The following is a 57,671-nucleotide window of genomic DNA, read 5'->3' as shown; positions in this document are numbered from 1 at the left end:
TCGTACCACCGCTGCGGGGTGAGCAGGCAGAACAGCGTGGCCGCGGCTCCGGATGCTTGCATCGCAACCACGATCGGCCGGGCGAAGTAGCGGGGGTAAAGCGAACGCACGAACATCGCGATCATGATGCTGCAGAAGAAGAACACGGCATAGGGTACTTTGCAGAACAGCTCCCAGTTCATGTCCGGGAACCAATTGTAAATGTAGCGATCGTTCACGAACGGAATGCGGACGGCGACGAACAGCGAGAACAGGCCCAGGTAGAGCGCGGAATGCTCGCGGCGCCGCAGGGCATAGAGCACAAGGTGGTACAAGGCCATGATCGTGCACGCCCCGAAGGCGATGAACGTCCCTTCCATATTCCGCCGGTAGAGCGCTTCGATCCGCGCATCCGATCCCAACTGAATGGCGTTCTGGAAGCCGCTCTTCGTATAGCTGTAGTTCGCGAGCTGCACGACGATCTCCAGCTCCTGCTCGCCCGGCGATGCGCGGAATGGCGCCGTCTGCACGATCTGCCGCGCCACCGTGCTTCCCTTGTCCTTGCCCACCGTTCCCGCGGAAGCGACGAGTTCGCCATTGACCCAAATCCGGTAGGCGGAGAAAATGTTGTTCACCTTGAGCGCCATAACGCCGTCCTGGGGATCCGTCCGCACCTTCAAGCGCAGGGTCGCATAGCCGTCGGCCGGATAGTTCGCGCCCGCCGCATGACGATTCCAATAACCGGGCGTCGTAAAATAGCCGGTTGGCTGCGGGGCTTTGCCGTCGCGGAAGTCTTCCGGCGTCCATAACGCCGACCAGTAGAACGCCCAGTCGCCGTTCAAGGCCACGATTCCGTCCTGCCGCGAATCCCAGCCCGTCAGATCCAGGATCCCGCGATCCGCCCGAGGGGACGAAGCCGGCTCCGCGCCGACCGCGCGTTCCCCGCAGCAAGCCAGTCCGATCAAGAAGAGCAGGATCAGCGGCAGCAGACGCGTCCGATTACGCATCCTGCAAGGTCAGCAGTTCGTCGGCAAGCGCGTAGCCGCTCGTCAGCGGGAGATCGGTTCTGTCCGAGAGGTCGATCGGCCGGTAACCGTTCGACGGCATCGACCTGTCCATGATGCCAAGCCGCATGTACGTTTCCGCGGCCAGCTCGCTGCAGAAGAAGCTCTTGAAACCCGCTTGCACGCGGAGCATCCGGCCTTCGAGCAGCTCGAACGCCATTCGCTCGAGCGAAGGGAACGACGCCTCGTGCACCTCTTCGATGAACGCCTTCAGTTTGGCCAGCATGCCATCGTTCCGTTCCCCCTTCAGCAGGCGGAACGCGAATAGGGCGTCATAGCCGTCGCTGACGTCCGTGGCGATCCGTTCCTTGAGCGTGACGAGCATCGGCCCCGTTTTGATCCGGTGCTCCAGCACGTCCTCGAGCGTCTGCGTCGTGGTCGACTCCCAGAAGAGCGGTTCTTCGAAGCCCGGCAATCGGACCACCATCCCGATATGCGACCAGGGCGAGCCCTGCATCGCCTCCACTTGGAGGGCTTCCGTAAAGATCCCGTGACAGAACAGAAGATCCCCCGTCTGCAGGCTGCCTTCAATCTCATCGTATGTAACGCGCTTGGTCTTCATCATTTCCCTCCTCGTCATATGGAAAATATGTGCAATGGCTCCTTCATTGTAACAAATCATCCGCTTGGTGTGCAGCGCGCATTTTGCGTAATCGGCCTGAAAACCGCATGGTTTCGATCTCGGCGATCTTCGTATTGGGTCTAGGGATTACGCCGCAGGCATCACGAGGCCAATAAAAAAAGCCGGGCTATTCGCCCTGGCTTGGTTTCTTGCTTATGCTCGTAATTTCGAACGCTTCCTTGGGAATCCCGAGCTCATGGGCCTTCTTCTTTTTGATCAGATAGGCCTGCTGCAAGCTGGTCGCTTTGAACGTCAATTTGGTGCCGGACGGATCCTCGAAGACATAATAGCATTTTTTGTTGGACATGAACGGAACGTCTCCCTGTCTTTGGTTACTGGCCGCTTTATTGAGGCTGCATGCTGCTACCTATTTTGTCCGCGCGGCTTGTTTATATACCATCTGCCGCGGAACAACGGAGCCCCGCCTTGCAAGCCGTCGTTCATTTCATGTAGCGATAGGCCAGGAGGTTCTTCAAATTCGCGATTTTCTCCTGCAGCTTCTCCCCGACGTTGGTGACCCTCACCAGCTTCCGCTCCAGCTCTTTGTCCACCAGCCTTTTAACCGACAACACGTCCGTTCCGTTGCATAACACATCTTCTTTCGAAATGAATTTCTGATGCGCGACGAGCTGCATGCCGAAGGAATTGTACAACAAGGTATATCCGGCGATGCCCGTCGTGGATTGATACGCTTTGGAAAACCCGCCGTCGATGACGATCATTTTGCCGTTTGCTTTAACGGGGTTCTCGCCGCGGATTTCCCTTACCGGGGTGTGGCCGTTGATGATATGCCCGTGATCCGGATTCATATCGAACTCCTGCAGGATTTTCCGGCAGGTCTCCTCGTTCTCGCGCAGATGGTAATAGGGGTTCTTTCGCTCCTTATACGTTTCTTTATCCGCGATAAAGTACCGTTCGAAGGTGGTCATCTCCCGCTTCCCGAAGAGCGAGGAGCATTCCCCTGTCCAGATGTACCACACCATGTCGGTCGCCAGATCGTCCGTCTCTTCCGGATGCGCGAAGGCGTAGCGTAAATAGGATTCGAAGACATCGAGCAGCTTGCGGCCCGAATACGTCTTGTCTTCAATTTGCATTTCTTCCATGTTTCCATCTTCATCCAGAGGAATGCAGCCGTGAAACAACAAATTCCCGTTGTACTTTAAATACAGGCTGCCTTGTTTCATCAGAAAATTCATATGCCTGGCCAGCTTCTCGGAATGCTGCACGGAGAACAACAGCTTGTCCAACACCTGCTTCTCCTCCTCCAGCAGCTCTTCGGGCTGAAGCGGATTAACGGTGGCGAAGCAGGTGTGTTGCAGCGGGTACGTTTTTTCGCCGATGCGGATTTCGTTTTTGTCGTAATCGACCAGCTCCAGCAACCGCCGCTTCGACATATTAAAGTAGGGACGCCGCTTGATGATCGGAATTTCCAGCTTGAACTGGATCATGGCAATGGCTTGATGGATTTTGGTAATCTGCAAGACTTCCTGCTCCGAACCGTCATGGTCGGTCTGCAGCTTCGGCTTGAAGGCCGGATTGTCGCCGTAGTATTTCTCCGCCAGGTTCAGCAGCGGGCGAAGATTGATGCCGTACACGTCTTCGATGATGTCGAGATTGTCGTATCGGGCGCAGATCCGGATAATATTCGCGAGGCAGACCAGGGAACCCGCGTAGGCGCCTATCCATAGGACGTCATGGTTCCCCCACTGAATGTCGACGGAGTGGTAGTTGATCAGCGTATCCATGATTTTATCCGGCTCCGGCCCGCGGTCGTAGATATCGCCGACCACGTGAAGATGGTCGACCACCAGGCGCTGGGTCGTGTAAGCAAGGCCGATAATGAGCTTGTCCGCCTGGCCCAAGGAGATGACCTGCCGGTAGATTTCCTCGTAATAAGGGTCCTTGTTGTTGGTCGAATCCGTCTTGTAGAGCAGCTCTTCCACGATATAGACGAACTGCTCCGGCAGCGCCTTGCGCAACTTCGCGCGCGTATATTTGGAAGAGGCGAACGAGATAAGCTTCAGCATGTGTTCGATCGTATCCCTGTACCATCGGTTCAAGGCTTGCTTATCGCACAGGTCTGCCTTGACCAGACGGATTTTTTCTTCCGGATAATACACCAACGCCGTAAAATCATTGATGTCATGCTCCGTCCACGCCTCGCGGAACACGGCTTTGATTTTCTCTTTGACGGTACCCGACCCGTTGCGCAGGACATGCTGAAACGCCTGGAACTCTCCATGCAAATCGCTGACGAAATGCTCCGTTCCCTTGGGAAGATCGGAGATCGCTTCCAGGTTGATGATTTCGGTGACGACTTTTTCTTCCGTATCGTATTGCTGGGCCAATAAATCGAGAAACTGCGCGTCCAAAACGGTTGTCCTCCTTCAAGGAATATGGCGATGCAGACGAGTTTTTTATGACGGGACTAGCCGCTAATGGTTATTATACCTGAAATTTCCCGTGCAAGCCCCGCAAACCCCCCGCCGCTTGATCCGCACTGCTCGAGACACGCGCGATTACCCGGCGGTTTGCCGCATGCGCCTGCCGCTCGCGACCGTGGCGATCCACAGAATCAGCGGAATGCCGATTCCGCATACCGGGAAGGCGTTATACGACCACCATCTGAAGAACGGCCCGAACATGGTGGCTCCCGGACTTAGCATCGCCGTCGCGAACACCGCGGGGCCGAGGATCCAGATCAACGCGTACCAATTCTTCAGCTTGAGCCACAGCGACATTTCGTAGCTGACGACGAACAGATGCACGGACAGGATCGCCGTAATGCCGAAGATCCAGAGCGAAAACATGAAAATATCGATCTGTTGAATGAACTCCATAATGTCGACGGTCCGCATATACGAGAAGAACGGATCCTGCAGCCTGGCCGCAAGCGCGGGACCGAACACCGCCAAGGAGAGCACGGTGATTACGACAAAAGGAAGGATCGTCCCCGCGATCGCGATCGACGATAGCAGCGATGCTTTGCGGGGATGCGCCATGAAGGCGACGAGCACGAGCAGCAGCAGCGATTCGCCCCCGAGCAGCGTCGTCAAGGGAACCGCCCCCTTCGCGATCTGCTGCCATCCGTTGTCGTAATAAACGGGCAGCACGCGTTCCCACCTCAAATTGCGGCCGTTCAGCGCGAAGCTTACGAGGGTCGTAATAAAAAACAACGGGCCCACGACTTCGTTATATCGTCCGATTCCGCCGATTCCGCCATGCGCGGCATACATCATCAGAATCGATAGAATCAGCATGACCACCCATACGGGCGCTTTGTCGAGCAGCACGCTCTGAATGAAATCCCCGCTGTAACGCAAAATCATCACGGATATCGATAGCCAAGCGGCAAAATACGGCAGGACGACGATACGGCCGAACCAAGGTCCCAACACCGTCCGGCTAAAGCCGAACAGGGTCTGACCCCGGTGCATCAGGCTCAATCGTACGAGAAGCAGCGTGAGGACGGTCACGGACGCGCCGGCGATCAGAATCGAGATCCACGCATCCTGCTTCGCCTCGACGATCGCGGTCTTGATGAACGGCACGAAATTGCAGCCGTCAATGATCAGCAGCGTCCAGACGAGCTGCGTTCCCGAGAGCGTCGTGAGTCCCTTTACCCGCATGTTCCGATCCCTCCTCCCTGTCCGCCGGCTGCACGGATCCATGCTCGTCGATCGGAGACGTCACGAGTCCCGAATTGCGCACGCAGGTCAACTTGACCTGAACCGCGACCTGAAGCTCCGCGAAGCGGTCGTTCCAATTTCCGCTCACCGTCTTCCATTGCACGGGATGCTGGCGGTGTAAGGCTTCGCCGAAGCCGAAAATGTCGGCGCGGTATTCGCGCTGAACCTTGGCGATCAGCGCTTCGATCTCCCGTTTCGTTTTGCCGTTAAGGGCTTGTTCGATCGCGTGCCGGTCCGCGGCCAGCGTCGGGTTCAGACTTGAATTGTTCTCCACGATCGCCCCGTTCCCGGACAGCCGAAGATCGACCGTGATGCGATTCCGCGCGATCCGCGTCCGGATGCTTTTGCGCAGCGATTCGAACGTCACGCTGATCGTATCCTTCGCGCTTCCCCCGATCGGCAGCGAGCTCTCGTACCCGTCTTGTTTGCCCGTGATCCAATTCGCGTAGATGGTTTCGTTGTCGTCCAGAAAGCCCACCATTCGCAGGCCCATTGCTTTATTGAACACGGCCGAACCGTAATAATACGGTTTTGACCGAGCCGTCAGGCCGATCGCCGGCACATATGGATCCAGGCCCTCGGTCAACGTATCCGACAGGAAATCGTGAAAGTAGACGTACCGCAGCCGGTAAATATCTTCCTGCCGTTTGATCGCCATCGCCGTGAACGGTTCGAATATCGCCTTTTGCTTCAGCACATCCTTGGCTTGGGCATCCTTCACGACGAACAGCTTCGAACGCAATTCGGATCGCGGATTCCGCACGAATTGATCGAGGAGACGGGGGATTCCGCGCTCCGCCAGACGCTGGCCGATCAGAATAACCTCGCGATGACCGGGAAACAGCTCGCGGGACAGCTCCTTTTGCGCATTGCGCATCGCGTCGTAGATGTTGATTCCGGCGGCGCTCGTCAATTCGTAGGCTTCTTGCGAGCCCCCTCCGCCTCCCCAGGCGTTTTCCCCTCCGCCGAAACCGGACGGAATCGCGATTTGGAAGCTGACCTCGAGCTTGCCGTCCTTCGTCAAATCCAGTCCGTCGCCCATGTCGAAGGCCAGATGGTCGGGTTCTCTGCGGTTGCCGCAGCCGGCAATGAGCGACAAGCTCAGGAACGCGAGCAGCAGCAAGCCCGGCTTGCGCGCGTTCACGCTTCCCCGCCTCTATCCCGCGGGACGGGTCCTTTGCGTTTCGTCAGGCGCTGCGGCCAGCGAATCCACCAATCCTTCAGCCATCGACCGACCGCCGGCGCGAGGGGCGAGAGATACGGCATGCCGAACGGCCGCAGCTGCACGAGATGGATCAGGATGGCCACGACCCCCGCCGTCAGCCCGAACAAACCGTACATGCCGGAAAGCACGAGCAGCGGGAACCGAAGCATCCGCAGCGGAATGCCGAACCGGTAGCGCGGGATGATGAACGAGGCGATGCCGGCCGCGGACACGACGATTACGATCGGCGAAGAGACGATGCCGGCGCTGACGGCCGCCTCGCCGATGACCAGCGCGCCGACGACGCTCACGAGCGGCCCGATCGGCTTGGGCAAACGGAGCCCGGCCTCCCTCAATCCTTCGAACATGACTTCCATCATGAGCACTTCGATTACGGTCGGGAACGGCGCCCTTTCCCGAAGCGCCGCGATGGTGATCATCAGCTTGCCGGGTATCAACTCCTGATGGAAATTGGTCAGCGCGATATAGAAGGATGGCAGCAGCACCGAGAACGCCGCGAAGAAATAACGGATGGACCGGTTCAGGACCACGTAGAGGAACCGCTCGTAATAATCGTCGGGTGCCTGCAGCCCGCTCCAGAACGTCATCGGCACGATCAGGGCAAACGGCGTGCCGTCGGCGATGACAACGACTTTCCCTTCCAACAGTCCTGCCGCGACGACATCGGGGCGTTCGCTGGTCATGATTTGCGGAAACGGAGAATAGTGCGTATCTTCGATCGCTTCCTCGATATACCCCGAATCCAAGATGCCATCGATCTCAATGCGCGCTACGCGCGCGCGGACTTCATCGAGAAGATCGGGGTCCGCGATTCCGTCCAGATAAGCGAGCGCGACGTCGGTTTGCGTGAGGCTGCCTACCGACATGGCTTCCAGCTTCAGTTTGGGCGTCGCGAATTTCATTCGCAGCAGCACGGTGTTCTGGCGGAGACTTTCGGTGAAGCTTTCCTTGGGCCCGCGAAGCGCGGGCTCGGAAGTCGATTCTTCGATGCCGCGGCCGGAAACCTGCTTGACCCCGGCGAGACAAGCGGTCGCTTCCCCGTCGGCGAGCACGGCAAGATCCCCCTTCAAGATGCGGGTGACGATTTCGCCGAACGCCGAGGACTTGCCGATCTGCAAGACGGCGAACAGCTGCTGCTCGAACGCCTTGGCGATACTGTCGATGGCTCCCAATCCCTGCGGCAGACCCTTGTATAACAAAGGCTGCAGCACGTTCGCGGCAATCAGCTCCACGTCGATCATGCCATCGACATAGACGAGCAGGATGGATCTATCTTCCTGCAGGGGAAGTTCGCGATACACGATATCCGAGCAGTTTCGGAACGCTCGTTCGAGGGCGAGCCGGTTGACGGACAGGTCTGCCCCGAGATCCGTGCGGGAAGCATCCGGCTCCGCGTCCTGCAAGCTAGACGGTTTATGCAGTTTTTGGTTTGCGAGTTTCGTCCAGTCCATATGCGGGCCACCTTGGATGAAGCAAATTATGGAAAACTTGCCAAAAGAATAGGCGTACTATTCCCCATATTGCAGTCCGCTATGCATGTTACCCGGGGCGGGATGAGGCGGCAAAACATAACCTCTATCCTCCCGCCGGCAAAATAAAAACGAACCGCATGATGCTGCGGTTCGTTTTGCTTTCAAGCTTGTCAAGGACGTGAATGGATGTCTGCCGCGACCAAGCATCGCCACATGCGCCTCCGCGCGCGGCAGCCCCGCATGGGACTTTCCCGTCTCGACCCTGATTTCCACGACTCCAGGTCCAAAATGTTATCGGGATTGCTGAAGCAATGGAGGCCCGATAATCAGTGTGTCGTTCCGCTCGGCCAGGGGCCCGATTTCCTCGAGCGAATATCGGCCGATTTCAAGGAAGAAATCATCAATACCGCCAGGCGCGAAGGTGAACAGGATCCGTCCCGTTTCAGGTCCGACATTCGCCCACGCATGAGGTAAGCCGCGCGGAACGACGACGCTTGTTCCCGGAGCAGCGTCGAATTCCTCCTCTCCGCATTGGAAACGGAACGTTCCTTCAAGAATTTCGAAGATTTCTTCCCGCTCGTTGTGAATATGCGTTGGCGGGCCCATTAAAGACGGCACCCGCGCTTCGATTACCGTTACCTTTCCGCCTGTTTGATTGCTGTGGATGCGGATGGTCATTTGCTCCCCGGGCATCGTATCGAACCATTTGAGATCCTTGGCATACGTAACGGCTGCTCTAGCTTCGGTTATAGTTGTCGGTTTCATCTGTCATTTCTCCTTGAATTCAAGTCGTTCGATTGTCAGCAACCAAGCAATTGGCTAGCTGGAATGAAAGGTGATCGTCAGCTCTTCTTTGAACCCCGCCCTTTGATACACCGTTCTTCCCATCGGGGTTGCATGGATAACCGCCAGCTTCGCGCCTTGTTGCCGCGCGACGCCTAATCCATACGCCAGCACCGTTTGAGCCAATCCTCTTGAGCGGTAAGCTTTTGCCGTTGCGACGCTATAGATGCCTACGACATCGCCATCGATAAAGGTACTCAACGTAGTCACGGGCACGCCGTCCAAATAAGCCAGATAATGTTGAATGGGAGACGAATCCTGATTGGGGCCGTCTACGAATACTTTGCAATATAGGTCCGCCATCGGCTCCGGGATGCTAAAGCCGGCCAGAACGGTCTTTCTATAATCCTCCAACTCTTGCGCTTCCCGTACCGATCGAACCTCCAGACCCGGGATATCCGGTAAACGCGACCGCCAGCCATTCAGATCAAGTCCCATTCCGACAAGGACTTCGCTCGGCATTAAATCATGAATTGCAAGGGCTCGGTTAACGACTTCGTCGGGCTTGTGAGAATAGGTCAACCAACGCAATTTCTGGCCGCGATGATGGTACAGCGTCTTCATGGTTTTGATTTCTTCCAGGGGATCGATCCCTTCGGAAGGCGCATAGTTGACTACGCTATTGAATAAGGCAAAGGGAACGTCGGATTCAAAGCGTTGGATGCGATCCGTTCGAATAAAGGCGAGCAACTGGCTGAGTTCGCCTAGGACTTCACCGGAGCGAATGAAGTTTTTTATGATCGCGTCTTGCACGGACGACAATTCAATCTCCTCCATATCTATAAGGCTAAACGGTTAGAGGGTAAGCTGCGTCATGAACCCTTTGTCATAGCGGTCGCCGGACGCAACTCCGACGGGAGCGGCTTCGTCGAGCTTGGCCAACTCTTCTTTCGACAGCACGATATCCGCTGCGGCGACATTTTCCTCCAGATATTGAATCCGCCGGGTACCGGGGATCGGGACGCCGCCCTGCGCGATGGTCCAGGCCAAAGCCAATTGCGAGGGCTTGATCCCCTTCTCTTTCGCGATTAGCGCGAGCGCTTCGACGATCCGCGTGTTGGCGTCCAAGTTTTTTCCGCTCAGCCGAGGGTCATAGTTGCGAAAGTCGGTAGGATCGAGTCGTTCCATCTTGAGTTGACCGGTCAAGAACCCGCGTCCTAGCGGCGAATAAGGCACGAAGCCGATGCCTAGCTCGCGAACCGTCTCCAACACGCCGTTCGACTCTACGCCGCGCTCGAATAGGGAATACTCGGTCTGTACGGCGGTAATGGGATGAACGGCGTGCGCTCGCCGGATGGTGCCGGCGGATGCCTCTGACAATCCGATGTGGCCGATTTTGCCCTCCGAGACCAGTTTGCTCATCGCCGCAATGGTTTGCTCGATCGGTACCTTCGGATCGATGCGGTGCAGATATACGAGATCGATATAATCGGTGTTCAACCGGCGCAATGACCCCTCGATTGCACGGATGATATGCTCCGGTTCGCCATTCACGACGGGTATGCCGTCAATGATGGCGAGCTGTCCTTCATCCGTGTAGCCGAATCCGACCTTGGTCGAAATCACTACGCGGTCGCGCATGCCTGCGAATGCGCGTCCAAGCAATTCCTCGTTGTGGAAGGGCCCGTAAACCTCTGCCGTGTCAAAGTACGTGATCCCGAGCTCGACGGCTCGGCGTAGCGTAGCCAGGCTCTCTTCGTCGTTGCTCGGTCCGTAGGTCGTGCTCATGCCCATGCAGCCCAGGCCTTCCAGGCTCACTTGTAAACCCGTTGTTCCCAATTCTACTGATTTCATATGAAGTCTCCTTCTCTATCTTGATCGTTTGCGACGCTAGAGAGGCGCGCAACGCCATGCGTGCATCGTCTCCACGACGGGAGTCAGTCGCGGCTCCCGGGAATCGCTTGTCCATGAGGAAGGTGCAGCAGATCTTCGCTGATCGCCCAAAGCTTCTCGGCCGACGCCGGATCAATGGCCCACGACCGCACGCCATGCTGCAGCGGGCTGTCGGACGGCACGATCTCCGCGATGTCCACGTCTTCGCAATAGACGCCTCCTTTTCCGTCCAGCATCGGACTGACCGCGCACCATACGGATGTCGCGGCGCCTTGCTCGGCGGTTTTGAAGCCTCCGGCGGAGGTAAGCGTGCCGTCTTCGTTCCGGATCACGCCCCAAGCGGCCAATTCCGCGTTGCTTAAGTGCCGGGTCAGCCCCGAAAGGATGGCGCCGGGATGAACCGCGAACGCGCGCACGCCTTGCTCCCGTCCCCGTTTATCGAGCGCAACGGCGAACAATGCGCACGCGGTCTTCGACTCGCCGTAGGAGACGACCTTGTCGTACGGCCGCTTCGTGAATTGCAAATCATCGAAATCGATCGGTCCTGTCATATGGCCGATGGACGAAAGCGCGACGACGCGCGCGTTCCCCGAGCGCTTCAGCGCTTCCCATAAACCAACCGTCAGCTGAAAATGCCCTAAATAATTGGTGGCGAAATGCGTATCCAATCCCCGAGCGTCTTTAATCGTCGGCGGAAAGCTGACGCCTGCGTTCAAAATCAAGCTATCGAGCGCACGTCCGGAATTCCGGAAGGCGGCGGCGAACTCGTCGATCGAGGAAGGATCCGCGAGATCAAGCCGGAACACTTCGACATTTTTCAGCGGAGCGAGCGCTTCTTGCGCTTTAGCGACATCGCGGGCGCCGACGATGACGGTTGCGCCGGCGCCGGCAAGCGAGCGAGTCGTTTCCAACCCGATTCCTCCGGATCCGCCTGTAACGATCGCCACCTTTCCGCTCAGGTCTTGTCCGGCCAATACTTCTCGTGCGGTAGTGTCGGGTCCGTATCCCGATTGCAGGGGTTTTTGTTCGGTCTTCATCGGCGCGGTTGCTCCTTTACTATGGATTTAGACATAATACAAAAATCGTCTACATGTTTATAATAGATCGCTGGACAAAGTTTGTAAAGTGTATAAAATGGAGATATGGATGATACTAAGAAACAGCATATCGTTGAGACGGCATTGAAGGTGTTCTTCAAATACGGCTACAAGCGCGTATCGATGAACGAGATCGCGGAATCCGCGGGCATTTCGCGCGCGGGTCTTTACTTGTACTTCAAGAGCAAGGAGGAAATTTTCAACGCCGCGATTATTCACCACGGCGACATCCTCCTCCAGGAGATCAAGGACGGCCTGCCATCGCATGAAACGAAGGAGGACAAACTTTTATTCGCCTTTGAAGTATGGGCGATTCGTAACTTCGACGAATCGCTGCACTCGCCGGAACACAAGGAAATAACGGACAGCTCCTACCAGTTCGCGCGGGAAGCGCTGGACGCGAGCTACGAAAAATTGGAAACCGTGCTGGCCGCTTTGCTGGAAGTATACCCTGCCTCCGCGGGCGGCATCCCTCCAATGAGACTGGCCCATCTGGCGACGGGCGCGCTGCGCGGCTTTAAATCGGTTGCCTCCAGCTCGGACGAGCTTCGTCGTCTCCTTCAGGACTTGCTCCGTATCGTCGCTCCCGGCCAATAACGAGCTCCCCGCCGATACGCGTTGCAAGCCGCTGATTCCGGATGAACGTACACGTTGATCATGGAGAACCGCCAGGAAGCGTCCTGGCGGTTCTTTTTTTGCGCAAATAACGCGATCGAATGAATGCCCTGCCGGAGACGGGAAAACGCAGCTCCGGGTATGCGCTTGTTACGACTTCCCTGGTTTTAACGTGCTAAGTAGCCGCCATCTACGGGCAAGCCAATGCCGGTAACGAAGCTCGATTTGTCGGAGCACAGCCATACGATCGCATCCGCGATCTCTTCCGGTTCGGCAATTCTGCCCAGCGGATGCGCCGCGACTAACGCGCCGCTCCATTCGGGGTTGTCCTTGAGCATATTCGCGATGAGCGGCGTGTTCACCAAGCCCGGACACACGGCATTGACGCGGATGCCGAAGCTGGCGTAATCGAGCGCGGCGCTCTTTGTCAAGCCGATCTCGGCATGCTTGGACGCGACATAGCCGGAATAACCCGGGACGCCCGCGAGACCTGCCCCCGAGGAGATGTTCACGATCGATCCGTGACCTTGGGCGCTCATGAATTCGAGCTCGTACTTCATGGAATAGAACATGCCGCGTACGTTCGTGGCGAGCATCAGATCGAGGGTATCGCCGGCATAGTCGATCAGCGGACGGGCGTAATCGCCGCCGTCTACCCCCGCGCTATTAACGGCAAAGTCGAGGCGTCCGGCATCGCCGGCGGCTATCGCTACCGCACGGCGAACCGCCTCTTCTTCGCGAACGTCGGCGACGACGTATCCGGCGGTACCGCCGGCAGCCTCGATGAGCCGGACCGTTTCTGCCAACGTCGCGGCAGTGCGGCCCGCAACGGTCACGGTGCATCCCTCCGCCGCGAGCGCAAGGGCAGCGGCCCGGCCGATCCCGGAGCCTCCCCCGGTGATGAGAGCCGTCTTGCCGGCGAACGGTTGCGTGGTTGTCTGTGTCAAAATCTCGTCCTCCTCTTGTTCGATTAGACAATTATCATTAATCGTCTATGTGTTTATACTATACAAGTAGACATCTTTTGTAAAGTGAATAAAATGGAAATCGGACCAATCTTCCGCCCACGTCTAACTCGCCGCGAGACCGCTTCGGCTCCAGGATTGGCATGGCCGCAGGTTTTTTTGCCTGAAGTCCTTGAAATCGAAGGCTTCATCGGCTCCGCCGTCGAATAATCGGGATGTACGCTGTTTCTGATTCTGACGATCGAACGCTGGAAGGGAGCGCTGCAAGATCATGACAAGAATACCGGAGGATTTCCATGCGAAAATGATGTCCGTTTACGGTACGCGCGCAGAAGAGTGGGTTCGCTCGCTGCCGGATCTGATCGCGAAGAGCGAGGCGCAGTTCGGCATTAAGGCCGAAGCGCCGTTTGACAATTTGTCGTATAACTATATCGCGCACGGCATGAATGGCGAGGGAAAGCCGATCGTGCTCAAGCTTGCGTTCGAGAAAGACGAGCTTGCGAGAGAGATGCGAACCTTGTCCGCTTTCGCGGAAAAAGGAGCCGTGCACGTATTGGATCGGAACGACGAGCTCGGCGCTGCCGTGCTCGAACGCGCCATTCCGGGAACCCCTCTGTCCGCCGTCACGGACGACAACGCGGCGACGGCGATCTTCTGCGAGGCGTTCGCGCGTCTTCGCGGTCCGTTCGCCGGCGAGGAAGCGGACTTCCGGACGCTGCGCCGATGGTTCGAAGCTTTTGTCCGTTATCGCAGCCGCTTCGGAACGGATGGCCCGCTTCCCGAGCATTGGATGGTTCGGGCCGAAGAGACGCTGGAGGAACTGCTCGGGACGACCGCCGAAACGGTGCTCCTTCACGGCGATCTGCATCATGAGAATATTTTGCGGTACGGGGACGGCGGCTGGGCGGTCATCGATCCGAAAGGCATCATTGGCGATATTTATTTCGAAACGCTGCAGTACCTGCTGAATTACGTCGATCGGGACGGCGACTGCGATACGGTCCTGAGCCGCCGCGCGGCGATCATGTCGGATCGGCTCGGCCTTGATCGCGGCCGCATCGCGCGGTGGGGCATCGCCCGCGGCGTGCTCGAAGCCTGCTGGGCCGTCGAGGACGGCGCGGACTGGAAGGAAGGCATCGGCCTCTCGGAGCGGTTCATGAAGCTTCTGAACGAAGCGTGAACGACGAGACGCTGCCGCGTTCGCGGCCGCGTCATCGGCTAGCGGCCATGCAGCCATAAAAAAAACGCACTGTCGCGATCGCAGACAGTGCGTTTTTTGAGTTTTTACCGCTTGGCGAAATAATGACCTTGCTCCAGATCGGCGAGCAGTCCGGGTTGGACGGGCTTCCAACCGAGCAGCGCCTTCGTCTCTTCGCTCGATCTCGCCAAGTCCAGCGATGCGACCATGCCTACGAATCCGAAGATCGCTTGCGCCTCTTCGCGCGAGATGCCGACGACCGGCACGTTCGCGCGGCGGCCGATGACGCCGGCAATGTCGCGGAACGGAATGCCCTCGTCGGCGACGCCGTCCAGTCGCGCGCCCGCGGGCGCGGCTTCTACGGCGAGGCGGAATAAGACCGCCGCATCCAAGCGATGAATCGCCGGCCAACGGTTGGCGCCGTCCCCAACGTAAGCCGATGCGCCTCTTTCCCGCGCGATCCTGATCAATTGCGGCACGAAGCCCTTATCTCCTTCTCCGTGCACGGATGGCGCAAGCGAGACGACCGATACCCTCACGCCTTGTTCGATGTACGCGAACGCCGCATCCTCCGATGCTTTGCCGTTCGCATGAGCGGTGAACACGAGCGGTTTACCGGAACCCGCAAGCCCCTCTCCCATCGCTTCGATGGCGCGAAGATCGGTTGCGAGCGAGGCGTCGAAATTCGCGAAATCGTGATTAAATGCCAGATGAATGACGCCGTCCGATGCGGCCGCGCAGCCGCGCAATGCATCCAGATCCTCGATAACGCCGCGGACCGCCTCGGCTCCCAGGCTTTCCAATACTTGAGCCCCCTGCTCCGAACGAGTCAGGCCGACGACCCGATGACCCGCGCCGATGAGCTCGGAGACAACCGCCGTCCCAATATAACCCGCTGCGCCCGTTACGAAAATACGCATAATCATGTACGCCTCCTTAAGCATTTGACGAAGAGATGACTCCAGTCTAAACTATGAAGTGAACTCTAAGGCAAGCGTTCGGAGGCAAGAAGAATCATGAAAATTCAAGAATTAGCGGACTTGATGGGGTTGACCCCCCACACGATTCGATTTTATGAGAAGGAAGGCTTGCTTGACGGCAGGCATATTCGGCGGGAGAAGAACAATTACCGCAACTACGCGGACGAAGCGGTCGGTCGGTTGAGGCTGATCAAGAAGTTTCAAGGCATCGGCTGCTCGTTGGCCGAGCTGAAGACGATTTTGCGGGATCACGATACGAACGCGCGCACGAACCAAGAAGTCATCGAATGGATTCTGCGGAAGATCGAGGAAATCGAGCGGAAGAAGGACGAATACGACCATATGCTCGACACGCTGAATTGGATGCTGACGTACAGGAAGCTCCTGAATGAAGACCCGCAGAAGGCCGAGGCGATGATGGCGGAACTACGCCGCCGAATGAACTTCTAGCCCGACTTGGCGAAAGGCCGGCCCTCCAAGCTTCGTAAAGCGCGCTCAAAGAAACTTCAAATCAGCTAACCGCTCTTCCAACATCGCGCGCAGCTCGTCCGGGATCCGCTCGAACGCGACCCCTTTTCCCAAGAACAAAAGCCAGTCCGCATAATACGCCAAGGCGTCGGCATCCGTCACGTCCAGCTGGACGTTGAACATCCCGCTCGACTGAAACATTCCGGTAAAGGACAAAATAATTCCCGGCGGGTGCATGCGCTTAAAGCGCTGAATGCCGGTCGCATCCAGCTTCACGACTAGATTGGACTGACGGGCACCGAGCCGTTTTTTGCTTGCGATCTCTTGCTCGGACCCCTTCATCTCCCGCTCGGAAATCGCCGAATCCCGCAGCAGCGCAACCGGCAAGTAACGAAACGCGTCCAGTTCGAAATCGTACACCTCGACCAACCACTGCGCGTTCGAGTTGAAAATATGCAGCACATACACGTCCAGCAACTGCGGCCAGCCCACACTCGGCTCGTAAGTCACGCGCAAATGCTTATCTTGCACGGCAAGCGAAATCAACTGGTTCAATTCTGCGGGCGCGGCGTCATCAAGCTCCAATAGATTCGGATTCGCGGGATTCGTATTTTCGAACAGCAAAATATTGTTCAGCTCGATCAGCTCGTCCTGCTGGGTTTGCGACGCGATGCCGATCAGTTTTTCCGTGATGGAACGGCGATTTTGCAAATAAGGCAGCTGCGAATTTTTCGAGGCCATGAAGCTGATGAAAATCGCCTTCAGCTCATCCGGCGTGAAGCGCGCGGCGGGCAGATACTGATTTTGCAGAACGGAGTAGCCGCCGCCGCGCCCAAGCTCGCTCGTCAGCGGGAATCCCATCGCCTGAATCTCGTTAATGTCGCGAATTGCCGTCGCGCGGGATATCTTGAACTCCCGCTGAATCTCGGCGATCGTAAAGTGCGCGCGGTTATTGATATAGCGCATGATCAGGTTCACTCGTTCGGTTTTATTCATGCTTTTATTGTATCAAAAACGCAGCCAAAAAAAATGTCCCTGCTTCTCGGACGATCCTTGCGGACTGGAAACCGAATCGGAATCTAACCGGTTATAGTAAACAAACCTTTACCTTTTTGACGCTCAATAAAGAGTATCAATTTTTGATACATTCAGCTACTAGAATCGGTCTTGTAGAACAAAACCCCTACAAGGAGCGATTAAAATGACGAATTACGCAATCAAAACCATCGCGGAAAACTACAAAATGACGGCTTTCGGCGTTACGTTCGAAGACTTCAACGACTGGGCCGGCAACGCGGCAAAAACGGCGGCGAAAAAAGCGGAAATCACGGAAAACGGCAAGCTAGCCGAACTGCTCGCGCTCGCGGACGGGCAAGAATATCAAATCAATTACGTCTTGGGCGGCAAGGGCTGGCGCGGCTTCGGCGTGATGGGCGCGTTCGACGCGGAAGGCGCGGTCGTCCTTGATTTCCTCGCCGGCGACTACATCGTCGTGCCTGGCACGGGCGCCGCCAAAGACCGGCTTGCCGACGAAATCACCGGCAAAGTCTTCGGCGGCCTGCTGCAAGAAATCACGGACTACAAATACGTAGGCCCGGGCAACTTCACCTTCGTCAAAGCAGCTGAAAACGGCGACTACGACGGCGAAATGTGGCTTCGCGCCCAAAAAACCGAAGGCTGATGACGATTGAATAAAACCCCGATAAAGGAGCGATGACATGACGGAATACACGCTCGAACACAAAAAATCATTCACCTTGACCGCTTATGGGTTTTCGATCCAGTCGAATTTCCAAGACATGCCGGCCATGCAAAAGGAAAAAGCCGAGTTCTGGGGCAAACTCAAGGCGGACGGGCGTTTCGAAAAGCTCAAAAGCACCGCGAAAGACGATCGCGAATGGTCGGTCAACGAGGTGTATCAAGGCAAACCGTGGAACTATTTCGCGGTGGAAGCCGGCAAATCGGTGGCTGACGCCACGCGCATCATCGAGTTTCCGGAGAGCGAATACATCGTGGTCGCCGGTAACGGCGACAAGGAAACGTTGTTTGACGAACTGACGTACCGCGCGTTCGGCGATGTCTTGGCCCGCATCACCGATTATGCGTACATCGGCGGTCCAAACGCGACGTATCGCATAGATAACGGCGACGGCACGTTCTACGGCGAATTTTGGGTGCCCGTGGTTAAAAAATAAAGCGCCCCGGCAGATAAATAAGCAGAGTCGACCAGCTCGGTCGTCTCTGCTTGTTTATCTTTCCTTGCGCGTCCGCAGAATGAGATTAACGTTAGCTATCGTATATCCATGCGTTTCAAGGACGGCCCTGTCCATCGAGGCGGGACCTTTCGGCCGCTCAGTTATCGGACAGCACGATCTCCCATTCGTGAATCTCGTAGCCTCGCGCGCCGAGCTTGACGTACGGATCCTGCTTGACCAGATCCTCCACCTCTTCGAGCGAGGAGCCGCGGTAGATGACCAGTCCGCCGGCGCCGTCGACGAAGCGGCCGTTGGCGTGAAGCCTGCCCGCCGCGCGGTTGTCGGCCAGGAATTGCAGGTGCTCCGCGCGGTAGGCGACGCTCTTCTCCGGATCCAGCATCGGCAGGAAGACGGCGAAATGCTTGCGCTCGCCCGCCTCCCGGCGCTTCCGGTCCTCCGCCGCCTGGTACTTGTACATGCCGGACATATCCGCGTCGCCGTAGCCTTCAAGCACGGCTTGATTGATCAGCGCCTGGGCCCGCTTGCCGGCGTTCAGCCGTACCTGGGACGCCGCTCCCATCTCCGCGGCCAGATTCATGTCCTTGGCCAGCAGCTTCAAGGCGAAGCCCGGCTCGAAGGAATCCTTGGCGATGAATTGCGTATAATGCCGCTCCATGATTTTGCTTTGGGCGAAGCTGTTGTTCAGGATGCCGAACAGCTTGTTGGAATCGAGCCCCGCCTGCCGCGCCAGCGCGTACGCTTCGCCGACCGCGAGCGTATGAATGCCGACCATCAGCTGGTTGATCAGCTTGACCGCGGAGCCGCTCCCCGCCTCGCCGACATAGCTGATCGACTTGCCGAACGCCTCGAGTACGCCGTGCACGCGCTGGAACGCCTCCTCGCGGCCGCCGACCATTACGCTCAGCGTTCCCGCTTCCGCGCCGGTCGTGCCGCCGCTGACCGGCGCATCCAAGAAGTCGATGCCGGCCTCGGAGGCCTGGGCGAAAAGCTTGCGGCTCAGCTCCGGCGAGGCGGTGCTGCAATCGATCAGCACAAGTCCATCATGAGCGTTCGCGATCAAGCCCTCCGCGCCGGCATAGACGCGCTCGACGTCCGCCGGCAGCGGGAGGCAGGTCAGGACGACGTCCATCCGCGCAGCCAGCTCGGCCAGCGACAATCCCGTGCGGCCTCCCTTGGCGGCGAACGCCTGCTCCTTGCCCTGACTGCGATTCTTCCCGTAAACTTCAAACCCCGCCTTCATTAAGTTAAGCGCCATTGGAAATCCCATGTTGCCCAGACCGACAAATCCGACTTTCATTCGATATCCCTCCTGTTTATGGGGTCAAGCGACTCCTCTTACGGCGAATGTCCCCTGCGCCGGCTTCAGCGCCGAACCGCTTCCTGCTTGCGCTTGCGAATCTCGCTCGGCAGCACGCCGACCTTTTTGCGGAACACTTTGCTGAAATACTTTTCGTCCGGGTAGCCGCACTTCTCGGCAATGCGGTAGATCGGTTCGTTCGTCTGGCTGAGCAGCGTCTTGGAGTGGTCGATGCGCGCGTCGCGGACGTATTCGTTGAACGTTTTGCCGGTGATGTTCTTGAAGCATTCGCTGAAGTAACTGCGGCTGATATGGACATCCTCCGCCACCTCCGTCAGCTTCAGATCGAGGCTGAGGTTGCGGTTGATGTAATCGACCGCCTTCATCATCCCCGCCATCATATCGTCGGAGTAATGATGGCCGAGAAAGGCGCTGCGAATCTCCTGGCGCACCTGATTCAACCATGCGAACCAATCGGCCCAGAAGCGCAGCTTGGAGCTATCGAACAACGCCGTGGGGTCGAGCGGGACGTATTTCTCCCACTGTACGAGAATCCAATAGAACATGCTCTCGAGCTTGTCGTTGGACGGGCGCACCTCCTCCAGCTCCGCCACGAGCTTGGCGTACCGCGATTCGTCGTACAGCAGCTCCAGCGACGACCAGCGCTCGCGCAGCTCGTACAGTTCCTTCTCCGAGAGCGGAAGCTTGTCCTTATCCGGCGCATCGAGCTCGATGTCGTACACGTTGCGGCCGTACCGGTATTCGTAGAAAAATTCGTGCTTGGCGTAGTCCGCCAACAGCTTCCAGAGCCGGTTGCGATTGCGGTCGCGAATCCCGCCTGCCCGGATGACCGCCCACTTGCCGGCCAATCCCAGCTGGCCGAACATCCGGTCGATGATCTCGTCCTCCCGAATCGGACTCATCTCCGATAGCAGCCAGACGTCGCGGTCGATCTCGCTGACCGCATGCTGCTGTTCCGGCGGCAGCAGCTCGCCGAGAAAGTCCGGACGGTCCGGCGTCAACGCGGCGAACAGCAGCGCCCGCTCCGATGCCTCGGGCACGGCGCTTCCCGCCGCGCGGTAAATGGACGGGTTGCCCGACGCCTTGTCCCCGCCTTCGCTTATGCGCCGCATGATCCGGCCCAAGATGTCGTACATATTGTCCTTCTCCAGCTCCACCTTGGCGATATAATCGATGGCCCCCAAGCGCAGCGCCTCCTGGACATATTCGAAATCCTGGTAGAAGGTCAGCATGACCACCCAGATGCTCGGGTAGCGGTCGCGAAGCTCGCGGAGCAGATCGATCCCCGACATCGTCGGCATGGCGATATCCGTCATGATCAGATCGACATGATGGTCCTCAAGAAATTGCAGCCCCTTCTTGCCGTTCTCCGCCTCGCCCACCACTTTCAGGTCGAAGTCGTCCCACGGCATGAGGGAAACAATCCCCTTGCGCACCAAATGGTCGTCATCCACGATCAGCACGTTCATCGTTGTCCGGCTCCTTTCGCTCGTAAGGAATTCGCATCCGAATCGCCGTCCCGCGGCCGATCCCGCTCTCGATCCGGAATTCGGCCCGCCCGCCGAATTGAAAATCGATCATCCGCCGCACATAGTTGATGCCGATGCCCATGCCCGCTTTCGCCCCGCGGCCGTCCTCCGCAGGTTGATTGTCGAGCGCCATCAGCCGGTTGATCGCCGCGTCGTCCATGCCGGCGCCGTTGTCGGTGACCGTGATGACAACGCGGCCGTCGCCGTCGAGATCGATCGTCACGCGAATGACGCCGTCGTCGGCCATGCCGCCGTGATAGAGGGCGTTTTCCACCAACGGCTGCAGGATGAAGCGCGGAATGAGCGCATCCCGGACGCGAGGATGGGTGTCGATCCGCACGTCGAACTGGAAGTTATAGCGAATTTGCTGCAGCGTCACGTAATGGCCGAGCGCGCCGATTTCATCCGCGATGGTGGCGATTTTGCCTTTACCCAAATTATAATACAAGACCCGGTTCAGCGTGGAGACGAGACGGTCGATTTCGTCATGGCCCTCCATCCGGGCCAGCCAGCGGATCGTATCCAGCGTATTATGGGTAAAATGCGGATTGATCTGGTACATCAATTTCTCGACTTCCATCGCGGCCTTGCGTTTCTCCTTCTCCCGCACTTCGCGCAGCAGCTCGCGAATCCGCGTCCGCATATCCTGAAAGCGCATCAGCAAAAAATCGAATTCCTTCACGTCGGTGAACGTCACCGGCGACAGGAAATTGCTCTTCGAGATCAGCACGATCTCCCGGTTCAAGCTTCGCAGCGGGCGGTAGACCGTCCGCCAGATCATCCATGCGAACAGGACGCTGACGCCGAGCGAGGAGGCCCCGAGGACGAAGAACCGCAGCAGCCACTGATCGATCTCGCGGTTGTATTCCGCCTTCGGAATGACGCTGACCAAGCTCCAGCCCTGCTTGCTCGCCTCGGTAAACAGATAATCGTCCTGCTGGGGGCTATCCGCCCTGAACTTGCTCCCGACCGTGAACGACTTCGATCCGGCATACGTAATCGAACCGGTATGGTCCACGACGAGCAGGCTGCCTCCGGCCGCTTCCCGGTCGCCGAACAGATCTTCCACGGACGTCTCGATATAAATATAGAGGATATTGTCCTCGATCTGGACCTTGCGCGCGATGGACAACACCTTCTGGCCGGTGGCGCCGAGAGAGTTGTAAGGCCCGAAATAGGCGAATCCCCGGTTGTCGGCGTAATTGTCAAATTCCGGCAGGCCGGACAGATCGAGCCCCGACGCCGGGCAGTAATTGGGAAAGAGCACCCGCCGGTCGTTCGGCGTCGCATAACAGACCATGCCCAGATTCGGGTTGGAGAAGCTGATCAAATTCAGCTCGTCGACGATCTGGTCGCGACGCAGTTTTTTCTTGTACAAATCGGCGGTCGTCAAATACTCGGACAGGTTCTGGCCGACGCTGCCGTCGAGCGACAGCTGCTGCGAGACGAACTTGAGGTTGTTGAGCGACGTATCCAGCGACTGCGCCGTTTGGCTGAGATTGCTGCGGATGCCGTCCTCGATTTTGTGCTCCAGGATGGAGTAAATCGTATAGTAGGAGATAGCGCCTACCAATGCGAGCGGGATCAGCGTGCTGGACAGCAGCACGGCGATCAGCTTGTTCTTGAGCGAGCGAGGACCCTTCAACATATGTAAAAGCGTTTTCATCTCTCCGCTCACCTTCCCCTGCCGGAGTTGGACGACAAGCAAATACGGGAGAGCGGCCCCCTTGCGGCCGACTGCCCTCCCGTTCGTTTCGCCGGCTTAGGTAACCGACCTGCCCTTGGCCGCCGCGTACAGGGCGTACCACTCCTCGCGGGTCATCAGCTCCGCCTGCCGCGCCGCATCCCGGCAGCGGAGAATCCGCTCCGGATTGGCCGTGCCGATGACCGGCTGAATGTTGGCCGGATGCTTCATGAGCCAGCCCAGCACGATCGCTTCGCCGGTCGTTTCCTTCCGCTCGGCCAGCGACGAGACCAGCTCGCTCGTGCGGATGACCGCTTCCGAGGCGCCCTCCTTGCTCCGGCCGGTATAAATCCCGTTCGCCAGCGAGGACCACGCCTGGAGCTGGATGTTTTCCAGCATGCAGTGCTCCAGCAGCCCTTCCGGGAAGACGACGCCGAGTCCCGCCTGCTGATTGACGTAGACGCCGCGGTCGGCGAAGTCCGAACGAAGCAGGCTCATCTCCATCTGGTTCGCCACCAGCGGCTCGGGCAGCGCGCGCTGCAGCAGGCGGATCTGGTGTACGTTCATATTGGATACGCCGAAGTGGCGGACCTTGCCGGAGCGCTTCAGCCGATCGAACGCCTCGGCGATCTCGTCCGGCCGGGCAAGCGGATCGGGACGATGCAGCAGCAGAATGTCCAGATAGTCCGTTTTCAGCCGGCTCAAGCTGCCGTCCACGGAGCGGAGAATGTGCGCCTTGGAGAAATCGTAGCGCTGCGGGCCGTCCTCATCGGCAAAGCGGATGCCGCATTTCGACTGGATCACGATCGATTCCCGCAGGCCCGGGCGGCTCTGGAGAACGCTTCCAAAAATTTCTTCCGCTTTGCCGCCGGTGTAGATATCGGCGTGGTCGAACATCGTCATGCCGGCTTCGAGCGCGGCATCGACGGCCCGCTCCGCCTTGAGCAGATCCGTGCCGGTGAGCGGGTCGAAATTGTTGCTTCCGCCAAGTCCGGTCGTTCCGTAAATGATGCGGCTGTTCGTAATGTTGCGTTCCTGCAATGGAAACAAGTTCATCGGAAGCCCTCCGTAATCGAGTGTCGATTGTCTCTATTATATACCTGATTCCGGAACGCCCGTAAGTCAAGAATGTCCGCAATCATGTCGGCAATTGTCTCGAATTCCCAAACGGCGGCATCTCGCCGGACGTTTGTCCGCCTTTTCATCGGACGTTTTTCGCCTTGCAATCGAAGGAGGACAAGCGCAAGGCCTTGCCCTCACTTCATCCTAGGATAGGTCTCGAAATGGATCTTCCGCTTAGTCCGCCATCGCCGTTTGACGAAGCACGAAGTAAGGAACGGCGGACATATCGCGATCGAAGCCCGGAACCATCCATACCTCATCCCCGAGGCGCAGCTCGAAAAAATACAGGAGCGGGTAGGGGGAATCGGTGTAGGAATCCGGGATCGCCGCCGTAAACGCGGCACCTTCGCGCTTAAATTCCGCGACGGCGTAGCGTTCGGCCTGGTTAACGCGGCGGTAGTGGAGCCGGACCTCCGCTTCGGGCGAGTCGCCGAAATCCGGGACCGTCAGGCCGACCGTAACCGGCGTCCCGCGCCTATACGGTCCCGGAACGTCGTGCGTCCACCGCGGCATCGCGCTGCGGACGCGCGTCAGCGCGCCGGCGAGCTCGCCGGCTTCTCCGGACTCCACGGCTGTGGCGGGCTCAGCGGTTATGGCGTACTCCGCAGCCGTGTTGGACTCCGCCGCTGTGGCGGCTTTATCCGGAAGACTCCCGCGCAGACGCTCCAGCTCGGCGATATCCGCGTCGATCCCCTCGATTCGGTCGGCCCAGCTGCCGCGCATATACGGCCGGTGGCCGAAGGCCAGATCGCGCTTGTAGATGCCGTCGGCCGCGGCGGACAGTCCCGTCCATGCCTCTCTCGCCGATCGGTATTGCTCCAGCGACTGCGTCAGCCAGTCGGGGTCGCCGGCGCGCTCGAACAGCGCGTAGGCGATGCCCGCGCGGAATTTGCGGGCGAAGAACCGTCCCAGCCCCGCCATAATCCGCACGTCGGCGGACAATCTCCGGAAGGACGCCTCGCCCGGATCGTCGGCGGCTTCCTCCGCGGCTCGCAGCTCGCGCTCCGCCTCGTCCGCCCATTCGTCCAGTCTCGCGGCCGTCTCGGCGGGCGTTACCTTACGGCTTCGCCGGCCGGAGACCGCGTCGTCGGCATATTCGTTGACCGATGCGAACAATGCCGGATCGAGCGGACTCGCGGCTCCGAACGTCTTGGGCTCCGGCAGGTCGTACTCGAGATGCGACGGCGTCGTGCGGATCATCGCCAGATTCGTGTAGATTTCCGGCCAATAGTCGACGTTGGCCGATGACGGATGATGCGCGACCGTGACGAGCGGCAAAATCCGGCTCGCCGCGGCCAGAGCCGCTTCCGCCCGTGCGGCCGCGGGACCGTATGCGCGGCGCAGCGGACGTCTCCAGACCTCCGGATCCGCGTCCGGATTATACAGCAGTCGGCCCCACAGCAGGTAGGCATACCCGTATTTGATCCAATCCTTCCCGTTCAGGCGAAGCGACTCGTCGTCGTAGAGCTCGCGGCCATCATCGCGGCCGGATGTTTTGCGCCCCTTGAAGGCCAGCGGCTCGAACAGCTCCAAGCCGGCGGCGCCGCAGAACGCGGCTGCTCTGCCGAATCCAGCCGCCATGACGGGATCGCCCCAGAGCAGTACCCGCTGCGTCCCCGGCCATACCCGGAAGACGATGTCGTAGTCGCGGGCCTCCGTCAGAAAATCCGCATAGCCGTAGCGCGTCGCTTTGCGCGAGCCGGCGGTGACCGCCGCGTACTTCGCGCCCTGGAAATCGGCCTCGGGCATCTCGCGCTCGCGGTTTGCCGCCTGATGGTACGGCAGGCCAAGATGCTCCGCCCAATACTTCGGCGACACGGTCACCTGCTTGCCCGTCGTGGCCTGGACCATCCGGATCATCTCGAAGTCGACGCCCTTCGAATGAATGTCGACGCCGATCGGGCGCTCGCAGGCCCGGATGCCGGAGAGCGCGGACCGCCAGAATTCGTGAGCGGGTTCGGGAATGCCGCTCTCGTAGTGGACGCGCAGCGTCAGCCCGTCGATCGCGGGGACCGACGCGAGCAGCAGCGACAGCGCATCGCGGCAATAGGCCGCGTGGTTGTCCGGCGTCAGCCCCGTGATCCGGTAATGCGGATCGGGGCTGTCCGGCAGATCATACGTATTCGTCCAGATGCCAAGCTGAAAATCGAGACCGCGGCGCTTCGCCTGTTCCCCGATGTAGCGGAGCGCCTCCAGATTAAGCGCGGCCTCGCCCTCGGCCAGTCCCTCCGCCTTCAAGTCGTAGCCCGGAACGGACAGCAGAAACGGATAGGCGAAATAGAGGTAATTGTCGCGGATATCCGGATCGTGGCCGTAATCGTAGCCCATGCCGAAGGCCAAGTTAAACCGGTTGAAGCGGTGCGACGCCAATTCCGTCAAGTACGCGTCCCAGAACGACCGGTCGCGGAACCAGCCCTTGTCTTCCGTCTCGCTGACGAACATCCGGCTGACGCTTCGCACGCGCGCCGCCGGCGCCTCGACGATGCGATCCAGCCCGTGCAGCGCGGATAGCGGATCGGCCGATTCGCCGGTATCGCGAACGCGACCTTCGAGCTCCAGCAGCCCATAGACCAGCCCGCGAATGCCGGGCGAATCGACCGAGATGACCGTTACGCGCTCCTCCGTCTTCCGCTCGATTGCGAATTTCTCCGCGTCGAGCGGCGATGCGCCGTCATTCCGATGGCCGGCATAGCCGATCTCGACGACGATCTCCGCTCCCGCCGCCCGTTCCGGCCATGTCGGCAGCTCGGCCGCGATGCCGCGTCCGCGCAGCGTCTCCGCCAATCGCTCCGCCGCCCAAACAACGGGCTCGGCGCTATCCAGGCCATGGCCAGCGCCGACGATAATCTCCGCCAGACGCCGCTCGCCGCGCGATGGTGTCCCTGCCATTGATGCCTTCCCCCTCTTCTACCAATCGCGAACGGAGCCGTCCAGCGCCTTCAGCTTCGGCGTCGTGCCCGGCTTCGGCGGACGCGCCAGCGCGGCCGCCTCGGAGAATTCGACGCCGAGCCCCGGCCCTAAGAGCGGCAAGGCATAGCCGTTCTCCACGACGGGATACGGCGAGGCGACGTCCGTGTTCAGATCCTTCGGATCGCTCGCCGATGCGGGAAGCTCGAGCAGCGCCACGTTCGAAAAGGCGAGCGAGACGTGCATGCTGGCCGCCGTGCCGACCGGCCCCCAGTTATTATGGGGCACCAGATTGATGTAATGGGTCTCGGCCATCGCCGCGATCTTGCGCATCTCTGTGATGCCCCCGCACCAGCAGACGTCCGGGCGCAAGTAGTCCACCAGCCCGCTCTCGACCAGCTCGCGGAATTCGAACTTATTATGGCTGCGCTCGCCCGTTGCGAGCGGGATGCTCGTAAACGGTCTCAATCTGCGGTACGCCTGCGGATTCTCGTGCCGGATCGGATCCTCGAGGTAGAGCGGACGGTACTTCTCCACGATTTTCGCCAGCATCACCGCGTAATCCGGATCGTAGCGGCCGTGGCATTCGAGGATGAGATCCACGTCCTCGCCCACCGCGGCGCGGATCGCTTCGGTGTACTCGACCTGCTGCATGACGGCGCGCTTGTGATCGTGCAGATGGAGCGCGTCCCAGTCGTGGAACGCCCGGTAACGGATCGCGGTGACGCCGCGGTCGGCAAGCTTTTTCGCCTTGCCGGCGATCTCCTCCGCCGTCTTGCCCGCGACCGGACCGTACACTCTGACCTTGTCGCGCGCCAGGCCGCCGAGCAGCTGGTACACGGGCACGCCGAGCGCCTTGCCCTTGATGTCCCACAGCGCGATATCGATCGCCGCGATCGCCGATCCCGTCACCGGCCCCCCTCGCGCGAACAACGTGCGAAAGCACATCTGCCAAAGATGCTCGATGCGCGTCGCGTCCTCGCCGATCAGATAGGGCTTCAGTTCCTCGATCATGCCGATGACCGCCCGCGGAGTGAAGCTCGTCCCTTCTCCGTAGCCGGCGATGTCCTCGTCCGTTTCAACCTTGACGAATACGCCTTCGCCGGACAATATCGCGATTACGTTCGTGATTTTCATGCGTCTCCCCCTCCGTCATATGCGTCTGATATGGTAGAGACCTTTGACGTTATCCATCGGCTCGTATGCATCGGAGATATCTTCCATGCGGAACAGCTGCTTCGCGCGCTCCGACAGGTTGTCGTAGACGTTCCGCGGAATCGGCATTCGGCCGCTGGTCGCGTCCCATGCCCGCTGATAGATGAACGTGAACAGGCCGCGCGGCTTGTCGGAGCGGTTCGGGCAGCCGCGATGCCAGGTCTTCTTGTCGCGGATCAGGAACGACCCCTTCGGCATGATCGCCGCCTGAAAGTGCATCGCTTCGCCCAGCTTCTGAATCATCTTGCCGTTCTTGAACACATGGTCCGGGTTGAGATGCGTGCCGCCCGGGTAAAATTCCGTCGCGCCGTTCAGCTCGGTGAAGTCGCACAGCGGAACGTGCAGCACGAGGCTGTGGATCGGCGTGGTGAAGTTGAACGTCTCCGGGAACAGCGGCCCCGTGTCGGAATGGACTGGCTGCTTCTTCGTGCCGCCCGGCATCGAGTTGTTCGACGCGAGGTAGCGCAGCGTCAGATCCCGGCCGAGAATTTGCTCGGCGATGTCGAGGAAGATCGGATTGGCGACCACGTCGTCTTCGATGAACGGCGCCGCGAACGGCAGATCCATCCGCACGTTGCCCGTCGCCCCCCCGGCGTTGAACTCGCCGTCGCCGAAGACGTAGTTTTTCTCGAATTCGGTGAGCACCTTGGTAAAGGCTTCGTTGATGTAATCCGTCCGCTCGGCGCCAAGCACGTCTTCGATGATAATCGCCCCGTTGGCCCGCAGCAGCGCGGTTGCGAATTCCAGCTTGTCGGCGTCCATCCTGCCGTTCTTGCGTTCTTCTTCGGATAATTGAATGTTCATGGTAGAGCTCCTTTCGTAAGCCGGGTTCTAGGAATGGCAGCAAGCGAAAGCGGCAATCGTTGCGTTAGGCTTGTTTATGCGGAATCGCTTCGAACCGAAGCAGCCGTTTCAGCCGGTCCGAGCCGTTGTCGAACACCTCGCCGGATACCTGCTGGCGGCCGCCGGTAATATCCCACCAGCGCTGGTAGGTCAGCGCCAAGGTGACGTTGTCGCTGCCGATCGCGTTGGGCCGCTCGCGGTGCCACAGACGGGAATCGCGAAGCAGCACGGCGCCTTTGCGAAGCGCGATCGTTTCGGAAGGCATCGAGCCGGCCAGCTTCCGAACCATTGATTCCCCGTAGCGGATCGCGAAATGCTCCGGCTGCGTATGCGTGCCCGGAAACAGCTCCGGGGCGCCTCCGCTTGCCTCCATATCGCCAAGCCCGATCGTCACCTGAATTTTATGAGCGGGAAACCGCGCATTCTCCGTCTCGGGGAAGAGCGGCTTCGAATCGATCGTCACCTCGCCGGACGCCTCGTTCCCCGCGGCGATCCGCTCGACGGCAACGGCCCGCAGCACGCAGTCCGCCCCGATGAGTTGATCCACCGGTGCGAGAATCGCGCCGTTCTCGACGATATCGGAGGCAATGAACGGTTCTTCGATCGGCAGGGCGACTCGCGTGCCATCTCCGCTGCCTGCGTGCGGCTGCCGCGAGACAAACGCCTTTATTTCGTCCGCCCGTTCGGGTGAAAAGACGTTTTCGAGAATGACGTACCCCTTCGTGCTCAATAGCGCGACGGCGTAGTCGAGTTTATCCGGCGCAAGCGTGCCGCTCCGTCTCTCTTCTTCATTCAATCGAATATTCATGGCCAGTCTCCTTTCGAATCTCGCTTCATGACCTCGTCTGCATGGACACCTTTATCGTAATGGAAGAGACGCCCGAACCAGGGGCAATTCAATCGCGAAACTACGGCTGCGAACATCCTCGCTGACCGAAGCTCGAGGCGGGAAGCGGATCATATTCCCCCTATTCCCTGCCTAATTTCCTCTATATAAGCCGCTGATGCCGGTGAAGCCGGCCGCTGTTATTCTTTTACCGATCCGATCATAATGCCGTGAATAAAGAAGCGCTGGATGAACGGATAGACCGCCACGATCGGAATCATCGAGACGATGATTTTCGCGGCATTCAACGTTTTATTCGAAATTTGGGACAGCTTGGCCGCCTCTTCGCCCGTCACCTTCGACAAGTCGACCTGCACGACGAGCTGCTGGATATACGTTTGCAGCGGATAATTTTCCGTCTTGCTCATAAAGACAAGTCCGTCGAGAAAGCTGTTCCAGTGGGTGACGAGACTGAACAGCGTCACCGTGGCCAGCGCGGGAACGGCGAGCGGCACATAGATGCCCAGCATCAGGTACCACGGACCGGCGCCGTCGATTTCCGCCGCCTGATCCAGCTCCTTCGGAATGCTGCGGAAGAAGTTCATAAGCAGAATGACGTTGAAGACGGGAACGGCCACCGGCAGCACCAGGGACCAGATGGAATTCAGCATGCCAAGGTTTTGCACCGTCAAATAAAGCGGGATCAGACTGCTCTTGAAGAGCATGGTGAACACGAGAAACCACATGAACAGATTCCGCAGCTTGAATTCCTTGGTCGTTCTGGACAAGGGGAACGCAACCAAAATCGTCAAGGCGAAATTGACGATGCCCCCCAACAAGACGCGCTTGATCGAAACCCAGAAGGCGAGGAAGAATTCCTTGTCCCCGATGACCAAGTTGTAGGAATTCATATTGAAATCGACCGGCCACATGCCGACCCGGCCCGCATTGGACGCGACGCTGCTGCTGAAGGACAGCGCGAACGTGTGCCAGATCGGACCTAAGCTCAAAATGCTGACGATGCTTAGCACGACAAGGATAACCGTATCTCCGATCGTGCCTTTCTTGTTGCGCTTGCGCGCGATCTTGCCGCTGTACGCCTGCGCGTTCGACGAATTTCCGCTCATCGCGGCCGACGCCTCCTTTCCCATCAGAACACCCGATAGTTGCTGAACTTGTTGGCAAGCGTGTAGGCCAGGACGATCAGAATGAAGCTGAGCACCGATTTCAGCAGCCCCATCGCGGTAGCCAGGGAATACTGAAGCTCCAGCAGACCCGCCCGGTACACGTACGTGTCGATGATGTCGCCGGATTGGTACACCGCCGGATTGTACAGGTTGAACACCTGATCGAAGCCGGCATTCAGCACGTTGCCGATCGCAAGCGTCGACAGCAGGACGATGGTCGTTCTGACGCCGGGCAAGGTGACGTGCCAGATGCGCTGCATTCGGGTCGCGCCGTCCACCTCCGCCGCCTCGTTTAGCGAGGGATTGATGCCGGTCAGCGCCGCCAGATAGATGACGAGATTGAAGCCGAGCTCCTTCCACACGTCGCTGCCGACGATAATGGTCGGGAACCATTTATTGCTGCCGAGGAACAGAATCGGATCGACGCCGAACCAGCCGATCATCGTATTGACCACCCCGTTCAGATCGAGGATCTCGACCAGAATCCCGGAGAGGATGACCCACGACAGGAAGTGCGGCAGATAGACGATCGTCTGTACCCAGCGCTTGAAGACGATATTTTTCACTTCGTTCAGCATGATCGCGAAAATCAGGGGAAACACCAGATTGAACACGATCTTGAGCGTCGCCAGTAGAAGCGTATTTTTGAAAATCGTCCAGCTGTCGTTCATTTGGAACATGTATTTGAAATTATCCAGACCGACCCAGGTCTGATCGCTGAGCGGCACCCCCGGCGAGTAATCCATGAAGGCGACGATCGAACCGAGCAGCGGCGTGGTCTCGAAGGTCAGCAGCAGTACGATGCCCGGAATGAGCATAAACAAATAATGCTTTTGCGCTTTTGAAAAATTCATGAGCCTCGCCCCTCGCCTATCCATCCCGAAAATGTTGACCGGCGCCAGGCCGAATGCCGCCTGACGCCGATCCGTATTCGCGCGGATTTCGTTATTGTTTGATCGCCGCTTCGACTTCCTTCGTAATCGTATCCCCGCCTTGCGCTTTCCAGTCCTTGACGAAGGTGTCGAAGGAATCGAGCGGCGCTTCGCCGATGACGATCTTCAGGAACGTTTCGTTCTCCATCTTCGTCAGGTTGGCCCATCTGGACTTCATCGTCGCCGTCGGCGAGTAGAGCAGACTGGAGACTTCGTTGTACTTGTTGTCCAGCGGCGCTCCGCCGACGATGTACGCCTGGAAGCCTCCGATGGTGGTCGGATTCAAGCCGTCCTTGTCCGCCTGCGGGTAATATTTGTCGACCAACGTATCCGTAGCGGGATCCTTCACGTACTTCTTGGCATAGTCGTACGCTTGCTTGGCGTCGGGCTCCAGCGTGGCCGGGTCGACCTTGCCGTTAAGCGCGTCGAGGATGGCGTGCCGTCTCGTGGACACGGCGTTCGTGTCGTCCATGTTGACGCGGAAAATATTGAGCGCGTCGTCGATGTTCGTATTTTGAACCGTCGTATCCCATTGATTCTGCACGCCGTCGGGCAGATCCGTGGCATGGCGGTTTACGCCGACCGTCAGGTTGATGCCCTTCATCAACGCTTCCGGATGCTCGAAGCCTTTGCGCACGACCATATAGTCGCGCGACGGCGGCTGCATGTGGGTATTCAGGTTGCCGTTGTCGTCGACCGGTCCCGGATAAGCCACCCACTGCGCATCCGGATTTTGCTTGAACGAATCGCCGATGTTGCCCCAGCCCATCCACCACGGGCCGAAGAACATGCCGCCTTGACCATTGATGTACGATTCGTCCGGATTTTCGCGAAGGAAGAACTGCTTGTCGATCAAGCCTTGCGAATACCAGTCGCGCAGCGTGGCCAGCGCGTCCTTCGTTTGCGGCTGGATCGAGCCGTATACGACGTTGCCCTTATCGTCCTTGACCCAGTTTCTCGGGTAGGAGTTATAGGAAGCGAAGATCGCGTCGAAGCCATGGGCGCGGTTGCCGTCGGAGTCGGACAGCATATCCGTAATCGGACCGGTCAGGCCGATGGTGTTCGGGCCGCCCATCTTGTTGTCGATGAAGGCTTTGGCGATTTTCGCCACGTCATCGCGCGTTTTCGGCGGCTGCAGGCCGAGCTTATCCAGCCAGTCCTTACGGATCCACAGCACCGTCACGGCGTCCCCTTTGATGTTGATGCTCGGAATGCCGTACAGCTTGCCGTCGAACGTGGCCGAATCCAGCGCCGCGCCGCCGTCCTGGAGCTTCTTGACCATGGAAGAAGCGTAATTGTCGTACGTATCGGTCAGGTCCTCGAGCAGACCGGCCTTGACCATCAAGCGAAGCTGCTCTTCGTTGACTTGCATGGCGTCGGGCAGCTCTCGGCTTGCGATGGCGAGCATCGCTTTTTGATCGTAGGGATCGCCGTCGACCGCGCTCCAATCGCGGCTCAGCTTGATGTTCAGGTTCTTCTCGTAAAACTGCGTCATGGCATTGTCTTCGACCGTTTGGCCTGCCGGCAGGCCTTTGTCTCCCGAAGGAAGGTCCTGGGCGATCTTGATCGTAACCGTTGCGTCGTACTTGCCGTAAGGATCGGCTGCTTGCGTATCCGTTTTGCCGGCATCGCCGTTTCCCGCGCCGGCATCGCCGCTGGTTGAGCCGGCATCCGCGTTAGCGCTCGGCTGCGATGCATTCGCTGCGCCGTTCGTGTTCCCTTCGTTGTCAGACGCCTTGCTGCAAGCGCTTGCAAGAAACATAACGGCGATCACGGTACCGAGTACCATCTGCTTTCTCATTGATTAACCTCCCTCTCGAATTAGGCAATGGGGGTGTTGCTGGGATTAGTATAAGTCATATTTCGAAGCGACCTGTAGGACAAACGATCTCAACATCACGGGTAAAAATGTCCTTTCTTTGCGCGGCTTCAACCATAAGCAGAAGAGGATTGTCCCCCTAATCGCCGGTCGAATTTCTCCCTGGCTGAAGACGAAGCCGAATCGGAACGCTTCGAGCCGTTCCCCGGTGAACCGATGCGAGGAATCGTACGCGAACCGGCCGAGCCTGGCTCTCGAGGCCATTAGACCGGCAAGCATCCGGCCATAACAAAAAAACTCCTTCGCCTTCGCCTGAGCTATGCCCAAGCGCCGCAAAGGAGGATTCATGCTTTTCACTGATGCTGCGCGGTCGGATTGACCTGGGCCGCCAGGGCCTTGAACTCGAGGCGGCGGCGGTGCAGGATCGGCTCGGTATAGCCGTTCGGCTGGCCGGCCCCCGCAAAGACGAGCTCGCATGCGGCCTGGAACGCCACGGAATCATCGAAGCCGGGTGCCATTGGCCGGTATGCCGGATCTCCCGCGTTCTGCCGGTCCACCACCTCGGCCATCCGCTTCATCGTCTCCCTCACCTGCTCTGCGGTGCAGATGCCGTGTCTCAGCCAGTTGGCGATATGCTGGCTCGAGATGCGAAGCGTCGCCCGATCCTCCATCAGCCCGACATTCGAGATGTCCGGCACTTTGGAACAGCCGATGCCTTGCTCCACCCAGCGAACGACGTAGCCCAGAATACCCTGCGCGTTGTTGTCCAGCTCCTGGCGAATCTCCTCTGGACTCCAGTTGGGATGGCGCTCCGCCGGAATATCCAGCAGGTCGTCAAGCCGATCGGCGGCGGGCGCTTCCTTCAGCCGATTCTGCGCCTCGCGCACGTCGACCTGATGGTAATGCAGCGCATGCAGCGTCGCCGCCGTCGGCGAAGGTACCCACGCGGTGTCGGCACCGGCCTGCGGATGGGCGATCTTCTGCCGCAGCATCTCGTTCATCCGGTCCGGCATCGCCCACATGCCCTTGCCGATCTGGGCGCGGTCCTGCATCCCGCAGCGCAGCCCCGTGGACACGTTCGACTGCTCGTAGCTTCGCAGCCAGCGGGACGACTTCATGTCGTTCTTGCGGATCATCGGCCCCGCTTCCATCGACGTATGAATCTCGTCTCCGGTCCGATCCAGGAATCCGGTGTTGATGAACACGATCCGGTGCTTCACCTCGCGGATGCACGCCTTCAGATTGACCGAGGTGCGGCGCTCCTCGTCCATAAGACCGATCTTCAGCGTATGCCGCTTCATGCCGAGCATGTCCTCCACCCGGTCGAACAGCTCGTTCGCGAACGCGGCTTCCTTCGGGCCGTGCATCTTCGGCTTGACGATGTACACCGACCCCTTCCGCGAATGGAGGAGCCGGCCTCGGTCCAATAGCGCATGCTTGGCGATGACGCTCGTCAAGGCCGCGTCCAGAATGCCCTCCGGCACTTCCCGGCCGTCCTTGTCCAGCACGGCGCTCGTCGTCATCAAATGCCCGACGTTGCGAACGAATAAGAGCGAACGGCCGCTCAGGCTGATCCGTTCCCCTTGGGGCGATATGTAGAGGCGGTCGCCGTTCAGCGTCCGCGTCAGCGCGCGGCCGTCCTTCTCGAACGCGACGGACAGATCTCCCTTCATCAAGCCGAGCCAGTTCGCGTACACCTGCAATTTGTCCCCGGCGTCGACGGCCGCGACGGAATCTTCGCAGTCCATTATGGTCGTGAGCGCCGACTCCAGCACGATATCCTTGATGCCGGCCGGATCCGCCTGCCCGATGGGGTGGCCGCGGTCCGTCTGAATCTCCGCATGCAGGCCGTGATGGCGGAGCAGCACCGCCGTCGGCGCTTCTTCGGAACCTTGGTAGCCCGCGAACTGTTCGGGCCGCGTCAATCCGGTCTTCGCTCCGTCGGCCAATCGGACGAGCAGGCGGCCGTCGACGACGACGTAGGCGACCGCATCCCGGTGGGAGCCTTCGCGAAGCGGGAACGAATCGTCAAGGAACCGCTTCGCGAAGGCGACGACCTTCTCGCCGCGGACCGGATTGTAGCCCTTCGTTCGCTGCGCCCCGTCCTCCTCGCTTATCGCGTCCGTTCCGTACAGCGCGTCGTAAAGGCTGCCCCACCGCGCGTTCGCGGCGTTCAAGGCATACCGCGCGTTGTTCACGGGCACGACCAGCTGCGGCCCCGCCAGCAGCGCGACCTCGTCGTCCACGTTGTCCGTGTCGACCGCGAAGTCGCCGGCATCCGGTTCCAGATAGCCGATGTCGCGCAGGAACGACTTGTACGCCGCCAGGTCGAAGCCGCCTTCGCGGTTCCGGTACCATTCGTCGATCCGATGCTGCAGCCGATCCCGTTCGGCGAGCAGTTCCCGATTCTTGGGAGCCAGATCGTGCACGAGCGCTTCGAAGCCGGACCAGAATCGCTCTGCCGTTACGTCGCTTCCGGGAAGCGCTTTAGCATTCACGAACTCGTAGAGCTCCGCAGCCACCTGCAGGTGATTCACTTTGACATAATGCAATCCATTCTCCTCCTTCGGTATTGCCTCGGGCCGAGACCGCTCGTCATAGATTGTTCATTATAATGAACAACGTTCAATATTACGCAATGTAATTCGAGTGTACACCCCCGGCAACGAACGGTCAATACTCGGGGATAGCCTGCGCGATATGCCCGTTTTGTTGCCTTGCCGCCTCCATTTGACGCCGCTCTCGGCCGATGGTAGCATCGGGATATGTTCCTCATATCGAACGAATTCCCCCATTATGAACGTAGGATCGAAAGGATGGATCCCCCCATGGAACAAAAATACAGCGTTCCCGCTCTGGACCGCGCGCATGCCGTATTGACGGCGCTCACCGACGAAACGAACCGCTGGAAGCTGTCCGAATTGGCCAAGAAACTGAATATCAGCAAAAGCACGCTCTATTCCCTGCTGCAGACGATGGAGCGGCTGCAGTGGGTCAGCCGGGACCGCAACGAGACCTACGCCGTCGGCACCGCGCTCGGCCGGTTCGGCAGCGGATTCTTCCGCCAATACGATCTGATCGAAGAATTCCGCCGGCTGGCCGAACCGGTCATGCACCGGCTTCAGGAGTCGATTCAGCTGGCCGTGCTCGAAGGCGCCGACACGCTGTATCTGGCGAAAGTCGCGGCTCCGAGTCCCGTGCAGATGGTGTCCGGTCCGGGCGCCCGCTTCCCCGCGCACGCCACCGGCCTCGGAAAGTCGCTGCTGTCGGGGATGGACGAAGCGGAGCTGCGCCGCCTGTTCCCCGAGGAGACGCTGCCCAAAATCACCGTGCACACGATCGGCTCCCGCGAAGCGCTTGCCGAAGAACTGAAGAAGGTCCGTCTGCAAGGCCACGCCACCGACATTCAGGAAGGCATCATGGGATTCTGCTGCGTCGCCGCTCCCGTGCAAGGCGCGGCCGGCTCCGCCGCCGCCGCGGTTAGCTGCTCCATGCCGGTTCATCATTGGGAAGGCAAGCGGGATGCGGCGCTCAAGGAAATGATCGGCTTGGCGGCGCGTCTCTCCCCCGGCGGATGAAACGATGAAGCCATGAAGAAAAGTAACGATGATGGCACCCGACGGCACGGGTACGAAGCGGCGCCCGAAGGTGCAAGATATAAAAAAAGCCTGATTTCTCAGGCTTTTACGCTTATTCGTCATTCGGAAACGGCAGTACCCCCCGATACATGCGCAGCGTGCCTTGGTAGGCCCTTTTCATGCGTCTCGCCTGTTCCTCGGGATATTCATTCGGTTTGTCGATCGCTTCATGCAGCGCCACGATGCGGCACATCGGCTTGCCGTTCTTATTGATGCATACCCAGGTCGGGATGCCTTCTACGCCGGCAAGCCGGACCTGGCCGTTCGTCTTTCGCAGCTTCAGCCGGACGATCATGCCGGTCAGCGCCGCGTCTTTGCCATGCAGCCGGGTAGAGATAAAGTTGCCGAGCGAATAGATGGCGAACCGTTTTCTCGTTCGCCCCGAGACGTCCTTCACGGTTCGCGTGACAGCCGGCTGGAGGACATGCGGATGCGAGCCCAGCACCACGTCCGCGCCGTTCCGGAAGAGGAACTGAACCCACTTCTTCTGGTGGACGGCCGGGCTATGATCGTACTCGAACCCGCAATGCATGCTCACGATAATGAAATCAGCGGCTGCCCGCAGCCGCTGCATATCGCGCTTGATCCGCGCGCGCGCGAGCTTTTGAACGCCTGCCGGCTGGCCCTTCGGTACGGCGATGCCGTTCGTATCCCGCGTATACGACAAGAGGCCGATACGGACGCCGTCGACAACCCGCACGCAGAGCGACCGCGATTCCTCCGCGGTCCGGTAGGTGCCGACGTGGCCGAGGCCGTTCTTGTCGAGCACGTCGAGCGTCCGCTTGAGTCCGCGAATCCCGTAATCCGCGCAATGGTTGTTGGCTGTCGTGACCACGTCGAAGCCCGCCGCCGACAGCGCCGGCGCGAAAGCGTCCGGGCTCTTGAACAACGGGTTTCGGTTCTTCGGATTGCGCCGCGTCGTTCTAAAGTCCGCATCCTCGCCGCCGGCGAAGGTCGTTTCCAGATTGCCGATCGTCAAACGCGCATCCTTCAAATAACGGGTAACGGGTTCGAACATCTGCTCGAACGCGTAGTTTGTCCCGCTTGGATCGTCCGCGCCGGCCGCTTGCCCCCGAGTACGGAGCAGTCTAATAATCAGCGGCTTCATCAACAGATCGCCGACCGCCGCGATTACAATTGGTTTCGACATTCCATCCTCCCCCGATAATTGGCAGCATCCCCTACACCACCATATGCCATCGAAGCGGAATTGGTTTGCGGACCGGCAGCGCCGTTCCCTGCAAGCAAAGCGGCTAGGCATGGGCAGGCGTACTGTCAAGCGGCCATTCACCTACGTAGGATAAGAGGCATGCGAACGTAAATCACGTGCCGCTATCGGCACGAGGAGCGATGAGATGGATTCGACAGGAAATACAAGATACATGAGACAACCGCCGCAGTCCCCCCCGCCCGCCTTCATCCCGCCGAAGCCCGCCGTCTCGTACATCATCGACTGCTTTCATCAATTCACCTATGTATGGCTCCGTACCGGCGATAACTTCTGGTTCTATCCGACGTCCGTCGACGCGGACGGCGTCGCGGGGTTTAGATGGACCGGATCCTACTGGTACTTCTACGGCATCGATCCGCGATTCATCGATGCCGTCGCGTGTCCGCCGTTCCCGACCTTGTTCTGACAACCAATACGCAACGCGGGAACTGCTTATGGCAGCGACGAATACCGTAGATGCCCGTCAAAAAAGGTGAGCCCCTCGGCGGGGGTTCACCTTTTTCGTCATGGCGGATTAGCTCCGCGCAACGTGCGATTCACGAACGATTTAGCGGAGCGCTTCTTCCCTTCGGTCCGTCGCCGGCGGCGGGTCGATCGAAAGCTTGGAAATGTCGCGGCGCCATTCCGCCGTCATGGGGATTTGCAGCGCCGCGAGGGAAGGCTCGAGCTGTTCCATGCTGCGCGCGCCGATGATCGGCGCCGTAACCGACGGATGAGACATGACCCAGGCGACGGCAAGCGACGCCGGATGCAGCCCTTGCCCGCGCGCATAGTCGCTGAACCGTTCCGCGATTCGGTAATATTCGCTGTCGCCGTACCGCAGGCCGTACATCTTTTGTTCGACGAGCCGGCCTTGAACCGCCGCATCGCCGGCTCCGTACTTGCCGGTCAGCAAGCCGCCTCCGAGCGGGCTGTACGGAATCACTCCGATTTGCTCGGATTCCGCCATCGGCAGGATTTCGACTTCCGCCTGTCGCTTGACCAAGTTATACATCGGTTGGACGCATTCGAACCGAGCCAGGCTTTCCTTGGCGGAAATGCCGAGCGCCTTGGCGATCTGCCATGCCGCCCAATTGCTGACGGCGGGATGCAGAATTTTCCCTTGCGCCTGAAGATCGTCCAGCGCCCGGAGCGTTTCCTCCATCGCCGTCGCCGAATCGAAATGATGCACGAAGTACAGCTCCAGGCGGTCCGTGTTCAATCGCTTCAAACTCCGTTCGGCCTCCAGCATGATATGCCGGCGGGACAGTCCCTTGGCGTTCACGCCCTTCCCCGTCGGCATGCACACCTTGGACGTGATGACCACTTCATCGCGGATGCCGGCAATCAATTTGCCGAGAATTTCTTCCGAACGGCCTTCGTTGTATACATTCGCCGTGTCGAAGAAATTGACGCCCGTCTCCAAGCACCGCCGAAACATGGCAGCCGATGTCTGTTCGTCGGCGTTACCGCCGAAGGACATCGTGCCGAAACAGAGGCTCGACACGTGAATGCCCGTTTTTCCAAGCGTTCTGTATTCCAATCGTTACACCTCCGCGTTCGTAATCGTTCATCCGCCGTCCATTATTCGGCGGCTATTCGGCGTATCTCGGCAAGCGTTGACTCGTCCAAGGCTACGTCTACGGCCGGCAGCACGCCCAAGATGTGGCTCGGTTTCCGAACGCCGACGATCGCGCTGGTCAACGCCGGGTGGGCCAGATCGTAGGCGACGGCAAGCTGCGGCAGCGTGATGCGATAGCGGTCGGCGATGCCTTTCAACTTCTCGACGCGATCTACGTTCTTCCTGAGGCCTTCTCCGGTATGCGCGGCGTTGCGGGAACGCCAATCCCCTTCCGGGAACGTGGTTTCGTACGTGTAATTGCCGGACAAGAGACCCGAGGTCAAGGGGCTGTACGCCACGACTCCGATTCCGTGCTCGTGACAAAACGGCAGAATCTCTTTCTCGACGGCAGGCCTCAAGATGGAATAAGGCGGCTGCAGAGAATCGACATGCCTGACGGATAGCGACGCTTCCAACAAAGGAACGTTGTAATTGCTGACGCCTACGTAACGTACTTTGCCGTCCTGGACCAGCTTTTCCATGGCGCGCATGGTCTCTTCCGCGGGGGCGTTCGCATCCGTGTCCGGCCAGTGCATTTGATACAAATCGATGTAGTCGGTTCCCAAGCGGCGCAGCGACGCTTCCGCTTCGCGGAGGATGGAGTCGTAGGTTCCGTTCTTGGAGATGGCGTGGTTCGCATCCCAGACGAGCCCGCATTTGGTGGCCAGCACGACTTTATCGCGGTCGCCCTTTAACGCTTTCCCGATGACTTCCTCCGAATGACCCAGTCCGTATACGGCCGCGGTATCGTAGAAATTAATCCCGTTGTCCAAGGCGGCGCGCACGCTTTCCGCCGAGAGCCCGTCATTCTGATTGCCCCAAGCGCTGGCCCAGCCGGCTCCCCCGATGGCCCAGGATCCGAAACCGATGACGGATATTTCAGGGCCGTTCTTGCCGAGTTTGCGATATTTCATAGGTCGCCTTCCTCTCTTTTCAAGCGAAATTTCAAAGCTCGCGATTAAAATACTCCGCCCGTTTCAAAAAGATTTGATCGACGCGTTCGACGATTTTTCCGCTTTGTTCGGATGCTTGCTTGACCTCGTTCCATTCCGCGTCCTGAACGAACGTTTCCCACTGTCTTACCCGTTCTTCCATGCTTTCGTATCTCATCACGTAATAAAGCTTGGGCTCGTCCTCCATGTCCTCCCAAAAGTCGCACACCTGCATGCCCAACCGTTCGAAAATACGGAACGTGTGATCCGCGAAGCGCCGCCGGATGTGATCGAGTTTCCCGGGAAACAGCTTGTATATCCGCAATTCATAGATCATTCGTCAACCATCTCCAATCTTTGGCTATTTCGATTATAGATAATGGATCCTGCCATGAGAAGAAGTGAAAATTTTTATATCTAGTTACTTCGGGCGAACTATCGAAGCGAGTCCGGAGGCAAAGACTAGGATAGAGAACCGTCGGGTCAACGCGAACCGCATCGAAGTCTCCGGGGCATGCCGGTCTAAGGACGCTTCAAGCCTGATCCCGCACGCCTCGCGGAGGGCTCGGTTCTTCATGAAAGAGGCAGGCGAGCATCCGCTCGCCTGCCTCTTATGCGCATTAAAGACTAACTTGTTAGTTACTACTAGTTGTACGTAAAGTCGCTACTCCTTAGTGCCTCAAATGCCCATGCCGCCGGAAACTTCGATCCGCTGCGCGTTGACCCAGCGGTTCTCTTCGGAGACGAGCGACGCGATCATCATGCCTAAGTCATCCGGCAAGCCCGGGCGGCCGAGCGCGGTCATGTCCGACACCATTTTGTTCATTTGCGGGTTATCCCGCACTATGCCCCCGCTGAAATCGGTCTGTACGGCGCCGGGCGCAACGACGTTGACTTTGATGCGGCGCGCGCCGAGCTCCTTCGCTTGGTACTTCGTCAAGACTTCGATGGCGCCTTTCACGGCGGCATACGGCGCGCTGCCGACGATGATCCGGGTCAAGCCGGTCGAAATGTTCACGATGTCGCCGCCGTCGTTGATCAGCGGCAGCAATTTCTGCGTGAGGAAGAACGCGCCTTTGAGGTGCACGCGATACAAGGCATCCAATTCGTCCTCCGTGGTCGAAGCGAACGAGCCGTGATGCGAAGTGCCCGCATTGTTCACCAAAATATCGAAACGCTCCTGCCCCCAAGAGGCCAATACGTCCTTCACGCTCGCGACGAAGGCGTCGAATCCAGCGGTCGTGCTCACGTCCAGCTTCAACTCAGCCGCTCTACGGCCGGTCTCCTCGACGAGCGACGCGACGTTCTGCGCTTCCTCGCCGTTGGTATTATAGGTGAATATCGAATCGATGCCGCGTTGGGCCAGCGCAAGTACGGCGCTGCGTCCGATCCCTCTGCTGCCGCCGGTTACAATCGCGATTTTGGACATGGAATGATTCCTTCTTTCGTAAGTGTTGTCCGGCCGTCCTGGCGACCGGTTGGTTCTACTATATTATTAACTAACCAGTTAGTCAATAATAAATCGGTGTCAATCCCACCCATTGTTCGACCGAACCATGGCGCGCGCCGACTTGAACATTCGAGTACATGCAATCCCGTTTAGCGGATGGTTAAAAGCGGCGCGATGCTGGAACAATACGTTATAAAAAGAAAGCCGAAGCGCTTCTTGTCGCTCCGGCGTTTGTACAATTGAACCATACTGGCTCCGACGGTTCGCTCCCTTATCCCTGCTGCTTGTCCACGGGTACCCGTTTGATGAAGAACGCGACGACCAAGCCGGCGATGGCGACGATCATGGCAAACAAAAACGCCTGTTGGATGCCGGCGATCAAAGCGAGCGGGCCGTTAGCCGGGTCCGCCCGGTCGGCCGCATCCTTCATGAAGCCGTTCATCCCGGCCGTCATGATGCTGATCGCGACAGCCGTTCCGATGGCGCCCGCGATTTGCTGGAGCGTGTTCATGATCGCGCTCCCGTGCGGATAGAGCTCGGGCGGCAGCTCGTTCAGCCCGTTCGCCTGCGCCGGCATCCATACCATCGAGATGCCGATCATCAATAACCCATGCAGCGCGATGATGAGCGCGAGCGGGGTAGAGGCCGTAATCCCCGAGAGAGACGCAAGCACGGCAAGGATGAGTACGGCCCCCGAAGGAACGACCCCTCTCGGCCCGAATTTATCGAAGACCCTGCCCATGATCGGAAGCATAACGGCGTTCACGAGGCCGCCCGGCAATAACGCGAGCCCCGCCGAGAAGGTGCTGAGACCGCGCCCTTGGATTAAATACATCGGCAAGACGAGCATAGCCGACAGCATGACCACCAACGTGATAAAGATCATGAACGTGCCGACGGCGAACATCGGATGCTTGAAGGCCCGCAGATCCATGATCGGCTGCTTCATCCTCCATTGACGAGCGATGAAGAGACTAAGCGCCAATAGACCGACGGCCATGGCGGCGATAACCTGGGGCGCGCCGAAGCCGCTGTCTCCCGCGCTGCTGAAAGCCAGTACGATCCCGCCGAAGCCAAGCGTCGAAATCGCGAGCGAGACCGCGTCGATCTTGGGCTTCGTGATGGCGGACACATTCTCCATGAACCGCAATCCGGACGCCAGGGAGATCAGCAGGAACGGAAGCGACAACCAGAAGATCCAATTCCAATTCAGCCGGTCGATCAACAGACCCGACACGGTAGGACCGATCGCCGGCGCGACGACGAGCACGAGACCGATGATGCCGTAAGCGCCTCCTCTCTTCTCCGCCGGTATGAGGACCAGTACCGTATTGAACATCAGCGGCAGCAGCAAAGCAACGCCGGCGGCTTGAATGACCCGCGCCGCCATCAGCATCGCGAAGCCCGGGGCGAGCGCCGCCGCCAGCGTGCCGAGCAGCAGCAGGACGAGCGCGCAGACGAACAGCTGCCGGGTCGAAAACCATTGCAGCAGCAGGCCGGATATCGGCACCAGGATGCCGAGCGTCAGCAAATAGCCGGTCGTCAGCCATTGCGCGGTAGAAGCGGTGATATGAAATAACGCGATCAGATCGCTTAAAGCGACGTTTAACGCCGTTTCGTTGAACATGCCGATAAACGCGCTCAGCAATAAGGAACCCATGATCGCGATGATCCGATACGATTGCTGCGGCGTTGGCTTGGTTTGTGCCATTGCGGTTTGCATCTTCTCCACTCCTTATGAGAGACCTGTACCTAATCGTCCCATTAATAAGACTTTAAAGATACATTATGTCTGTAATTAAAATAAAAAAAAGACGGGCTTAAAAAACGATCTTATGGGTTTGGGCGAGCTCGGCCATGGTCTGATTTCGCAAATGCGCTTCCATTTTTTGTTCGGCCGCGAGCACCACCTGCTGAATCGGGCAATCCGGTCCATGGTCCAAGCTGCAGTCGAACAAGGAAGCCGTTCCCTCGATGGCATGGATAATATCGAGGAACGTAACGTTTTCCCAATTCCGCTTCAACCTATAGCCTCCGTTGGCGCCCGATGCCGATTCGATCATTCCTGCCTTGACCAGCTTGGTTAATATTTTGGATAAATACGTGGGGGACACCTCTTGCTTCTCGGCCAGCTTTTGAACGCCGACCGGTTTGTTCGGAGTGGCCGCCGCCAGAAAGAGCATGGTATGAAGCGCATAATTCGTAGCCTTCGAATATTTCATACGATGACCCCCTCGTTCGTTGATTTCATTTATCCATAATAGCGTTTATGAACAAGCAGCGTCAAGCACGGGACAAGTCAACCTCCTTTCTCGCTAGAATAACATCTATCATAGATCATTAATATCTATAATTCAAGATGAAATAGATTAGCCGGACGAAAAGCCAAACGAAACAACACCTACACCGGGTGTTCGTGGCGCGGCGGATCGTCCATCGCCATGAACGCCCGGTGCATGCGTCCTACGCGCGCAAGCCCGGGAAATGCAGCCAGGCGTCGGTTAACGGCGCCTTCCAGTCCGATGCGCGGTCCACGTGGTCCACCCGGAAATAGCAGCTGTACCGAATATTCGGCGAGCGGTTGTACGCGGCGCTGTGCAGCAGCATGTAGTTCGCGACGATCAAATCCCCGGGATTGCCCTTCACCTGCACGGGCTCCCCGTAGTCGATGCCCGACGATTGGTACTCCTTCGCGAACTTCTCTTCGGTGACCAGCACCTCCGGCCCATGCAGCCGTAAATTCCGTTCGTGCTGCAGGTGGCTCCCCGGCCATGCCGCTTCGACGCGAGCCTCGTCCCCTTATTGCTTCGTCCTGCGCCTTTGATCCTGCGGGCTTGCTTCGCTCAGCCATTCCAGCTCGTTGACATTCGAATCGATCCGCTTCGGCTGCCGGATGTCGTTCTTCGCCCGTTTCCTAACCAATGCCGTTCTCCGCTTGCGATTTGATTTCACGCTTCCACTCGTCCTTCCGCGTCTTTAATAATCCCTAAATAAAGTATGCGCGGACGGAGATGCCGGTCTGGGTTCATCGGAAAACGTTCGTTGTCGGCGCCTGCCGCGTGCCGCTTGTTACCTTTTCGTCATCGGGCATTAACTGTATTGTAACTTTTGTCCCCTCCGCATGAATTAAGATCAGTTCCGTAAGGGATCCCTACTAAAAAACTTGACGAGGTGCATCATATGAATCGCATACGAAACGGCAAACATCTTCGCAAATGGTCCGCAATCGGCATCGCTGCCGCCGTGATTTCGCTCGGTACGCTGGCTTCCGTCATTCCGGCTCATGCGGCTAACTCGGCGAAGACCGCCGCGCAAGCCGCTACGACAAAAGATAGCGGAAGGATCAAGGATATTCTAGCGCTGGCGAAGCAAGGCAAGGTGCAAGGCAGCGGCTTCGTATCCGGAAAAACGAACATCAAAGAGGTTCACAAGCTTTGGGGGGCTTCGGAAAGCTTGGGCCATGGTTACGAACGGTATGATTTCAGCATGGGCAAAGGCGCGTACGATCTCGGGATCAGCAGCAAGACCGGCATCGTATACGATCTTCGTTATTATTTCCCGCTGCCCGACCCGGATAGAGGTCTCAGCCAATTCACGTTCAATGCCGTCATCGCGGCGCTCGGCATGCCGAAAGCAGTCACCTTCAACGGAAACGACAAAATCTACACCTATACGGCCGGCAGTCACCAACTGAAATTCGTCGGCCCGAAGACGGCTCCCAAAGGCCAATCGTCGGCTATCGCCCACATTAACGTCTATACGCCGAAAGCCAACGTCTAAGCGGGTATCCGCTGAACCATAAGATCGCGTCATCCGAGAACCCCTCCGCTAACGGGGGGTTCTTTGGCCTTCACGTACCTTGCAGCGTTGTAAGCTTGTTGAAAGGCAGATCGATACTAATTACCGTACGACTGCGCTACACTCAGGCTGACGATAGGCGCCGGATGAGCGCGCGACGAATCGCGGAGCTTCCGGCGCCATGAATGCGGAGGGAATGGCATGAAGAATGAAGGCCGCACAGGCCGAAGGCGCCGCGCCGCAGCGGCGGCGATCACACTGACGCTCGGGGTAAGCCTGCTCGCCGCTTGCGCGGACGGGGGCGGCGAAAGCGCCGAGCACCGCGTGCTGCGGGTAGGCGTCATCGCCTCCGGCGACGCGGACGAGGCCGGGCAGCGCGAAGCTTGGACCGACGCGTTCGAGCTGACGCATCCGGACATCGAGGTCGAGCTCGTGCCCGCCGTGGATCTGGACGATCAGCGCGGCCGGGAGCTTGCCGGCGACCGCAGCCGGCCGGACCGCTTCGAATCGCTGAAGCGGCTGCTCGCGGGTCCGGATCCGGTGGACGCGGTGGTCCTGGACGACGCGACGTATTACCGTCAATTGACGCGCGAAGGGCTGCTGACGCCTCTCGATCCGATGATCAAGGAAGACGGATTCGACCTGGACGATTACGTGCCGAACGTCGTCGAGGCGCTGCGCGATCCGGACGATCGCAACCTGTATGCGCTGGCGTCGTCGTTCAACGCGGGCGGACTGTTCGTAAACAAGTCGCTGTTCGCCGCCGCGGGGGCGGCGCTTCCGACCGAAGCGTCGGCTTGGCCGGACGTGATGGCGCTGGCCAAGCGAATCGCGAGCGGCAGCGGTGACGGGCGCATCTTCGGCTTGTCCTTCGACCGCTGGAATGCCGATCCGTTCGCGGACGCCCGGCTTTACGCGATGCTGCTGCAGCTGAAGCTGTTCGACAAACAGGCATGGACGATGACCGTCGATACGCCGCAATGGAATCGCGTCTGGACGGACGTGGCCGGCCTGTATGCCGGCCGCGTCGTGCCGTCGCAGGAAGACTTGGCGAGCGCCTCGGCCACGGGCGCGGATTTGTTCATGGCTGGACGGGTCGCCATGGCGGTCGGCGGCTACGAATACTTGAGCGACTTGCTCGCGGCGAAGGCGTACGCGAAGGATCCGAAGCTGCGCGCGCTCGATTGGGAGGTCGTTCCGCTGCCCGCTTTCCCCGAGAACCCGGACATCGGCGGCGGCTTGACGCTGAACGGCCTGACGGCGATCGGCGAGAAAGCCCGCAATCCGCAGGATGCGTGGGCGTTCGTCCGCTACAACAACAGCTTGGAGGTGTCGAAGCTCGGCGCGCGAAGCACGTACCGGATGCCGGCCCGCAAGTCGCTGATCAAGCCGCGGGACGGCGCGAGCTACGATCCGGGGGTATTCTACGCGCGCCGTCCCGTCGCGCTGCAGGCGGATTGGTCGGAGCTCTATTGGGCGACGCCGAATTTGGCGCCGGCCTACGAGCTGGGCGGACCGCTGCTGCAGGACGCGATCGACGGGAAGCGGACGGTCGCGGCCGCCCTGGCGGAATGGCAGGCAAGCGGAACCGCGCTGATGAAGCAGATCAAGGCGAATCCGGACGCGTACGCGAACGACAATTACTTCGGCGGCGGCTGGGGCGGATGAGGCTAGCTAGGCTCGCACCGGGCCGTCGTCGCAAAGGAGTCTGTCAAGCGCTGCGCGCCGACCGCGGTTGAATGAAAGCGCAATAACCCATTCGTTCGCAACGAATGGGTTCTTGTCATGCGTTCTGTCATGGGTTCTTGCTCAGCCGAGGCCGGTCTCCATTCTCACACGACGGGAAACCATCCGGGCGTGTTCACGAGCATGTCCCACAGCGGGTCCGGCAAGGCCAGCTCGCGTTGTGCCGTTCTCGGCAGCGTCGTTCGGATGTCGCTTTCGCGACCGCTGCGCACCTTATCGACCCACTTCGGCTCCATGATCAGGGCATGCCCCAAACTCAGCAAGGGAACGCCCGAATCCAACGCCCTCCTCACGTCGTCCGGCGAGGATAAGCCGCCAACCCCGATGACGGGTAGACGAGCGCCGACCCGCTCCTGTACGAGCGCGACCCGGGACGCCGTATCCGCCGTATCGCGTATCGATCCGTCCCAAAAGCCTCTTACGGACATATGAAGATAGTCGAGCCCCTGTTCGGCCAACCGGTCCGCCAGCTGAAGCGTGTCTTCCATCGTGATGCCCGGCTCGTGCTTCTCCTCGGGCGATAACCGGTAGCCGATGATGAACGGCGCCTTCGCATGTTCGGCGACCGCTTGCTTCACGCGATCGATCACGGCCAGCGGAAATGCCATTCGGTTGTCGAGCGTTCCTCCCCAACGGTCCGTCCGGCGATTGGAATGCGGGGAGAAGAATTGCTGGATCAAAAACGTATTCGCGCCGTGAATTTCCACGCCGTCAAAGCCGGCTTGGACGGCTCTGCGGGCCGCCTCGCCGAAGGCCTCGGCCGTGGCTAGGATCTCTTCCTCCGTCAGCGCTCTCGGTATCGCCGCGCCTTCGCGTTCCGCGGCTACCGGGCTTGCGCTGACCGGCTGCCGGCCGTCATTGAGCTCGGCCGTCGTCATCCGCCCCGCGTGGAAGAGCTGCAAGATGGCTTTAGACCCTTGCGCGCGGATCGTATCCGCCAATTTTTTCAGCGAAGGAATGAAGTCGTCGCGGTCCGCGCCGATTTCGTTGACGAACGCTTTTCCTTCCGGCGACACGTGGCTGCTCGCGGTAATGACCGCGCCGACGCCGCCCGAACGCTCGCGATAGTATAGCAATTCTTGTTCCGACACTTCGCCGCTCCCGAGCGAGGACGAGTTGGTCATCGGGGCCATCAGGACCCGATTCTTCAGCCGCGCGCCCGAAGGAAGCGTGAAGGGCTCGAATAGCGGTTCATAAATCGATTTCATGGATGAGTTATTCATGTTTTGGCGGCTCCTTTAGGTTAGTTTGTCGATCATCCATGCATGCTCCGCTCACCCGCGACCGACGATTATAAGGCGCAACCGTTGTCCCCGCACGCTCCGCCCTGCATTTCGTCCTGCGAACCCGCTTCCAGCATCTCAAGGGAAAGCTCTTCGCTCCGCACGCGTTCAAGAATTTCAAGGAAGGCTTGACTTGACCGGACGCCCGATACGGCATACTTGTCGTCGAAGACATAGAACGGCGTGCCCGAAATGCCAAGCTTCTCGCCGCGCTGCCGCTCTTGCTTGACCGCATCTTTATAGCGGTCGCCGGACAGGATATGAAGAACGGCTTGACCGTCCAGACCGCTCTCTTCCGCAAGCTTGGCCAAGGTGCCGGGGTCGCCGATATCCATCGAATCGGTAAAATACGCTTTGTACGCCCGAGCCATCCACGCCCCCGCGCTGCCCCGCTCTTGCGCGTATAAGGCAATGCGAAGGGCAGCGGCCGTGTTGGACGGAATCAACGTATCGAGTCGGTACTCGAGACCGACAGCCTCGGCCATGGCAATGACTGCCTTATTGCTTTCCTTTACATAATCGGCGGTCATGCCGCCGCCATGGATCTCGGCTGTCCACGCGTAATAACCTTTGCCGCTGCCGCTTGGCGCGTTCGGGAACAGCTGGAACGGCCTATACGCGACCTCCACCTCCGCTTTGCCGTCGAACCTCTCAATGGCGGTATCCAGATTGGTTTTGCCAATATAACACAGCGGACACATCACATCGGACCAGACATCGATTCTCATCGCTTCTCCCGCCTCTCTTCCCTTCAGGGATCCATTCGTCTTCTACATGTCGCGCGCCTCATTAAGCAACGTTAGTTGATTAATTAACATGTATTGATTTACATTATAGAGAGAAGCTTCGCGATCGCAATCGGTAGATCGCGGCCCTTTGTTAACTAATTAACACGCGATCGGTTTTTGTACATTCGTCTGGAGAGCAGAGGTGGTTTCGTGCCAAAAACGGACCGGAGAATTCCCAAAACGAGGCAAGCCATCCAAAACGCGTTAATCGAATTGATGGCGGAGAAAGCGTTCGATCGGATTACGATCAACGATATCGCGCAAAAGGCGGATCTTAACCGGGGAACGCTGTATCTGCATTACGCGGATAAATACGATCTGCTTGATCAATGCATCAAGGATCATTTGAGTCAGATGGTCGCCCACTGCATGTTATCGAATCCGGATGAACCGTGTTCGGATATCGTTCAATCTCCCCTTCCGCTGTTCCGGCATCTGGAGAAGCATTTTGTATTTTATGCCTCGATGTTGAACAACAAAGGCTTGGTCTGCTTTAAGGAACAGCTGGTGGCCATGGTCAAGAACGGCATTGCGGAGCGGCTCAAGAAAGAGGTTTTGCGCGAGGCTTCAAATCAAGAAGCAGCCGTTCAATATATGACGTCGGCATTCGTCGGCGTGGTGGAATGGTGGATCCAAACGAATATGCCCCTAACGCCGACGGAAATGGCGAAGCAATTGAAGGACATGGTCGAACTGAACTTCTCCCTCCACTTCAATCGGGCCGGGGCGGCTGCCATGCACGCGATCGCGAGAGATTCCGGCCCCGTTTGACGGAATCTTCGAACTTATAGCCCGTAACGATCATGACATTCCACGCGTGTAAAGGAAAAATCCCCTCTTGGCCGGCAACGATCGGACATCGAATCGATGCCCTCTCCGCTGCCGGCCGGAGGGGATTTTTCTTATCTATTGTCCTTAATTGCAACCTTAATCGAGGCCAGCCAATTTCTGGATTTTTGTCGGAATATGTCGTTTCAGCGCAACTCAAGCCCTTTCGCCGCGTACACACTTGCTAGCATGGTTAGAGGAGGAGTGATTTTCATTCGCATCACAACATGGACGGCGCTGACGGCTGCCTTCTTAGTCGTACAGACCGGACTGGGCATCACGGCGACGGCGAATGCCGAAAGCGCCGGGATCGACAACATGACGAAATACCGCGTCTACCAGAACGACAAAGCGCTGCAAGAGTTTTCATCCGCCGCCGGCGCGATCGCGTACGCGCGCTCGTTCGCCTACAGCCACGTCGAGAAGACCGCCGATCGTCTGTGGATCTGGGACGATTTCCCTCGTTATAAGGTGTACGCGAACGGGTTCTCGACGGCGGCTTGCGAGTTCAAGACGCTTGCGGAAGCCCAAGCGTTCGCGGCTAAGCAGCCCTTCTCCCAAATCCGCGACTTGGAGAAGCCAGGCTGGGTTTCGGCCGTATATGCCGACTACAGGATGTATCAGGGCGATCGGACGCTGCCGAATTGGAGCTTCGCTACGCTTGCCGAAGCCAAGAAAGCGGCCGCTGCGTACGGCAATGTACATATTATCGAGCTATCGTCCAACCAATGGGTATGGGACAATCTGTCGGACGCCCAGGAACGGGAGCAGCGGGATCAGACGCCCGTCTATGAAGTCCATGTCAACGGCGGCCCGTCCGGCGCGCTCAAGTACGGGTTCCTGCTCGATGCCATTCGGGCTTCCGCGAAGGTGCCGGGCAGTACGGTGTCGAATTCCGCTACGAACGCAGTCGTTTATTCGAATATCCCCGCTTTTGCCGTTCTCCAAAACGGAAAGCCGGTGAAGGCGTATTACGGTCTCGCCCAAGCGCTCTCGCTCGCCAAGCGGCTTCCCGGCGCCGTAATCGAAAGCGAAGGGCGCGAATGGTGGACGAACGTGCCTTACTTGACGGTACGGCAATCCGGGAAGCCGCTGCGGTCGTTCCATACGCTCAAAGCCGCTGCCGCATACGCCGCGCGGTTCCGCGATTCCGCCGTCGTTGCGGCCGATGGCCGAACGCTGTGGAGCAACGCAAAAGAGCTCGTCTATTTGGGCTGGAACGGGACCCAGACGACGCAGACCGTGCTTTCGCAAGTGCGGCCGACGCAAGGACTCGATTACGATGCGCCGAACTGGTTCGAGTTGGGTTCGGCCGACGGAACGATGATCGATGATTCCGATCCCGGGCTGGTCAAGACGTTGAGAGGAGCCGGGACGAAGCTGACGCCGATCGTCCATAATCAGAACGATAAGACGCTGACCAGCGCGTTTCTCCGCAATCCGGAGGGCCAAAGCCGGTTTATCGCTTCGCTCGTGAAGAAGCTGTCCGCGCTTGGCGCGGCCGGCGTGAATCTCGATTTCGAGATGGTCGACGGAGCCGACAAGATGCTGTATACGTCGTTCGTTCGCGATTTAACCGAGGCCGCGCATCGGAATAAGCTGACGGTATCGATCGATCTGCCGCGCGGGGACGTCAAATGGGACATCTACTCCGCGTACGATCGTGCCAAGCTTGGCGAAATCGTCGATACGGTCGTCATCATGGCCTACGACCAGCATTGGCGCGGCAGCGAGGAAGCCGGCTCGGTCGCCCAGCTGCCCTGGGCCGAGCAAGGCATCAAAAACTATTTGGCTTACGGCGTCCCGGCAAGCAAGCTGATGCTCGGCATCCCCTTCTACGTCAGAGACTGGACGCTGGATGCGGACGGCAAGCTGTTAAGCAGCAAAGCGATAACCATGGCCGCTCTGCCCGGACTGATCAAGCGAGAGCATGCCGCGGGCGTATACGATTCGGCGGCCAACCAGGTGAAGTACACGTACGAGCAAGACGGCCACCAGCATGTCTTTTGGGCGGAGACGCCGGACACGGTCAAAGCGCGCGTCGACCTCGTCAAGAAATACGGCTTGGCCGGCATCGCGGCCTGGAGACTCGGTTACGAGAGCCCCGACATGTGGACGATGCTGCTGCGGCAGAAATAGCGCCCCATAATCGACAAACAAAGGCAGTTCGCCGGAATGGCCGCGTATCGGACGCGAGCCGTTCCGGTGAACTGCCTTTACCGTTCTTGGGCTGGTTTAACCTCGTTTTAACCTCTCCGGTATTGCGAGGCGGCATGATCCTTCGGCAGCAGCCGGTTCCCCGCACCGAAGAGCTTCTCTCGCAGGGTCCCGGGCTCATAATCGGTCTGATAGATTCCCCGGCGCTGAAGCTCGGGAACGACAAGGTCGACGAATTCCCGCAAGCTGCCCGGCGTGATCAGATGGGCAAGGTTGAAGCCGTCCAGCCCCGTCTCCTCCAACTGCTCCTGCATGCCATCCGCGATATCGGCCGGCGTGCCCACCAGCATTCGCCCCTGCCGGCGGTCCAACGTTCCGATTCGCTCCATGACTTCCTTCACCGTCAGCCGGTTCGGGACGTGTTTCGTATATTGGGCGGCTCTGCTCTGCCCATGATCGGTCGCCTTGTAAGCGAGATATTCATCCGGCGCGTACGCCGACAAATCATAGCCGCTGGAGCCGCCGAATTGGGCAAGCGCCGCCTCCGGGCTCCAGAGAGCGGCATAGTCCTTCAGCTTGTTTTCCGCTTCGGCTCTCGTGTTCCCGACGACTACGTTCAATCCGGTGAACATCTTGATGCGCCGCGGATCCCGGCCCAACCGCTCGGCTTGGTTCCGGATCGCCTCGATATTCGACCTGAGCGAAGCCGCGGAATTGCCTCCGACGAAGACGCATTCCGCGTGCTTGGCCGCGAAGTCGCGACCTCGCTCCGAGCTCCCCGCTTGGTATAGGACCGGCGTGCGCTGCGGCGAAGGCTCGCTAAGATGAGGTCCGGGAACCGTGAAGAACCGGCCTTCGTGATCGATCCGATGGACTTTGCCCGGTTCCGCGTACACGCCGCGGACGACGTCCCGCACCACCGCGTCCGCTTCCCAGCTGCCTTCCCAGAGCTTATAGACGACCTCCAAGAACTCGTCGGCCAATTCGTACCGGTCGTCGTGCTTGATCATCCCGTCCAAGCCATGATTCAACGCGGCATTCGGCAGATACGACGTTACGATGTTCCACGCGATTCTGCCGTTCGTCAGGTGATCCAGCGTCGAGAAGCGCCTGGCGTGCGCATACGGATGCTCGTAGGTCGTCGTAACGGTAACGGCAAACGACAAATGCTCCGTCACGGCGGCCATCGCCGGCACGATGAGCGCCGGGTCGTTCAGCGGCACCTGCACGGCATCCCGGATGGCGGGATCGCGGCTTTGCTTATAGACGTCGTAGATGCCGACCACGTCCGCAAGGAACAGAGCGTCGAACCTTCCCCGTTCCAGCAGCCTCGCCATCTCCGCCCAATACGCCAGCTCGGTATAGCGATGCCGCTCGCTGTCCGGATGCTTCCATAAGCCGTGCGAATTGTGCATCGCGCCGTTCATATCGAACGCATTCATGATGATTCGTTTCCCCATTGCCCGTGCCGCCCTCCTTCGCCTAAATGCGATATTCGTGGTAGACCCCGTTCAAAAACCACTTGCCGACATGATGCAGCTTCAGCCGGGCCGGATCGTGAAGGGTATGGATGCGAACGTTGCGCCAATGGCGGTCAAAATTATATTTGCGGTCCATGGAGGACGTGCCGGCGACTTCGAAGAGCGCGTTCGTAATCTCGATGGCCGTTTCCGTCACGAGCCACTTCGCCGAGTCGACGGTCAGCGTCGCCTGTCCGGCCGTTTGCGCGTTCAAGTCGGCTTTCGCCAGGTCGATCGCGCCGGCGGCGCGGTCCAGCAGCGCTTCGGCCGCCTGCAGCCGAATGCCGAGCTCCCCGAAGCGGCGGATCAGATCGGGTTCCTCGGCCGCCGTCGCGACGCCGCTGCCGTAAGCGGGGCGCGTGCGGGTCCGCACGAAAGCCGCGGCATCCTCCAAAGCCGCGCGCGCGATGCCGATATCGATCGCCGCGTGCATAATCTGACCGAACGCCGAGAAATATTGCGGGCCTTCGAAGATTCGCCAATGCGGCAGCACGTGCTTCCCCGGAACCTTCACGTTCCGGAGCACGACGCTGCCGCTCGCGGTCGTTCGCTGGCCGATGCCCGACCAATCGTCAAGCACGGCGACGCCTGCCGCGTGCCGCGGCACGAACGCGGTCATCCGCTGCTCCGCCTCGTTCAAGGCGGTGACGGGAATCCAGTGCGCGTAGAGCGCGCCCGTCGAATAAAACTTGCTTCCGTCAAGCACGTAGTCGCCGTCGTTTCCGTCCGATGCGCGAAGAGACGTCGCGATTTTCCTTGCTCCCCCGCCGCGGCTTCGTTCCGCTAATCCGTTGCCGAACTGGGCGCCATTCATCGCTTCGCCGAAAAAGAAACGCTTTTGCTGCTCGCTGCCGATCAATTCAATCGTTTTGACGAAAAAATGATGGTTCTGCGGAATTTGGCCGATCGATCCATCGGCGTGCGAGATGAGCTTGAAAATATCCACGAGCGTTCGCGTGCTAATCTCGGGTCCGCCATAGGCTTTGGGCACGACCAGCCCGAGCAGGCCCAGCTCGGCCAGCCGCCGCATCTCCTTCAGCGGCAGCCGGCGTCCGCGGTCGCGGTCCGACGCGCCCGGCCGAATTTCGTCCGCGAAGATTCGCGCCGCCTCCAGCGCCTCTTCGTCGCTGCGCAAGCGCCGCGCTTGCGGACGGTCGCGAAAGAAAGCAAGCGGCAAATCCCGCTCCGCATACAGGGAAAGCGGCTCGCGCTGCGGCGGCTCGAGCTCGCCGCTTTCCGCGAGCTCCATGGCCTCGCGCTGGAGCGCCTCCGCCTGCGCGGCATCCAGCGCAAACTCGCCCTGCAGCCAGCCGCCGGCTTTCAGCTCTTGATGAAGGCGAACGAACCGATGCCATTTCGAATCGGTCGCTTCAACGCCGAATTGGCGATGGAGCCGCTCCGAGTACAGGGAGCCGATCGCGTGCTCGGCGACCCCGAGCTGCGCGGCCGCCAGCCGGTTCGCTTCTTCCGGATGACGAATCGCCCATTCCGCGGCCAGGCGGAGATGACCCAGGATCCGTGCTATCGCGTCCTGCTCCTCCCGAAGCCACCGCGCCGTTACGAGCAGCGCCGTAAGTTCCGGGGTGACGGGGCGGAAATCTTCCAATTCCCGAACCTCCAGCCATCTTCGGGCTTCGATCGCATCCCCGCGCCCGACGTACACGGCATCCGCTTCGCCCCGAAGCAGGGCTTGAAGCGCTCTTCGGCTCGTACCTCCGCCCTCCTGAACGTTCGCGGCCGATAGCTCCGCCAATTCCGGCCGGCCGGCCGATATCCCCGCTTGTTGCAGCGCTTCGTCGATCTGCTTGGCGGCCTCCCGCTTGCGCAAGCCGAGCTTCGCCGGGTCGTCCTCCGCGATTCCGATGACCGCCCCCTTCAGATCCGCCGCGGAACGCAGCGCGGACCCCGAACGCACGAGGATCGCATGCCGCCGCTCCGTCAGCTGAAGACCGATCACCGCGACGCTCTCGCCCGCGGCGAGCCGCCGAAGCGCCCGGACGGGGTCCTCGAACGCGAGAAAATCGTCATGCCCCTGTTGTCGGAGCAGCCGGTAAGACCCGGAGTCCCGGGTCGCCGCGACTCCGTGTCGGCGAAGATCCATCGGCAGTTCCCCAAGCGCGTACGCAAGCGCCAACCCATGCGGCACGCCGGGCTCTGCGGCGGACAGCGCTTCTAGATTAATCGACATCCTGATCCTCCTGTTAGGTCAAGGTAGTTTGCTTGCGATAAGCCGCTCCCGGATGATCGTCCGGCAGTCTGCTGTTCCCTGCGCCGAACAGGCGTTCCCGCAAGGTCGATTCCTCGTATTCCTCCCGGAACACCCCCCTGCGCTGCAGCACGGGCACAACCAGCTCGATGAAATCGCGCAACGTATCGGGAGACAGAATCTGGATGACGTTGAAGCCGTCGATGCCGGTTGCTTCGACCCAGTATTGGATGCGGTCGGCGACCTCCTCCGGCGTCCCGACGACGAACAATCCCCGCCCGCCGAGCGTCCCTAACGTCTCCTTGACTTCGCGAATCGTTTTGGGCCGCGGGCTGTCCTTCGTGAATTGGGCCGCAGCCGTCCGCCCGTGGTCCGTTTCCGCATAGGTCAGCACCTCGTCCGGCGCATACGCGGACAGATCGTACCCGCTTCCGCCGCCATAATGCGCCAGCACCCCTTCCAGGCTATAGAGCGCTTGGAAGTCCTCGTATTTGCGCTTCGCTTCCTCGCGCGTTCTCCCGACGATCGCAAGCAAGCCCGTCAACAGCTTGATATGCGCCGGATTCCGCCCGATGGCGGCGGCTTGCTTGCGAATGTCGTCCGCGTTGCGCTTCAAGGCTTCCGTGCTCCCGCCTCCGAGGAACACCGCCTCCGCGTGCTTCGCGGCGAACGCGCGCCCCCGCGAAGAGCTGCCGGCCTGGTAGATGACCGGCGTCCGCTGCGCGGAAGGCTCGCTCAAGTGCGGCCCGGCCACCTTAAAGTAACGGCCGTCATGATCAATGAGGTGGACTTTCCCGGGATCCGTGTAGATCCCTTTCCCGGCATCGCGAACGACCGCATCGTCTT

The 57,671-nt window shown here is 59.2% G+C and carries 51 protein-coding genes and 1 pseudogene (2 of these 52 only partly in view); 11 read left to right on the top strand and 41 right to left on the bottom strand.

Going from position 1 to position 57,671, the window contains the following annotated elements:
- The 11 genes from I8J29_RS05060 to I8J29_RS05010 all read right to left on the bottom strand — a co-directional run.
- A protein-coding gene (locus tag I8J29_RS05060; protein WP_208846572.1) for an ATP-binding protein crosses the window boundary here: on the bottom strand, positions 1-986 show its 5' end (the start). The gene continues 2,344 nt to the left of window position 1, outside the view; the window shows 986 of its 3,330 coding nt (coding positions 1-986); its start codon is at positions 984-986; its stop codon lies off the left edge, out of view.
- On the bottom strand, positions 979-1,605 hold the full coding sequence (locus I8J29_RS05055; RefSeq protein ID WP_208846571.1) for a hypothetical protein: 627 nt from the start codon (positions 1,603-1,605) through the stop codon (positions 979-981). The genes I8J29_RS05060 and I8J29_RS05055 overlap by 8 nt, the downstream gene beginning before the upstream one ends.
- A gap of 187 nt (positions 1,606-1,792) precedes the next feature.
- Complete coding sequence (locus tag I8J29_RS05050) at positions 1,793-1,972, bottom strand: hypothetical protein (protein WP_090643193.1); 180 nt, start codon at positions 1,970-1,972, stop codon at positions 1,793-1,795.
- 133 nt (positions 1,973-2,105) lie between these two features.
- Complete coding sequence (locus I8J29_RS05045; protein WP_208846570.1) at positions 2,106-4,037, bottom strand: fructose-1,6-bisphosphatase; 1,932 nt, start codon at positions 4,035-4,037, stop codon at positions 2,106-2,108.
- Positions 4,038-4,184: 147 nt separating this feature from the next.
- Positions 4,185-5,294: a GerAB/ArcD/ProY family transporter gene (locus I8J29_RS05040; RefSeq protein WP_208846569.1), complete on the bottom strand. Its 1,110-nt coding sequence runs from the start codon at positions 5,292-5,294 to the stop codon at positions 4,185-4,187.
- Positions 5,230-6,498: a Ger(x)C family spore germination protein gene (locus tag I8J29_RS05035; RefSeq protein WP_208846568.1), complete on the bottom strand. Its 1,269-nt coding sequence runs from the start codon at positions 6,496-6,498 to the stop codon at positions 5,230-5,232. The genes I8J29_RS05040 and I8J29_RS05035 overlap by 65 nt, the downstream gene beginning before the upstream one ends.
- The gene (locus tag I8J29_RS05030; protein WP_208846567.1) at positions 6,495-8,030 is read right to left on the bottom strand and encodes a spore germination protein; all 1,536 of its coding nucleotides are present in this window, start codon (positions 8,028-8,030) and stop codon (positions 6,495-6,497) included. Before I8J29_RS05030 ends, I8J29_RS05035 begins: the two co-directional genes overlap by 4 nt.
- Before the next feature lie 312 nt (positions 8,031-8,342).
- Positions 8,343-8,816 carry a cupin domain-containing protein gene (locus I8J29_RS05025; protein WP_208846566.1) on the bottom strand — a complete coding sequence of 158 codons (474 nt, stop codon included), beginning with the start codon at positions 8,814-8,816 and terminating at the stop codon, positions 8,343-8,345.
- Positions 8,817-8,870: 54 nt separating this feature from the next.
- Positions 8,871-9,647, bottom strand: a complete 777-nt coding sequence (locus I8J29_RS34400; RefSeq protein ID WP_208846565.1) for a GNAT family N-acetyltransferase — start codon at positions 9,645-9,647, stop codon at positions 8,871-8,873.
- Between the two features lie 42 nt (positions 9,648-9,689).
- The gene (locus tag I8J29_RS05015; RefSeq protein WP_208846564.1) at positions 9,690-10,688 is read right to left on the bottom strand and encodes an aldo/keto reductase; all 999 of its coding nucleotides are present in this window, start codon (positions 10,686-10,688) and stop codon (positions 9,690-9,692) included.
- Positions 10,689-10,771: 83 nt separating this feature from the next.
- The gene (locus I8J29_RS05010) at positions 10,772-11,764 is read right to left on the bottom strand and encodes an SDR family NAD(P)-dependent oxidoreductase (RefSeq protein ID WP_208846563.1); all 993 of its coding nucleotides are present in this window, start codon (positions 11,762-11,764) and stop codon (positions 10,772-10,774) included.
- A 105-nt stretch (positions 11,765-11,869) separates the two neighbouring features.
- On the opposite strand from I8J29_RS05010, the gene I8J29_RS05005 reads away from it, so the two are divergent.
- Entirely contained in the window at positions 11,870-12,421 is a 552-nt protein-coding gene (locus I8J29_RS05005; RefSeq protein WP_208846562.1) for a TetR/AcrR family transcriptional regulator, read from the top strand.
- Positions 12,422-12,606: 185 nt separating this feature from the next.
- On the opposite strand, the gene I8J29_RS05000 is transcribed toward I8J29_RS05005, so the two are convergent.
- Positions 12,607-13,386: an SDR family NAD(P)-dependent oxidoreductase gene (locus I8J29_RS05000; protein ID WP_208846561.1), complete on the bottom strand. Its 780-nt coding sequence runs from the start codon at positions 13,384-13,386 to the stop codon at positions 12,607-12,609.
- A gap of 289 nt (positions 13,387-13,675) precedes the next feature.
- Between I8J29_RS05000 and I8J29_RS04995 the strand changes: the two genes are divergently transcribed.
- Positions 13,676-14,584 carry an aminoglycoside phosphotransferase family protein gene (locus tag I8J29_RS04995; RefSeq protein WP_208846560.1) on the top strand — a complete coding sequence of 303 codons (909 nt, stop codon included), beginning with the start codon at positions 13,676-13,678 and terminating at the stop codon, positions 14,582-14,584.
- A 104-nt stretch (positions 14,585-14,688) separates the two neighbouring features.
- Here the strand turns inward: I8J29_RS04995 and I8J29_RS04990 are convergent, their stop codons facing one another.
- Entirely contained in the window at positions 14,689-15,522 is an 834-nt protein-coding gene (locus I8J29_RS04990) for an SDR family oxidoreductase (RefSeq protein WP_208846741.1), read from the bottom strand.
- Between the two features lie 96 nt (positions 15,523-15,618).
- Here I8J29_RS04990 and I8J29_RS04985 point away from each other — a divergent pair, with 96 nt between their 5' ends.
- Positions 15,619-16,032 (top strand): MerR family transcriptional regulator, encoded by a 414-nt coding sequence (locus I8J29_RS04985; RefSeq protein ID WP_208846559.1) that lies wholly within the window; start codon positions 15,619-15,621, stop codon positions 16,030-16,032.
- Between the two features lie 45 nt (positions 16,033-16,077).
- Here I8J29_RS04985 and I8J29_RS04980 read toward each other — a convergent pair whose 3' ends face one another.
- Positions 16,078-17,046 (bottom strand): helix-turn-helix transcriptional regulator, encoded by a 969-nt coding sequence (locus tag I8J29_RS04980; protein WP_276316246.1) that lies wholly within the window; start codon positions 17,044-17,046, stop codon positions 16,078-16,080.
- 205 nt (positions 17,047-17,251) lie between these two features.
- Between I8J29_RS04980 and I8J29_RS04975 the strand changes: the two genes are divergently transcribed.
- On the top strand, positions 17,252-17,731 hold the full coding sequence (locus I8J29_RS04975) for a hypothetical protein (protein WP_208846557.1): 480 nt from the start codon (positions 17,252-17,254) through the stop codon (positions 17,729-17,731).
- A 37-nt stretch (positions 17,732-17,768) separates the two neighbouring features.
- Positions 17,769-18,245, top strand: coding sequence for a GyrI-like domain-containing protein (locus I8J29_RS04970; protein ID WP_208846556.1), 477 nt, complete (start codon positions 17,769-17,771; stop codon positions 18,243-18,245).
- 157 nt (positions 18,246-18,402) lie between these two features.
- Here I8J29_RS04970 and I8J29_RS34395 read toward each other — a convergent pair whose 3' ends face one another.
- The 13 genes and pseudogenes from I8J29_RS34395 to I8J29_RS04910 all read right to left on the bottom strand — a co-directional run bounded on the left by I8J29_RS34395 (position 18,403) and on the right by I8J29_RS04910 (position 36,200).
- Entirely contained in the window at positions 18,403-18,645 is a 243-nt protein-coding gene (locus I8J29_RS34395) for a YciI family protein (protein WP_338113060.1), read from the bottom strand.
- Positions 18,646-18,723: 78 nt separating this feature from the next.
- Positions 18,724-19,566: pseudogene (locus I8J29_RS04965) on the bottom strand (NAD(P)-dependent oxidoreductase); the annotation flags it as partial.
- 62 nt (positions 19,567-19,628) lie between these two features.
- The gene (locus tag I8J29_RS04960) at positions 19,629-21,053 is read right to left on the bottom strand and encodes a response regulator transcription factor (RefSeq protein WP_208846554.1); all 1,425 of its coding nucleotides are present in this window, start codon (positions 21,051-21,053) and stop codon (positions 19,629-19,631) included.
- A complete protein-coding gene (locus tag I8J29_RS04955) occupies positions 21,031-22,779 on the bottom strand; it encodes a sensor histidine kinase (RefSeq protein ID WP_208846553.1) in 1,749 nt (582 codons plus the stop codon). Before I8J29_RS04955 ends, I8J29_RS04960 begins: the two co-directional genes overlap by 23 nt.
- Positions 22,780-22,875: 96 nt before the next feature.
- Positions 22,876-23,853, bottom strand: coding sequence for an aldo/keto reductase (locus tag I8J29_RS04950; RefSeq protein ID WP_208846552.1), 978 nt, complete (start codon positions 23,851-23,853; stop codon positions 22,876-22,878).
- 240 nt (positions 23,854-24,093) lie between these two features.
- Complete coding sequence (locus I8J29_RS04945) at positions 24,094-26,808, bottom strand: hypothetical protein (RefSeq protein WP_208846551.1); 2,715 nt, start codon at positions 26,806-26,808, stop codon at positions 24,094-24,096.
- Between the two features lie 18 nt (positions 26,809-26,826).
- Positions 26,827-27,963 (bottom strand): galactonate dehydratase, encoded by a 1,137-nt coding sequence (gene dgoD, locus I8J29_RS04940; protein WP_208846550.1) that lies wholly within the window; start codon positions 27,961-27,963, stop codon positions 26,827-26,829.
- Between the two features lie 15 nt (positions 27,964-27,978).
- Entirely contained in the window at positions 27,979-28,845 is an 867-nt protein-coding gene (locus I8J29_RS04935) for a phytanoyl-CoA dioxygenase family protein (RefSeq protein ID WP_208846549.1), read from the bottom strand.
- A 64-nt stretch (positions 28,846-28,909) separates the two neighbouring features.
- Positions 28,910-29,692 (bottom strand): phytanoyl-CoA dioxygenase family protein, encoded by a 783-nt coding sequence (locus I8J29_RS04930; protein ID WP_208846548.1) that lies wholly within the window; start codon positions 29,690-29,692, stop codon positions 28,910-28,912.
- A 218-nt stretch (positions 29,693-29,910) separates the two neighbouring features.
- Entirely contained in the window at positions 29,911-30,795 is an 885-nt protein-coding gene (locus I8J29_RS04925; protein WP_420831097.1) for a carbohydrate ABC transporter permease, read from the bottom strand.
- 65 nt (positions 30,796-30,860) lie between these two features.
- Entirely contained in the window at positions 30,861-31,751 is an 891-nt protein-coding gene (locus tag I8J29_RS04920) for an ABC transporter permease (RefSeq protein ID WP_208846546.1), read from the bottom strand.
- Between the two features lie 91 nt (positions 31,752-31,842).
- Positions 31,843-33,630, bottom strand: a complete 1,788-nt coding sequence (locus tag I8J29_RS04915) for a type 2 periplasmic-binding domain-containing protein (RefSeq protein ID WP_208846545.1) — start codon at positions 33,628-33,630, stop codon at positions 31,843-31,845.
- 371 nt (positions 33,631-34,001) lie between these two features.
- The gene (locus I8J29_RS04910; protein WP_208846544.1) at positions 34,002-36,200 is read right to left on the bottom strand and encodes a malate synthase G; all 2,199 of its coding nucleotides are present in this window, start codon (positions 36,198-36,200) and stop codon (positions 34,002-34,004) included.
- Between the two features lie 276 nt (positions 36,201-36,476).
- On the opposite strand from I8J29_RS04910, the gene I8J29_RS04905 reads away from it, so the two are divergent.
- A complete protein-coding gene (locus I8J29_RS04905; protein ID WP_208846543.1) occupies positions 36,477-37,226 on the top strand; it encodes an IclR family transcriptional regulator in 750 nt (249 codons plus the stop codon).
- A 112-nt stretch (positions 37,227-37,338) separates the two neighbouring features.
- On the opposite strand, the gene I8J29_RS04900 is transcribed toward I8J29_RS04905, so the two are convergent.
- The gene (locus I8J29_RS04900; protein ID WP_208846542.1) at positions 37,339-38,436 is read right to left on the bottom strand and encodes a CapA family protein; all 1,098 of its coding nucleotides are present in this window, start codon (positions 38,434-38,436) and stop codon (positions 37,339-37,341) included.
- A gap of 232 nt (positions 38,437-38,668) precedes the next feature.
- Here I8J29_RS04900 and I8J29_RS04895 point away from each other — a divergent pair, with 232 nt between their 5' ends.
- Positions 38,669-38,923: a transporter gene (locus tag I8J29_RS04895; RefSeq protein ID WP_208846541.1), complete on the top strand. Its 255-nt coding sequence runs from the start codon at positions 38,669-38,671 to the stop codon at positions 38,921-38,923.
- Between the two features lie 141 nt (positions 38,924-39,064).
- Here the strand turns inward: I8J29_RS04895 and I8J29_RS04890 are convergent, their stop codons facing one another.
- The 8 genes from I8J29_RS04890 to I8J29_RS34145 all read right to left on the bottom strand — a co-directional run bounded on the left by I8J29_RS04890 (position 39,065) and on the right by I8J29_RS34145 (position 45,421).
- A complete protein-coding gene (locus I8J29_RS04890; RefSeq protein WP_208846540.1) occupies positions 39,065-40,039 on the bottom strand; it encodes an aldo/keto reductase in 975 nt (324 codons plus the stop codon).
- Positions 40,040-40,080: 41 nt separating this feature from the next.
- Positions 40,081-41,031, bottom strand: coding sequence for an aldo/keto reductase (locus I8J29_RS04885; protein WP_208846539.1), 951 nt, complete (start codon positions 41,029-41,031; stop codon positions 40,081-40,083).
- A 31-nt stretch (positions 41,032-41,062) separates the two neighbouring features.
- Positions 41,063-41,386: an NIPSNAP family protein gene (locus I8J29_RS04880; RefSeq protein WP_208846538.1), complete on the bottom strand. Its 324-nt coding sequence runs from the start codon at positions 41,384-41,386 to the stop codon at positions 41,063-41,065.
- Positions 41,387-41,728: 342 nt separating this feature from the next.
- The gene (locus I8J29_RS04875; protein WP_208846537.1) at positions 41,729-42,478 is read right to left on the bottom strand and encodes an SDR family NAD(P)-dependent oxidoreductase; all 750 of its coding nucleotides are present in this window, start codon (positions 42,476-42,478) and stop codon (positions 41,729-41,731) included.
- 292 nt (positions 42,479-42,770) lie between these two features.
- Positions 42,771-44,210: a DHA2 family efflux MFS transporter permease subunit gene (locus tag I8J29_RS04870; protein WP_240545933.1), complete on the bottom strand. Its 1,440-nt coding sequence runs from the start codon at positions 44,208-44,210 to the stop codon at positions 42,771-42,773.
- Positions 44,211-44,319: 109 nt separating this feature from the next.
- Complete coding sequence (locus I8J29_RS04865) at positions 44,320-44,721, bottom strand: Rrf2 family transcriptional regulator (RefSeq protein ID WP_208846535.1); 402 nt, start codon at positions 44,719-44,721, stop codon at positions 44,320-44,322.
- Between the two features lie 241 nt (positions 44,722-44,962).
- The gene (locus tag I8J29_RS04860; protein ID WP_208846740.1) at positions 44,963-45,256 is read right to left on the bottom strand and encodes a phytanoyl-CoA dioxygenase family protein; all 294 of its coding nucleotides are present in this window, start codon (positions 45,254-45,256) and stop codon (positions 44,963-44,965) included.
- 42 nt (positions 45,257-45,298) lie between these two features.
- Entirely contained in the window at positions 45,299-45,421 is a 123-nt protein-coding gene (locus I8J29_RS34145; protein ID WP_276316245.1) for a hypothetical protein, read from the bottom strand.
- A gap of 258 nt (positions 45,422-45,679) precedes the next feature.
- Between I8J29_RS34145 and I8J29_RS04855 the strand changes: the two genes are divergently transcribed.
- Together I8J29_RS04855 and I8J29_RS04850 are read left to right on the top strand one after the other, a co-directional pair.
- Positions 45,680-46,279 (top strand): YjgB family protein, encoded by a 600-nt coding sequence (locus tag I8J29_RS04855; protein ID WP_208846534.1) that lies wholly within the window; start codon positions 45,680-45,682, stop codon positions 46,277-46,279.
- A gap of 219 nt (positions 46,280-46,498) precedes the next feature.
- Positions 46,499-47,965: an extracellular solute-binding protein gene (locus tag I8J29_RS04850; protein WP_208846533.1), complete on the top strand. Its 1,467-nt coding sequence runs from the start codon at positions 46,499-46,501 to the stop codon at positions 47,963-47,965.
- A gap of 164 nt (positions 47,966-48,129) precedes the next feature.
- Here I8J29_RS04850 and I8J29_RS04845 read toward each other — a convergent pair whose 3' ends face one another.
- Together I8J29_RS04845 and I8J29_RS04840 are read right to left on the bottom strand one after the other, a co-directional pair.
- Complete coding sequence (locus I8J29_RS04845) at positions 48,130-49,251, bottom strand: NADH-dependent flavin oxidoreductase (protein ID WP_208846739.1); 1,122 nt, start codon at positions 49,249-49,251, stop codon at positions 48,130-48,132.
- Between the two features lie 83 nt (positions 49,252-49,334).
- Positions 49,335-50,054 carry a DsbA family oxidoreductase gene (locus I8J29_RS04840; RefSeq protein WP_208846532.1) on the bottom strand — a complete coding sequence of 240 codons (720 nt, stop codon included), beginning with the start codon at positions 50,052-50,054 and terminating at the stop codon, positions 49,335-49,337.
- Between the two features lie 177 nt (positions 50,055-50,231).
- On the opposite strand from I8J29_RS04840, the gene I8J29_RS04835 reads away from it, so the two are divergent.
- Both I8J29_RS04835 and I8J29_RS04830 read left to right on the top strand, forming a co-directional pair.
- On the top strand, positions 50,232-50,885 hold the full coding sequence (locus I8J29_RS04835) for a TetR/AcrR family transcriptional regulator (protein WP_208846531.1): 654 nt from the start codon (positions 50,232-50,234) through the stop codon (positions 50,883-50,885).
- Positions 50,886-51,146: 261 nt separating this feature from the next.
- A complete protein-coding gene (locus tag I8J29_RS04830; RefSeq protein ID WP_338113043.1) occupies positions 51,147-53,081 on the top strand; it encodes a glycosyl hydrolase family 18 protein in 1,935 nt (644 codons plus the stop codon).
- A 107-nt stretch (positions 53,082-53,188) separates the two neighbouring features.
- On the opposite strand, the gene I8J29_RS04825 is transcribed toward I8J29_RS04830, so the two are convergent.
- The 3 genes in view from I8J29_RS04825 to I8J29_RS04815 are tightly spaced (at most 22 nt apart) and all read right to left on the bottom strand, a layout consistent with a single transcriptional unit that may run on beyond the window.
- A complete protein-coding gene (locus tag I8J29_RS04825; RefSeq protein WP_208846529.1) occupies positions 53,189-54,559 on the bottom strand; it encodes an LLM class flavin-dependent oxidoreductase in 1,371 nt (456 codons plus the stop codon).
- A gap of 22 nt (positions 54,560-54,581) precedes the next feature.
- Positions 54,582-56,807, bottom strand: a complete 2,226-nt coding sequence (locus tag I8J29_RS04820; protein WP_208846528.1) for an SfnB family sulfur acquisition oxidoreductase — start codon at positions 56,805-56,807, stop codon at positions 54,582-54,584.
- Positions 56,808-56,820: 13 nt separating this feature from the next.
- A protein-coding gene (locus tag I8J29_RS04815) for an LLM class flavin-dependent oxidoreductase (protein ID WP_208846527.1) crosses the window boundary here: on the bottom strand, positions 56,821-57,671 show its 3' portion. The gene runs 529 nt beyond the window's last position; the window shows 851 of its 1,380 coding nt (coding positions 530-1,380); its start codon lies off the right edge, out of view — the gene reads right to left on this strand; its stop codon occupies positions 56,821-56,823.

This window comes from Paenibacillus artemisiicola, assembly GCF_017652985.1.
Taxonomy (GTDB): domain Bacteria; phylum Bacillota; class Bacilli; order Paenibacillales; family Paenibacillaceae; genus Paenibacillus_Z; species Paenibacillus_Z artemisiicola.
This window is presented reverse-complemented; position numbering and strand designations above follow the sequence as displayed.

Excerpts from the sequence above, each read along its gene's own strand:
- I8J29_RS04900 (WP_208846542.1), bottom strand. The coding sequence starts at position 38,436 with ATGTCGAAACCAATTGTAATCGCGGCGGTCGGCGATCTGTTGATGAAG.
- I8J29_RS04950 (WP_208846552.1), bottom strand. The coding sequence starts at position 23,853 with ATGAACTTGTTTCCATTGCAGGAACGCAACATTACGAACAGCCGCATC.
- I8J29_RS04850 (WP_208846533.1), top strand. The coding sequence starts at position 46,499 with ATGAAGAATGAAGGCCGCACAGGCCGAAGGCGCCGCGCCGCAGCGGCG.
- I8J29_RS05050 (WP_090643193.1), bottom strand. The coding sequence starts at position 1,972 with ATGTCCAACAAAAAATGCTATTATGTCTTCGAGGATCCGTCCGGCACC.
- I8J29_RS04895 (WP_208846541.1), top strand. The coding sequence starts at position 38,669 with ATGAGACAACCGCCGCAGTCCCCCCCGCCCGCCTTCATCCCGCCGAAG.
- I8J29_RS04920 (WP_208846546.1), bottom strand. The coding sequence starts at position 31,751 with ATGAATTTTTCAAAAGCGCAAAAGCATTATTTGTTTATGCTCATTCCG.
- I8J29_RS04975 (WP_208846557.1), top strand. The coding sequence starts at position 17,252 with ATGACGAATTACGCAATCAAAACCATCGCGGAAAACTACAAAATGACG.
- I8J29_RS05040 (WP_208846569.1), bottom strand. The coding sequence starts at position 5,294 with ATGCGGGTAAAGGGACTCACGACGCTCTCGGGAACGCAGCTCGTCTGG.
- I8J29_RS04905 (WP_208846543.1), top strand. The coding sequence starts at position 36,477 with ATGGAACAAAAATACAGCGTTCCCGCTCTGGACCGCGCGCATGCCGTA.
- I8J29_RS04990 (WP_208846741.1), bottom strand. The coding sequence starts at position 15,522 with ATGCGTATTTTCGTAACGGGCGCAGCGGGTTATATTGGGACGGCGGTT.
- I8J29_RS34395 (WP_338113060.1), bottom strand. The coding sequence starts at position 18,645 with ATGCTGGATCCGGAGAAGAGCGTCGCCTACCGCGCGGAGCACCTGCAA.
- I8J29_RS05055 (WP_208846571.1), bottom strand. The coding sequence starts at position 1,605 with ATGAAGACCAAGCGCGTTACATACGATGAGATTGAAGGCAGCCTGCAG.
- I8J29_RS04885 (WP_208846539.1), bottom strand. The coding sequence starts at position 41,031 with ATGAAATATCGCAAACTCGGCAAGAACGGCCCTGAAATATCCGTCATC.
- I8J29_RS04930 (WP_208846548.1), bottom strand. The coding sequence starts at position 29,692 with ATGAATATTCGATTGAATGAAGAAGAGAGACGGAGCGGCACGCTTGCG.
- I8J29_RS04995 (WP_208846560.1), top strand. The coding sequence starts at position 13,676 with ATGACAAGAATACCGGAGGATTTCCATGCGAAAATGATGTCCGTTTAC.
- I8J29_RS04865 (WP_208846535.1), bottom strand. The coding sequence starts at position 44,721 with ATGAAATATTCGAAGGCTACGAATTATGCGCTTCATACCATGCTCTTT.
- I8J29_RS04935 (WP_208846549.1), bottom strand. The coding sequence starts at position 28,845 with ATGAACATTCAATTATCCGAAGAAGAACGCAAGAACGGCAGGATGGAC.
- I8J29_RS04820 (WP_208846528.1), bottom strand. The coding sequence starts at position 56,807 with ATGTCGATTAATCTAGAAGCGCTGTCCGCCGCAGAGCCCGGCGTGCCG.
- I8J29_RS04840 (WP_208846532.1), bottom strand. The coding sequence starts at position 50,054 with ATGAGAATCGATGTCTGGTCCGATGTGATGTGTCCGCTGTGTTATATT.
- I8J29_RS04870 (WP_240545933.1), bottom strand. The coding sequence starts at position 44,210 with ATGGCACAAACCAAGCCAACGCCGCAGCAATCGTATCGGATCATCGCG.
- I8J29_RS04825 (WP_208846529.1), bottom strand. The coding sequence starts at position 54,559 with ATGGGGAAACGAATCATCATGAATGCGTTCGATATGAACGGCGCGATG.
- I8J29_RS04945 (WP_208846551.1), bottom strand. The coding sequence starts at position 26,808 with ATGGCAGGGACACCATCGCGCGGCGAGCGGCGTCTGGCGGAGATTATC.
- I8J29_RS04855 (WP_208846534.1), top strand. The coding sequence starts at position 45,680 with ATGAATCGCATACGAAACGGCAAACATCTTCGCAAATGGTCCGCAATC.
- I8J29_RS05010 (WP_208846563.1), bottom strand. The coding sequence starts at position 11,764 with ATGAAGACCGAACAAAAACCCCTGCAATCGGGATACGGACCCGACACT.
- I8J29_RS04845 (WP_208846739.1), bottom strand. The coding sequence starts at position 49,251 with ATGAAATCGATTTATGAACCGCTATTCGAGCCCTTCACGCTTCCTTCG.
- I8J29_RS04880 (WP_208846538.1), bottom strand. The coding sequence starts at position 41,386 with ATGATCTATGAATTGCGGATATACAAGCTGTTTCCCGGGAAACTCGAT.
- I8J29_RS05015 (WP_208846564.1), bottom strand. The coding sequence starts at position 10,688 with ATGAAATCAGTAGAATTGGGAACAACGGGTTTACAAGTGAGCCTGGAA.
- I8J29_RS04985 (WP_208846559.1), top strand. The coding sequence starts at position 15,619 with ATGAAAATTCAAGAATTAGCGGACTTGATGGGGTTGACCCCCCACACG.
- I8J29_RS04980 (WP_276316246.1), bottom strand. The coding sequence starts at position 17,046 with ATGAATAAAACCGAACGAGTGAACCTGATCATGCGCTATATCAATAAC.
- I8J29_RS05005 (WP_208846562.1), top strand. The coding sequence starts at position 11,870 with ATGGATGATACTAAGAAACAGCATATCGTTGAGACGGCATTGAAGGTG.
- I8J29_RS04915 (WP_208846545.1), bottom strand. The coding sequence starts at position 33,630 with ATGAGAAAGCAGATGGTACTCGGTACCGTGATCGCCGTTATGTTTCTT.
- I8J29_RS04960 (WP_208846554.1), bottom strand. The coding sequence starts at position 21,053 with ATGAACGTGCTGATCGTGGATGACGACCATTTGGTGCGCAAGGGGATT.
- I8J29_RS05030 (WP_208846567.1), bottom strand. The coding sequence starts at position 8,030 with ATGGACTGGACGAAACTCGCAAACCAAAAACTGCATAAACCGTCTAGC.
- I8J29_RS04955 (WP_208846553.1), bottom strand. The coding sequence starts at position 22,779 with ATGAAAACGCTTTTACATATGTTGAAGGGTCCTCGCTCGCTCAAGAAC.
- I8J29_RS04875 (WP_208846537.1), bottom strand. The coding sequence starts at position 42,478 with ATGTCCAAAATCGCGATTGTAACCGGCGGCAGCAGAGGGATCGGACGC.
- I8J29_RS04970 (WP_208846556.1), top strand. The coding sequence starts at position 17,769 with ATGACGGAATACACGCTCGAACACAAAAAATCATTCACCTTGACCGCT.
- dgoD (WP_208846550.1), bottom strand. The coding sequence starts at position 27,963 with ATGAAAATCACGAACGTAATCGCGATATTGTCCGGCGAAGGCGTATTC.
- I8J29_RS05025 (WP_208846566.1), bottom strand. The coding sequence starts at position 8,816 with ATGAAACCGACAACTATAACCGAAGCTAGAGCAGCCGTTACGTATGCC.